Source organism: Methylophaga sp., assembly GCF_965655755.1.
Lineage (GTDB): Bacteria > Pseudomonadota > Gammaproteobacteria > Nitrosococcales > Methylophagaceae > Methylophaga.
In genome coordinates this window covers 1-56,397 of record NZ_CBFHHW010000016.1, presented here as the reverse complement: position 1 = coordinate 56,397, position 56,397 = coordinate 1, and the positions used below count along the sequence as shown (strand labels likewise).

The 56,397-nt window shown below is 45.1% G+C and carries 47 protein-coding genes and 3 tRNA genes; 25 read left to right on the top strand and 25 right to left on the bottom strand.

Annotation, left to right across the window (positions count from 1 at the left end; genetic code table 11):
* Positions 1-203: 203 nt before the first annotated feature.
* Positions 204-1,586: a PLP-dependent aminotransferase family protein gene (locus tag ACTF5U_RS07045; protein WP_438970930.1), complete on the bottom strand. Its 1,383-nt coding sequence runs from the start codon at positions 1,584-1,586 to the stop codon at positions 204-206.
* A gap of 508 nt (positions 1,587-2,094) precedes the next feature.
* Positions 2,095-2,171: transfer RNA gene (locus ACTF5U_RS07040), tRNA-Pro, on the bottom strand.
* 611 nt (positions 2,172-2,782) lie between these two features.
* On the opposite strand from ACTF5U_RS07040, the gene ACTF5U_RS07035 reads away from it, so the two are divergent.
* From ACTF5U_RS07035 to ACTF5U_RS07020, 4 genes are all read left to right on the top strand, one after another.
* A complete protein-coding gene (locus tag ACTF5U_RS07035; RefSeq protein ID WP_438970929.1) occupies positions 2,783-3,613 on the top strand; it encodes a c-type cytochrome in 831 nt (276 codons plus the stop codon).
* A 61-nt stretch (positions 3,614-3,674) separates the two neighbouring features.
* Positions 3,675-5,030 carry a cbb3-type cytochrome c oxidase subunit I gene (locus ACTF5U_RS07030; protein WP_438970928.1) on the top strand — a complete coding sequence of 452 codons (1,356 nt, stop codon included), beginning with the start codon at positions 3,675-3,677 and terminating at the stop codon, positions 5,028-5,030.
* A 2-nt stretch (positions 5,031-5,032) separates the two neighbouring features.
* A complete protein-coding gene (locus ACTF5U_RS07025) occupies positions 5,033-5,851 on the top strand; it encodes a CbbQ/NirQ/NorQ/GpvN family protein (protein WP_438970927.1) in 819 nt (272 codons plus the stop codon).
* 38 nt (positions 5,852-5,889) lie between these two features.
* Positions 5,890-7,938, top strand: a complete 2,049-nt coding sequence (locus ACTF5U_RS07020) for a nitric oxide reductase activation protein NorD (RefSeq protein WP_438970926.1) — start codon at positions 5,890-5,892, stop codon at positions 7,936-7,938.
* Between the two features lie 262 nt (positions 7,939-8,200).
* Here ACTF5U_RS07020 and ACTF5U_RS07015 read toward each other — a convergent pair whose 3' ends face one another.
* Positions 8,201-8,509, bottom strand: a complete 309-nt coding sequence (locus tag ACTF5U_RS07015) for a hexameric tyrosine-coordinated heme protein (RefSeq protein ID WP_438970925.1) — start codon at positions 8,507-8,509, stop codon at positions 8,201-8,203.
* A 103-nt stretch (positions 8,510-8,612) separates the two neighbouring features.
* Here ACTF5U_RS07015 and ACTF5U_RS07010 point away from each other — a divergent pair, with 103 nt between their 5' ends.
* Positions 8,613-9,038, top strand: a complete 426-nt coding sequence (locus ACTF5U_RS07010; protein ID WP_438970924.1) for a MarR family winged helix-turn-helix transcriptional regulator — start codon at positions 8,613-8,615, stop codon at positions 9,036-9,038.
* A 270-nt stretch (positions 9,039-9,308) separates the two neighbouring features.
* Here ACTF5U_RS07010 and ppsA read toward each other — a convergent pair whose 3' ends face one another.
* The 6 genes from ppsA to ACTF5U_RS06980 are packed head-to-tail and all read right to left on the bottom strand — an operon-like array spanning position 9,309 to position 17,453.
* Positions 9,309-11,681: a phosphoenolpyruvate synthase gene (gene ppsA / locus ACTF5U_RS07005; RefSeq protein WP_438970923.1), complete on the bottom strand. Its 2,373-nt coding sequence runs from the start codon at positions 11,679-11,681 to the stop codon at positions 9,309-9,311.
* Between the two features lie 8 nt (positions 11,682-11,689).
* Positions 11,690-12,580 carry a pyruvate, water dikinase regulatory protein gene (locus tag ACTF5U_RS07000; protein ID WP_438970922.1) on the bottom strand — a complete coding sequence of 297 codons (891 nt, stop codon included), beginning with the start codon at positions 12,578-12,580 and terminating at the stop codon, positions 11,690-11,692.
* Between the two features lie 44 nt (positions 12,581-12,624).
* Positions 12,625-14,265 carry an acyl-CoA synthetase gene (locus tag ACTF5U_RS06995; RefSeq protein ID WP_438970921.1) on the bottom strand — a complete coding sequence of 547 codons (1,641 nt, stop codon included), beginning with the start codon at positions 14,263-14,265 and terminating at the stop codon, positions 12,625-12,627.
* Entirely contained in the window at positions 14,262-15,419 is a 1,158-nt protein-coding gene (locus tag ACTF5U_RS06990) for an HpcH/HpaI aldolase/citrate lyase family protein (RefSeq protein WP_438970920.1), read from the bottom strand. Before ACTF5U_RS06990 ends, ACTF5U_RS06995 begins: the two co-directional genes overlap by 4 nt.
* A gap of 60 nt (positions 15,420-15,479) precedes the next feature.
* A complete protein-coding gene (locus tag ACTF5U_RS06985) occupies positions 15,480-16,715 on the bottom strand; it encodes a malic enzyme-like NAD(P)-binding protein (RefSeq protein ID WP_438970919.1) in 1,236 nt (411 codons plus the stop codon).
* A 3-nt stretch (positions 16,716-16,718) separates the two neighbouring features.
* Positions 16,719-17,453, bottom strand: coding sequence for a GntR family transcriptional regulator (locus tag ACTF5U_RS06980; protein WP_438970918.1), 735 nt, complete (start codon positions 17,451-17,453; stop codon positions 16,719-16,721).
* A 317-nt stretch (positions 17,454-17,770) separates the two neighbouring features.
* On the opposite strand from ACTF5U_RS06980, the gene ACTF5U_RS06975 reads away from it, so the two are divergent.
* The 7 genes from ACTF5U_RS06975 (at position 17,771) to ACTF5U_RS06945 (ending at position 25,837) form a co-directional block, all read left to right on the top strand.
* The gene (locus ACTF5U_RS06975; RefSeq protein ID WP_438970917.1) at positions 17,771-18,652 is read left to right on the top strand and encodes an HpcH/HpaI aldolase/citrate lyase family protein; all 882 of its coding nucleotides are present in this window, start codon (positions 17,771-17,773) and stop codon (positions 18,650-18,652) included.
* Positions 18,645-19,721, top strand: coding sequence for a MaoC family dehydratase (locus ACTF5U_RS06970; protein ID WP_438970916.1), 1,077 nt, complete (start codon positions 18,645-18,647; stop codon positions 19,719-19,721). Before ACTF5U_RS06975 ends, ACTF5U_RS06970 begins: the two co-directional genes overlap by 8 nt.
* A 19-nt stretch (positions 19,722-19,740) precedes the next feature.
* A complete protein-coding gene (locus ACTF5U_RS06965) occupies positions 19,741-20,730 on the top strand; it encodes an HpcH/HpaI aldolase/citrate lyase family protein (protein ID WP_438970915.1) in 990 nt (329 codons plus the stop codon).
* Positions 20,731-20,742: 12 nt separating this feature from the next.
* Positions 20,743-21,621, top strand: a complete 879-nt coding sequence (prpB, locus tag ACTF5U_RS06960) for a methylisocitrate lyase (RefSeq protein ID WP_438970914.1) — start codon at positions 20,743-20,745, stop codon at positions 21,619-21,621.
* Positions 21,622-21,677: 56 nt separating this feature from the next.
* A complete protein-coding gene (gene prpC / locus ACTF5U_RS06955; protein WP_438970913.1) occupies positions 21,678-22,820 on the top strand; it encodes a bifunctional 2-methylcitrate synthase/citrate synthase in 1,143 nt (380 codons plus the stop codon).
* A gap of 29 nt (positions 22,821-22,849) precedes the next feature.
* Positions 22,850-24,307: a bifunctional 2-methylcitrate dehydratase/aconitate hydratase gene (locus ACTF5U_RS06950; RefSeq protein ID WP_438970912.1), complete on the top strand. Its 1,458-nt coding sequence runs from the start codon at positions 22,850-22,852 to the stop codon at positions 24,305-24,307.
* Between the two features lie 105 nt (positions 24,308-24,412).
* A complete protein-coding gene (locus ACTF5U_RS06945) occupies positions 24,413-25,837 on the top strand; it encodes a GGDEF domain-containing protein (protein WP_438970911.1) in 1,425 nt (474 codons plus the stop codon).
* Here ACTF5U_RS06945 and ACTF5U_RS06940 read toward each other — a convergent pair.
* The 14 genes from ACTF5U_RS06940 to uvrB all read right to left on the bottom strand — a co-directional run bounded on the left by ACTF5U_RS06940 (position 25,834) and on the right by uvrB (position 39,719).
* Positions 25,834-26,253 carry a group I truncated hemoglobin gene (locus ACTF5U_RS06940; protein ID WP_438970910.1) on the bottom strand — a complete coding sequence of 140 codons (420 nt, stop codon included), beginning with the start codon at positions 26,251-26,253 and terminating at the stop codon, positions 25,834-25,836. The two genes, ACTF5U_RS06945 and ACTF5U_RS06940, sit on opposite strands and share 4 nt — an antisense overlap.
* Positions 26,253-27,080 carry a DUF3034 family protein gene (locus ACTF5U_RS06935; protein WP_438970909.1) on the bottom strand — a complete coding sequence of 276 codons (828 nt, stop codon included), beginning with the start codon at positions 27,078-27,080 and terminating at the stop codon, positions 26,253-26,255. Before ACTF5U_RS06935 ends, ACTF5U_RS06940 begins: the two co-directional genes overlap by 1 nt.
* Complete coding sequence (locus ACTF5U_RS06930) at positions 27,028-29,385, bottom strand: EAL domain-containing protein (RefSeq protein ID WP_438970908.1); 2,358 nt, start codon at positions 29,383-29,385, stop codon at positions 27,028-27,030. The genes ACTF5U_RS06935 and ACTF5U_RS06930 overlap by 53 nt, the downstream gene beginning before the upstream one ends.
* Positions 29,363-30,031, bottom strand: a complete 669-nt coding sequence (locus ACTF5U_RS06925) for a methylamine utilization protein (RefSeq protein ID WP_438970907.1) — start codon at positions 30,029-30,031, stop codon at positions 29,363-29,365. The genes ACTF5U_RS06930 and ACTF5U_RS06925 overlap by 23 nt, the downstream gene beginning before the upstream one ends.
* Positions 30,032-30,237: 206 nt before the next feature.
* A complete protein-coding gene (locus tag ACTF5U_RS06920; protein ID WP_438970906.1) occupies positions 30,238-30,603 on the bottom strand; it encodes a MerR family transcriptional regulator in 366 nt (121 codons plus the stop codon).
* Positions 30,587-30,883 carry an integration host factor subunit alpha gene (ihfA, locus tag ACTF5U_RS06915; RefSeq protein WP_036312944.1) on the bottom strand — a complete coding sequence of 99 codons (297 nt, stop codon included), beginning with the start codon at positions 30,881-30,883 and terminating at the stop codon, positions 30,587-30,589. The genes ACTF5U_RS06920 and ihfA overlap by 17 nt, the downstream gene beginning before the upstream one ends.
* Positions 30,884-30,917: 34 nt before the next feature.
* Positions 30,918-33,293 carry a phenylalanine--tRNA ligase subunit beta gene (gene pheT / locus ACTF5U_RS06910; protein ID WP_438970905.1) on the bottom strand — a complete coding sequence of 792 codons (2,376 nt, stop codon included), beginning with the start codon at positions 33,291-33,293 and terminating at the stop codon, positions 30,918-30,920.
* A gap of 18 nt (positions 33,294-33,311) precedes the next feature.
* A complete protein-coding gene (pheS, locus tag ACTF5U_RS06905) occupies positions 33,312-34,349 on the bottom strand; it encodes a phenylalanine--tRNA ligase subunit alpha (protein WP_438970904.1) in 1,038 nt (345 codons plus the stop codon).
* Between the two features lie 105 nt (positions 34,350-34,454).
* The gene (rplT, locus tag ACTF5U_RS06900; protein WP_438970903.1) at positions 34,455-34,814 is read right to left on the bottom strand and encodes a 50S ribosomal protein L20; all 360 of its coding nucleotides are present in this window, start codon (positions 34,812-34,814) and stop codon (positions 34,455-34,457) included.
* 16 nt (positions 34,815-34,830) lie between these two features.
* Complete coding sequence (gene rpmI, locus ACTF5U_RS06895; protein WP_007145589.1) at positions 34,831-35,028, bottom strand: 50S ribosomal protein L35; 198 nt, start codon at positions 35,026-35,028, stop codon at positions 34,831-34,833.
* 37 nt (positions 35,029-35,065) lie between these two features.
* Positions 35,066-35,584 (bottom strand): translation initiation factor IF-3, encoded by a 519-nt coding sequence (gene infC / locus ACTF5U_RS06890; protein WP_438970931.1) that lies wholly within the window; start codon positions 35,582-35,584, stop codon positions 35,066-35,068.
* A 3-nt stretch (positions 35,585-35,587) separates the two neighbouring features.
* On the bottom strand, positions 35,588-37,513 hold the full coding sequence (gene thrS / locus ACTF5U_RS06885) for a threonine--tRNA ligase (RefSeq protein ID WP_438970902.1): 1,926 nt from the start codon (positions 37,511-37,513) through the stop codon (positions 35,588-35,590).
* Between the two features lie 70 nt (positions 37,514-37,583).
* A tRNA-Val gene (locus ACTF5U_RS06880) sits at positions 37,584-37,660 on the bottom strand.
* A 49-nt stretch (positions 37,661-37,709) separates the two neighbouring features.
* Entirely contained in the window at positions 37,710-39,719 is a 2,010-nt protein-coding gene (gene uvrB, locus ACTF5U_RS06875; RefSeq protein ID WP_438970901.1) for an excinuclease ABC subunit UvrB, read from the bottom strand.
* A gap of 77 nt (positions 39,720-39,796) precedes the next feature.
* On the opposite strand from uvrB, the gene ACTF5U_RS06870 reads away from it, so the two are divergent.
* On the top strand, positions 39,797-40,984 hold the full coding sequence (locus ACTF5U_RS06870; protein ID WP_438970900.1) for a pyridoxal phosphate-dependent aminotransferase: 1,188 nt from the start codon (positions 39,797-39,799) through the stop codon (positions 40,982-40,984).
* A gap of 7 nt (positions 40,985-40,991) precedes the next feature.
* On the opposite strand, the gene ACTF5U_RS06865 is transcribed toward ACTF5U_RS06870, so the two are convergent.
* Positions 40,992-41,648, bottom strand: a complete 657-nt coding sequence (locus ACTF5U_RS06865) for a hypothetical protein (RefSeq protein ID WP_438970899.1) — start codon at positions 41,646-41,648, stop codon at positions 40,992-40,994.
* Positions 41,649-41,826: 178 nt separating this feature from the next.
* Between ACTF5U_RS06865 and ACTF5U_RS06860 the strand changes: the two genes are divergently transcribed.
* Positions 41,827-41,902, top strand: a tRNA-Asn gene (locus ACTF5U_RS06860).
* A 111-nt stretch (positions 41,903-42,013) separates the two neighbouring features.
* Positions 42,014-43,396 (top strand): ATP-dependent RNA helicase DbpA, encoded by a 1,383-nt coding sequence (dbpA, locus tag ACTF5U_RS06855; protein ID WP_438970898.1) that lies wholly within the window; start codon positions 42,014-42,016, stop codon positions 43,394-43,396.
* Between the two features lie 759 nt (positions 43,397-44,155).
* Here the strand turns inward: dbpA and ACTF5U_RS06850 are convergent.
* Positions 44,156-45,910: a pyrroloquinoline quinone-dependent dehydrogenase gene (locus tag ACTF5U_RS06850; RefSeq protein ID WP_438970897.1), complete on the bottom strand. Its 1,755-nt coding sequence runs from the start codon at positions 45,908-45,910 to the stop codon at positions 44,156-44,158.
* A 412-nt stretch (positions 45,911-46,322) separates the two neighbouring features.
* Here ACTF5U_RS06850 and ACTF5U_RS06845 point away from each other — a divergent pair, with 412 nt between their 5' ends.
* The 10 genes from ACTF5U_RS06845 to ACTF5U_RS06800 all read left to right on the top strand — a co-directional run.
* Positions 46,323-46,703, top strand: coding sequence for an acyl-CoA thioesterase (locus ACTF5U_RS06845; protein WP_438970896.1), 381 nt, complete (start codon positions 46,323-46,325; stop codon positions 46,701-46,703).
* Between the two features lie 106 nt (positions 46,704-46,809).
* The gene (locus tag ACTF5U_RS06840) at positions 46,810-47,205 is read left to right on the top strand and encodes a hypothetical protein (RefSeq protein ID WP_438970895.1); all 396 of its coding nucleotides are present in this window, start codon (positions 46,810-46,812) and stop codon (positions 47,203-47,205) included.
* A gap of 412 nt (positions 47,206-47,617) precedes the next feature.
* Complete coding sequence (gene dmeF, locus ACTF5U_RS06835; protein WP_438970894.1) at positions 47,618-48,568, top strand: CDF family Co(II)/Ni(II) efflux transporter DmeF; 951 nt, start codon at positions 47,618-47,620, stop codon at positions 48,566-48,568.
* A gap of 99 nt (positions 48,569-48,667) precedes the next feature.
* Positions 48,668-50,434: an HAD-IIB family hydrolase gene (locus ACTF5U_RS06830; protein ID WP_438970893.1), complete on the top strand. Its 1,767-nt coding sequence runs from the start codon at positions 48,668-48,670 to the stop codon at positions 50,432-50,434.
* A complete protein-coding gene (locus ACTF5U_RS06825) occupies positions 50,427-51,650 on the top strand; it encodes a glycosyl transferase (protein WP_438970892.1) in 1,224 nt (407 codons plus the stop codon). The genes ACTF5U_RS06830 and ACTF5U_RS06825 overlap by 8 nt, the downstream gene beginning before the upstream one ends.
* A gap of 12 nt (positions 51,651-51,662) precedes the next feature.
* Positions 51,663-53,417 (top strand): sugar phosphorylase, encoded by a 1,755-nt coding sequence (locus ACTF5U_RS06820; RefSeq protein ID WP_438970891.1) that lies wholly within the window; start codon positions 51,663-51,665, stop codon positions 53,415-53,417.
* 62 nt (positions 53,418-53,479) lie between these two features.
* Positions 53,480-54,331 (top strand): UTP--glucose-1-phosphate uridylyltransferase GalU, encoded by an 852-nt coding sequence (galU, locus tag ACTF5U_RS06815; RefSeq protein WP_438970890.1) that lies wholly within the window; start codon positions 53,480-53,482, stop codon positions 54,329-54,331.
* Positions 54,332-54,393: 62 nt separating this feature from the next.
* Positions 54,394-54,921 (top strand): diguanylate cyclase domain-containing protein, encoded by a 528-nt coding sequence (locus ACTF5U_RS06810; protein ID WP_438970889.1) that lies wholly within the window; start codon positions 54,394-54,396, stop codon positions 54,919-54,921.
* Positions 54,922-55,058: 137 nt separating this feature from the next.
* Positions 55,059-55,505: a hypothetical protein gene (locus ACTF5U_RS06805; RefSeq protein WP_438970888.1), complete on the top strand. Its 447-nt coding sequence runs from the start codon at positions 55,059-55,061 to the stop codon at positions 55,503-55,505.
* Between the two features lie 506 nt (positions 55,506-56,011).
* The coding region (locus ACTF5U_RS06800) for a response regulator transcription factor (protein ID WP_438970887.1) at positions 56,012-56,397 on the top strand (386 nt) is incomplete at its 3' end.

Here is a 56,397-nt window from a genome sequence, read left to right as displayed (position 1 = left end):
TAGGGTCCGATAAACAAGATTGACCAGATAGACATGCCCAGCCACTTCAAGTTACGGAAACGGCCTTTCAGGCGTTTGGCAACTACCTTCTCGCCACCGGTATTTACATGCCAGTCGGAGACTTCGTCGTAGATCTCTGTGACATCCTGAACGTCGTGCATATCATTAAGTGCCATAAATTTACCTAATCGTCATTTCATTCATCAAACCACTGCTCGACTTGAGCGTTGAGTTTGAGTAAGGAGTCTTTTTAATACCGTCAAAGCTTCTGTTAAAGCATCCTGATCTGTGGCGAGCCCTAATGAGACTCTGACGGCATCAATTGGTTTTTTAGTAATGGAAAAACTGTTACTGGGGACAATGCTAACACCGAGTTTTTCAGCATGAGAAGCAAACTCTTTAGCCCGCCAATTGCCGGGAAGTCGGAGCCACAAATGATGACCATCTTGATCGGCCTGATAGCTTTGTCCTTCTAACAATTTTGCTGCCTGTTTTTGTCGCGCATTATTTTCATGGCGAATAGCAAGAGCAATATCATCAAGCGTGCCATCGTAAATCCAGCGTGTTACCAATGCGCACATTAGTGGGGGCGCCATTAATTGTGTCGCCCGAATGACGGCAGCGACTTTTTCTACACCGTCACTCTGAGGGGTAATAACAAACGCGACTCTCAATGCCGGCGTGGCACATTTTGATAACGTCGCGATATACCAGGTTAACTCTGGCATCAGTGAAACAAACGATTCAACTGGTGTAGCCTGAAGCGGTGAGTATGGATCATCTTCAATAATCGCGACATTGAAACGCCGCGCAATGGCGACAATCTTTTTTCTTCTTTCCAACGGCATCGTGACTGTGGTGGGATTATCTAACGCAGGAATAAGGTAAAGCGCTTTAATGGCTTGATTTTGACATATCGCTTCGAATGCTTCTGGCACGATGCCATCCTGATCGGTAGTAATAGGTTGCAAATTACAACCAATCTGTACACAAACCGCTTTTATCCCTGGATAGGTATATTCTGCCGTGGCAAGCACATCACCTTGCTTCAATAAATGCCGGCAAATGGCATATAGTGCACTTTGTGCACCACCACTAATCAACACCCGCTCTGCAACGAGATGTTTCGTTTTTGACTGAAGCCAGAAAGCGGCAGCTTCCCGATCAACCGGATTACCTGCACTATCCTGATAATGCAATTGGAGCATACGACGCTGATCGGCAATGAGTCCGGCAATCCCATCAGGTATACGTTGCTGGAGATTTGCAGAATCAGGCTGAGGAGGATTATTCATACTCAGATCAAGCAAAGATTGTTTATCGGAAAGCAACTTTTGCTCAACAGCGCCACGAATAAAGGTACCCCGACCTTTATTACCTTCAACTAATCCACGCCGACGTGCCTCATTAAATGCACGCGTTACAGTTGTTAAATCAACGTCTAATGCCTCAGCGATAGTTCGCTGCGGTGGTAATCGATCACCGGGCTTAATTCTTCCAGCGTATATATCTGCTTCCAGAGCCTGAACGATCCCCAGATACTTTCTGCCTGCATCAGCGTGTAAATGTGGTTGCCATAAATTCATAATTTATTTGTATGCCTTAAATTTACATACAAACTAGCAAGCAGGTAAAGGGATCGCAAGCGTTATTTTAAAACATCACCATGAGTCATATTCATAAGCTAGTGAGGATTTTAAAAGAAGACAATTTTGCGCTTTATCAGAAGCGACCATATTGTATGGTGAAAATATAAAGACAAAAAAGGATGACACAGAGCGTGCCATCCTTTTCCCTCAACTATGAGGGTTTGCGCAGATAGGTGCTGACGAACAGGTCAATGACCGCCAGCAGAAATAAGACTTTCGATACCAGAGATCTATCCATTGGAAATAGTACTCAAATCTGGATAAGCGATTGTTAGATCTGAACACCAATAAAATGAGTACGAATTTATTGGGTAAAAAAAAGCCAGTTCATCGGGATGGAACTGGCTTTAAAGTGGAGTGAACAATCGTTTGGAAAGTTCACGTGCAGATTAGGAGAATTGACGCGAAATTTCTGTGAAACTGTTCGAATGAAAAAATAAAAATTTGGTCGGGACAGAAGGATTTGAACCTTCGACCCCTTGCACCCCATGCAAGTGCGCTACCAGGCTGCGCCATGCCCCGACTGTAGAGTAATCAATGAGTTAGAAACACTGATATTTTTTGATTGGCGTTTTCCGAAAAACTTTTCTAAAAACCCCTCTCTTGAAGTAGACAAATTTTACACTGCGTACCCATTTATAACAATATTAAAGATTGGTAGACCACCCCCTCAATATAGGTGGCTATATACCTGATGTCCCGATATTGAAAAGCACTTCCATTACCTAATATATCTTCAATTATACGAAGAGCAAACCGGCAGACTCGGGCTCCTTCGGATTAGATGGCCGAACGCAAAACAAATGATGATAAATCACATTTAACTCACCTGTAGATTCAATCTGTTGTTTTTAAATACAAAGGCGATAAACAAAGTAGTGAGTTCATCGTTTTGTCTATCCTTGTATGTATTTTTCTAATAAGGTATTTTGGATGCGTATTTAAAAAATACTGCCTTTGTGAAATGTGTGGTTTTAAAGAGATGGAGTTCATATGCAACAAAAACAATTTTATGGACCACTTAGAATATCTAGTTATATCGTGTTGATGCTCATGGCATCAGGAATTATCTACGCTACAACCATCTCGATTCTTTATTGGAGTGGAATCGGCGTCTAGGACGAGGTATCTCTATGACCAATCGACAAGCTAGAATTTTTGCGATTGCAAGCACTACTATTGCAGCTATTATTTTTGTTGTACTCACCCTTGATACGCATCGTCAAATTGACAAACTGACCAACACTGAAAACCTTACGGCTGAAGTGGAGCAAGGGATGGTTGTTTGGCACAAAAATAATTGCATTAATTGTCATACCATCTTTGGGGAAGGGGCTTACTATGCTCCCGACCTGACCAAAATAACTAAACACCGTAGCGTCCCTTATCTGACTGCTTACATGCGTGATCCTTCACAGTTTTATAATGAGCAAAAACATCGCAGACTGATGCCCACACAGGATTTGAGCGAGAAGGAAATCGCTGATCTGATCAGTTTTCTCGACTGGGTTTCCAATGTGGATAACCAAGGCTGGCCTCCCCGGCCCATCAGGGTAACCGGTAGTGGTACTTCTGAGGGGTTCCGTGCCGATGAGATTGCTGAAGGAGTAACCCCGGTCGATTCGGATGATGATCTGCGTGCTATAGGCCAACAGATATTCCGAACAGCTCAGCCCGCCTGCACCTCTTGTCATTCAACTGAGCCTGATGTCGATATGGCAGGCCCTTCATTGGCAGGTTTAGCTACACATGCAGCTGAAATTATCGAATCACCGGATTATAAAGGTGAAGCCACGAACATTGAGGAATACATTCGTGAGTCTATTGTAGCCCCTGATGCGTATCTGGTACCGGGTGATATGTACTCCAGCGGCGGGACATCTTTCATGCCGTCAGGATACAAAACGAGCTTTAATAAAAAAGAACTTGAGCAGCTAACAGCCTACTTGGCAACGCTGAAATGAAAATCCGAGAATTTCTTGCCTTTTTCAAGGCCACGAAACTGACAGTTCAAGGAGAATAACGATGCGGTATAAATCGCAATCTGTTGCTTACTGGTACTTTGCCATCGCCATGGTTTTGTTTGGATTACAGCTGGTTTTTGGTCTTTTATCTGCAACTAAATATTTGGGTCCAGATCCACTACTTTACATCCTGCCGTTTGATGTAACGAAAGTCATACACACAAACCTGCTCATTGTCTGGGTGCTTACAGGGTTTATGGGAGCTTCCTACTGGTTGATTCCCGATGAGTCGCGATGCGAGCTTCATAGTGTAAAGCTTGCCTATGTGCAATTGATTCTCTGGACTGGCATGGGTGTCACTGCCATTATCGGGTATCTGTTTCGTTACGGCACTGGCAATAAACTTCTTGAACAACCTTTACCCCACAAATTAGTTATCGTGCTTTGCATGCTGATCTTTCTTTATAACATTGGCATGACTATTAAAAAGTCCGGGCGCTTTACGACCACTGAGGGCGTGTTGTTGCTCGGCCTTTTATGCTCAGCGCTCTTATTCTTCCCAGCATTACTACACTACGAAAACTACACCATATCCATCTTTTATCGCTGGTGGACTATTCATCTTTGGGTAGAAGGTGTGTGGATGATGATCATGGGGTCATTTCTGGCCTATCTGCTGATCCGTTTATCCGGTGCCGATAGGGAAGTCATGGAAAAATGGCTTTATGTCATCGTTGGCCTGGTATTTATCGCCGGCATTCTCGGCACTGCGCATCATTATTATTGGGTGGGTGTCCCCCATTACTGGCTTCCTATCGGTGGACTTTTCAGTGCACTTGAACCCGCAGCGCTCGTGGGCATGGCTGCATTTGCGTATGCCGCCATACGACGTTCCGGGATATCGCATCCCAATGGCTTGGCACTGCATTGGACTATTGGTAGCACCTTGTTTGCACTTTTTGGCGCAGGATTGTTGGGCCTGGCTCATACTTGGCCCGATGTCAATAAATGGACTCATGGGACTTTAATAACGGCTATGCATGGGCATGCCGCCTTTTACGGCGCTTATGCCATGATAGTGCTAGCGATGATTACTTACATTCTGCCTAAGATGACTAACCGGCCAGAAGAAGGTTCAGCATTAGGCTACTGGGCATTTTGGCTTCAACTCGCAGGCATGTTTGGCATGACTTTATCATTTGCTACTGCCGGTCTCGGTCAGGTTTATCTGGAACGTATTATGGGTATGGGCTATCTGGATGCTCAGCTTAAAATTCAAGTGCATTTCCTTATGCTCATTGCGACAGCCTCGATTTTCACCGTGGGCGTTGCTTTGTTCATATATGACTTTTTCCGATACAGGCCGTATTTTGAGATCTCAGATGAAACCACGGCGAGCGACAGGGAAATTGGATAACGGTGACAGCTGATCATCTTAAACAAACATCTGTATACGAAGCTAAGGCTGAACCTTTTTATCTGGCCACCGGCAATGAGGTAAAGATTTTTGAGCATTGCCATGAACAAAATCTGGCCGTTATGCTTAAGGGCCCGACGGGCTGTGGTAAAACGCGATTAGTCGAACATATGGCCTGGCGGCTTGGTCGGCCTCTGGTTACTATTTCCTGTCACGATGATTTGGCGGCGAGTGACCTTATCGGTCGTTTTCTAATTCGGCACGATGGAACAAAATGGCATGATGGACCGTTAACACGAGCCGTGCGCGATGGAGCTATTTGCTACCTAGATGAAATTGTTGAGGCAAGACAGGATACTATTGTCATTCTTCACGCATTGACTGACCACAGGCGCATACTACCAATCGACAAAACGGGTGAAACGGTTAAGGCTGCACCAGGATTTCAGCTAGTCGTTTCTTACAACCCTGGCTATCAACGCATGCTGAAAGACCTCAAGCCCTCCACACGTCAGCGTTTTGCAGCCATAGATCTGGATTTCCCTGTCTCTGAACGAGAAATCGCCATTGTTCGGGAAGAGAGTAAGACGGACTATCCGACAGCTCAAGCGCTGGTATCTCTGGCGCACCGAATTCGATCATTAAGAGATCGGGGGCTGGCGGAAGTCCCCAGCACTCGATTACTGATTGCTACGGCGTTATTGGCTCAAAAAGGTGTCCCTATTCGTGAAGCCTGTTACGTAGGACTTATTTCCCCACTATCTGACGATGAATCCTTGGTTAACGCCATGCGTGATCTGGTTGATGCCACCTTCATATAATTATATGAAGTTAAATCTGGAAGCCTATTAGGCTAACCATGGCAGAACCCGAAGAACTCATCAGTGATGCCGCCCGTCATGCGACGGTGTTTGCTCAAAGACTTTGGCTCAAGCACAAAACACTACCATCGCTGCCGCAGACAGTGACCTTGAGTGATGTAACCACTCGTCTGGATTTGTTGATCACTGCTCTCTTCGATAACAGCTATCCTTTGCGTTCAGCTCAACTGCCAGCAAGGCCCACATTACTGTCAAAGCTATTCCGGCATGATCGTGAACCACGACGACAATATCCTATACCGGCTACCGATGGTGTCTCTATCTGGCTGCCTCCGGATACTGAGATCACAGACTCAGTTCGGGCTAACGAGCTTTACCGTGCTATGGCACTGTCACAAGTGGTAAGAGCCCGTCGTGGTGGAGCCGAGCTCATAGCCTCCGTGAAGAGCATGTTACAGGCTGATGTATTTCTTTTACTTGAAGCCTATGCTGCTGATGAAGAATTAGCTGCCTCATTGCCCGGGATAGCTAAATCGATAAATGTATTACGTCAGCATGCACTTAAAACAAGGCCGGCTTTGGCAAAATTTTCCGATTCGCGTAAACCTCTAGAGCTTCTTTTACGTAAGCTTCTTTCAAATCAATGCGGTCATCCAAACAAAGAAATAGCACTAGCCCCCACCCCACAGGAATCCCTGGTCAATGCCTCACAAGTTATTCATGACTTTCAACTATTACCGAATGGTACTGATGAGCATCGTCTCGGACCTTACCCTTTGGTGAGGGACTGGTGGACAGGAGAATTGCAGGCATCTCCTACTTTGACAGTCCAGACAGTTCCAAAAGAGAAAAACGATCTGACTGATCCTCATGATTCTACCCCTCGATCAGCGAGGCTATCCCGCCGTCCTGATGAGCGTGAAGTCACAGAGGATGAGCAGGAAAATGAGCAAAACTCCAGTATATGGATGGTACAGCCAGACGATTCTCATCAGCACGCCGAAGATCCTTTTGGGCTTCAACGGCCAACTGATCGTGATCAGGACACCAGTGCAGATGAGTTTGGTGAGATGGTATCCGAGCTCTCAAATGCTCGACTAATCTCTACTCCCGATCAGCCGAAAGAAGTCTTATTATCTGATGATCCACCCGATTCCCACGCACGTCAGGAACTCAAAGCCGCAATATCAGAAGGTAAAGGTTTCAGGTATCCGGAATGGGATTATCGTCAGCAATTTTACCGTGATCCGGGCGCTACAGTTCGCTTACTTTCTTCACATGAAGGTTCACAGCAATGGGTAGATAAAACCTTGGCCGCCCACGAATCCATGTTATCTACGATACGTAAGCGCTTTGAAATGCTCCAGGCCCGTCGCGTAACCTGCCGAAAACAGTTGGATGGAGATGACATCGATCTTGACGCATATATAGAGAGCTATAATGATTTCCGAGCAGGTACATACCTAAACGAAGCGCTATATCAGACGCGGCGAACTATAGACCGTAATATGGCTATTACGCTTCTCATTGACATTAGTGGCTCCACCGATAGCTGGGTTTCAGCGAACCGCAGAGTGATTGATGTTGAAAGAGAAGCCTTATTGCTGGTTTGTGTTGCATTAGAAGGACTCGGTGAACCATACTCGGTTCAGGCATTTTCCGGTGAAGGTCCTCACGCGGTAACGGTGCGACAAATAAAGGATTTCGATGAACCTTATAACAATTCGGTAGCTCTAAGAATTAGTGCTCTGGAGCCCCAGCATTACACTCGGACCGGCGCTGCAATTCGTCATGCGACAGTCGATCTCATGCGTAAATCGGCAGCTCATCGGTTGTTATTACTGATTTCTGATGGTAAGCCAAGTGACAAGGATGACTATGAAGGTCGCTACGGCGTGGAAGACATGCGACAGTCAATTACGGAAGCCCGACTCCAAAACATCCACTGTTTCTGTCTCACTATTGATCGCCAGGCGGCTAGCTATCTGCCTCGTGTTTTTGGTTCAGGCGCGTATACGCTTATTACCAAACCTGAATCGCTCTCTTCGGCCTTGTTGGACTGGATGAAGCGATTAATTACCATCTAAGATAATGACATGAAGTCAGAGCAGTCAATTTAGGCTTATTCATTATCTTCAGATAATAATAATCATTGACGAACCATTACTGTTCCAGATAAGCAAGAAATGGACGAAATTCTAAATTAAAGCATGGGTCAGAAAGTCTGGTTTTCCTGCTTCTGGAAACCTGGTATCTGAAGCCATCTTTCATTCAACAGCTATCAAACCACTTATTAAAGAATCACTAATAACTGAGCTGAGCCTTAATTTGGCTCAGCTCAGATGTACTTTATTTCCGCCAATAATCATTTGCTATCGCAATCGTTTTAAATTCTATGGCCACAAGTTCCGCAGCATTCATTAACAACGCAGGATCCTCTGCATACTTAGCTCTAACTCTATGTTTAGCTTCACCATTAGTCTGAATTGTACCAATCGTTTTGCGTACAATTTTTATGGCTAACAGGCGTCCTTGATATGGTGTTTCTGTAATTAGGGAAGGTATATAGCCCTCCGATGCAGCCATCTCTTCAGCCATAACCGAAAAAGATAATAATAGTGATATCACTGCCACTGCTAATGGAAATTTCGCTTTCATGGTATTCTCTCCTTATAGGTTTGCGAACAAACTGTTCGTACACAAACAATATAACCCAATAAGATGCATGTCAAGTGCATCTTATACTGAAAGGAAGATGAAATTGGGACCATTATTAAACGAGCAAGTATGCTATGCCCTATATTCAACAACAGGAAAAATCACACGAGCATATAAAAAATTATTAGCTCCTCACGATTTAACATACCCACAATTTGTAGTGCTGATGGCGTTGTGGCAAGACAACGGCGCATCTCTAACTAATACAGCAACAAAAGTAGGGTTAAGCAAGGGAACCTTAACCCCCATCTTAAAAAGACTTGAATCCATGGGGTTTATAGAACGTCGGTTTGCACAGGGTAATGAACGAACCAAATCGATGTTGTTAACTAAAAAAGGACGAGAGTTTTCAGCTGAAGGAGAAAGGATTACCGAGCTCGCCTTGTGTGCGACCGGTTTATCAATTGATGAATCCCAAACATTAATTCAGCTCTGCTCTAAGGTAAAGACAAACCTAAAGGTCGAATGAGTTTTGATAGGTAAAAACGAGTCTTGGTCGAAGTAGTGGCATAGTTATAAAAGTATTCAGAAAGATCATTACTTTCCCTACCAACCCACAACACAAGCTAAGAAAAAGTCACGTCATACTTATCGCAGCGGATAGATTCAATGCTGTAAAGGATATAGCTGCGCCTTGCACTAACGCGAAAACGAGCGGTTAGGAGCACTCGACAACGAAGGCGAAGTATTAGCAGGAACCGATACCAGACACAGATCGGTTCCTGCTAAATAGGAGTCTTTATTTGTTGGCATTCATTTCAGACAGTGACTGCCATGTGCTAACAACGGTATCCGGATTCAGTGAAATACTGCTAATACCACGTTCTAACAACCATTCAGCTAAATCAGGATGATCCGACGGCCCTTGACCACAAATACCCACGTATTTTCCTGCATCACGACAGGCTGTAATCGCCATATCCAGCATCGCTAGTACCGCAGGGTTACGTTCATCGAATGATTCTGCAACCAAGGCAGAGTCACGATCAAGCCCCAACGTCAGCTGAGTCATGTCATTTGAGCCGATTGAGAAACCATCAAAAAATTCTAAAAACTCTTTTGCCAGAACGGCATTTGATGGTAATTCACACATCATGATTAAACGCAGACCATTTTTGCCACGTTCCAGACCATTATCTTTCATCAGTTTGACGACTGATTCGGCTTCTTTTGTCGTCCGTACAAATGGAATCATCAACTCAACATTGGTCAAGCCCATATCATCGCGAACGCGTTTCATGGCTTCAATTTCAAGTTTGAAACACTCGGCGAAATCCTCAGAGCTATAACGAGACGCACCACGGAAACCAATCATCGGGTTTTCTTCATGTGGTTCAAACAAGGTTCCACCGATAAGATTGGCATATTCATTCGATTTAAAATCGGACATACGCACAATAACGGTTTCTGGGTAGAACGCGGCAGCGATGGTAGAGACACCCTCTGCAATGCGGCTAATATAAAACTCGACCGGATCGCCATAAGCGGTGGTGCGTTCTTTAATAGCCTGCTTGACCTCTCCTTCCATTTGATCTGCATTCATCAATGCTTTTGGATGAATACCAATCATATTATTGATGATGAATTCCAGGCGAGCCAGACCCACGCCCTTATTTGGCAGTTGAGCAAAGCTAAATGCACGATCAGGATTACCCACGTTCATCATGATTTTAACGGGTAATTCGGCCATGTTATCAAGCTCTTCAACACGGTGGTCGAAGTTCAATAGACCGGCGTAGATATTACCTTCATCCCCTTCAGCGCAGGAGACAGTCACATCGGTGCCCTCGGCTACTTTCTCAGTAGCATCGCCACACCCCACAACTGCAGGTATACCCAGTTCGCGCGCAATAATAGCAGCATGGCAGGTGCGGCCCCCACGATTAGTGATAATCGCCGAAGCACGTTTCATGATAGGTTCCCAATCAGGGTCCGTCATATCAGTCAGCAATACATCACCGGCTTCAAATTTATCCATTTGATCCAAGCTATTTAACAAGCGCACTTTACCCTGACCAATCTTGCTACCGATAGCACGGCCGACTGCCAGCAAATCACTTTTTTCATTCAAAACGAATGATTCACGGACATTTTTCTTGCTGCGGCTTTGTACAGTTTCAGGTCTCGCCTGAACGATGTAGATGCGACCATCATTACCATCTTTAGCCCACTCGACATCCATTGGACGCTGGTAATGTTTTTCTATGGTGACAACCATTTTTGATAAGGCTTCGACTTCTTCATCTGTCATGCAGAAGAACAAACGTTGCTCCTCATCAACATCAATAGTTTTAACTGGATCTGATGCGTCACCTGAATAAACCATTTTAATCGCTTTTTGACCGACAGTACGGCGAAGCACGGCAGGACGGCCGTCAGCTAAGGTTTTTTTATGGACATAGAATTCGTCAGGGTTCACCGCACCTTGTACGACCATTTCACCCAAACCATAACTCCCCGTGACAAACACAACATCACGGAAACCACTTTCAGTATCCAGAGAGAACGCAACACCGGCGCAGGCAATATCAGAGCGCACCATTTTTTGTACACCAGCCGACAATGCTACTTCACTGTGATCAAACCCCTGGTGATCGCGGTAAGCAATCGCCCGGTCGTTAAACAGTGAGGCAAACACTTCTCGGATTTGCTTTTTGATGTTGGCAAGACCTGAAACGTTTAAGAACGTTTCCTGTTGCCCCGCAAATGAAGCGTCAGGTAAATCTTCTGCCGTTGCTGATGAACGTACCGCAAAGGTAGTTTCTGGACCATATTCTTTTTCCAGCGCTAAGTAGGCTTCGTCAATCGCCTTTTCCATCGCAGGGGGATAAGGAATGGTCATAATCCAGTCACGAATTTCGCGTCCGGTTTTTTGCAGTTCCGTTACGTCATCTACATCCAGATCACGTAACCGAGCATTGATTTGATCCTGCAAACCATCATGCTTAAGAAACTCTCTGTATGCATCTGCCGTTGTGGCAAAACCGCCAGGTACAGCAACACCGAGAGGTGCCAGGTTTTGTAGCATTTCACCTAAAGAGGCGTTTTTGCCACCAACTCTGGGAACATCTTCCATGCACAGATCATCCAAAGAGATAACATATTCCGACATAGTTATTACTACCTTACTTTTGTAGATTTATTAAACATTAACGTAGACTCGCGAACGCGCTCCCTACCGAGCCCTAAAGCTCGTACAACTTTACTCGATATTTCTTCAATTGAGGTGTCGGTTGTATCGAATACTTTAACACCCACTTTTTCGAACATAGACTTTGCAATTGCAAGCTCTTGCTGACAAATTTCTAGTGAGGAATAGTCACTATCAGGCCGTCTTTGTCTGCGAATTCGACTTAATGGAACCGGTTTTATGGTCAGCCCAATCAATTTATCCGCATTATCCGTCAAACACTGAGGAAGGGAACTTGATCCTAAATCTTCCGGTGTCAGAGGATAATTTGCGACTTTCAACGAAAAGTTCATTGCCAGATACAAACTTGTTGGTGTCTTACCGCAACGCGATACCCCCGCCAAGATGACTTCTGCATCATTATAGTGATCAGGGCGGACACCATCATCATGCGTCAGGGCAAAATCAATCGCATCCAGACGTTTTTGATAGGTCTGATCACTAAACGAAATACGTGAGACCCCTTGTTTGTGCGAGGATTCTACACCAAAAAAGCTCTCAAGGGAGCCTATAAAGCTATGGAAGAGACTGATAACGCGAGCATTGGCGCTTTCAATGATGTACTGTTCGTCATCATTAACCAGCGTGCTGAACACGACCGGCTTGAGGTTTGACTCAAAACTTTCCTGATTAATCTGTTCGCGTGCATGTAATGCTTTTTCGCTCGTATCAACAAAAGCGAGCGTGATGGTTTCAAACTCCAACTCGGGAAATTGCGCCAAAAGGCATTTCCCATAAGATTCTGCTGTGAGACCTGTACGATCAGAGACGAAAAATACCTTTCGGATTTGATCCGAATTATGTTGTTCAGATTGTGTCATGTGCTAATCATGTGCTGAAAAGCCATTTATGATCAACAAAAAATTTAGGTATGTGACTTTTCTATTGCAATATCAGGATCAATCTCTCGTCTTAAAATCTTTCCATTCTTTGTTCGGGGAAAGTCTTTGGCAATGTAGACAATTTTGGGTGATTTATAGGCTGCCAAATGTTGTTTCCCAAAAGCATGTAACTCATCAGCCGAGACGGATTGCCCATCCTGCAAAATGACATAGGCCACAACAAGAATTTTATCTTTGCCAATTTCTTCTGCGACTGCGGCACAGTCCGAAACCGATTGATGCGACTTAAAAACGCGCTCAATTTCATAGGGAGACACACGGTATCCAAAGCTTTTGATAATGTCGTCCTTCCTGCCCAAAAACCAGATATATCCATCCTTGTCGTAACGCGCATAGTCACCTGTCAAAAACCAGCCATTACGTTTCAATTTGGCCGTTTCCTCTGGCAAATTCCAATATTCTAGAAACAATCCAGGATCATCATCTGGTACACAGATCATGCCTTCTTCGCCTACTGGAACCGGCTTCAATGAGTCGGGATCTAATAATTGAATATCATGACCGGGCTGTGGAAAGCCTGCAGAACCGGGACGGATAGGACGTGATTTCGTTTCACATAGGTAATAAGAAAACTCAGACATGCCGACGGCTTCGTATATTTCAATACCAAAACGTTCACGCCAAAGCGATAACACTTCATCCGATAAATGTTCACCCGCACTCATACAATGACGCAGACTGGGCACATCTTTTTTACTAAAGTCGGTTTTTTGTAGTACCTGTCTATATATAGTGGGAACACCAATAAAAATCGTCGCATTGTGTTTGGCAATCAAACGCGGCCATAAAGTGGCATCATTTTTACCCTCATGCACAATCACGGTTTTGCCAAGGAATAAAGGGTCCATCAATCCCGAACCGAGTACATAGGTCCAGTTAAACTTGCCTGAGTGTAAAATACGGTCTTGTTTTGTTTCGTCGAAATCAAACCAATACGTGGAAGCAGGTTTGCGACCAATCATCGCTCTATGTGCATGCAGGACACCTTTCGGATAGCCCGTTGTCCCTGAGGTGTAGACCAGATAAGCGGGGTCATCTGCCAGGGTTTGTTTTGGCGGTAGCCAGGTCTCTATCTGGTTGAGGCTATCAGCCAAATTCAACACGGTGATACCATCAATATCGTCATCGTCAACGATCTCGCCCTGGCCTGATAACAGCACCAGTTTGATTTTTTCGCATTGACTAATATCGGATTTGAGTTCACGCCAGAACGCTTTATCAACCACAAGCACTTCAGCCGCTGAATCTTTTGCGAGGTAAAGCACCTCTTCGACTGTCAGCAATGTCGATGTCGGGACAGATATCGCGCCCAGTTTCATGGCACCCAGAAAAGCAGTCGGATAATCGAGACTATTAGGTAAACGAATCAATACCCTGTCGCCTGACTCAATACCCGCATTTCTCAGGACCTGACCAAATTGATTTGTCCGTCGTGACAGTTGCGCAAACGTAATTTCATCGGTGCCCAGTTCATCGTCTTCCACGATCATGGCCGTCTTTTTACCCGTCAGCGTACCCAAATGACTGTCAGTACAAGCGACACCAATATTAAAGTGCATTGGCACTTTCCAGTGCCAGTGCGGGAAAGGAGGTAGGTTTCTCATAAAATAGCTCCATATGGCCAGTTCTCACGAACAACTTGTGACGGCATCAACCGCAGTACTTTCATTGCAAAGTTGCGGTCATCTTCATCCAAAGCTCTTAAAGCATTGGCTCTCAGCAATGTCTGCAAAGCTTTACCAAACATCGGCGGATCCAGCATTTCACCTTCAAACTTGATCGCCCCGCCCAGTAAGGCATCCGCCTCGATGGCCGCTTTCAAGATGCTGATTTTCTGGTTTATTTCGGTCGGTGAAGGCGTATAAGCTACGCGGCATAAGTGAATATGGCCGGGATGAATAACCTGTTTTCCGGTCAGGCCCATCGCTGTCTCTTCACAGGCATGTTTATATACAATGCGGGACTCGTCTTCACCATGCAGATCCAGCCAACGACGGACATCATTGGGCTCGACAAACTTCTCCGGCATGCTGGACGAGCCAATCAAGGTTTCCACACCACCGATAACGCCCTTACCCGCAATACGTGCTTCAAACATAATCTGATACAGAAAATGTTTGAGTTCCTCAGTCCAGTTTTCAGGTGTAATGTGAATACCCATGGCTTTGGAAAAATCATGGATCCCGAACACAACATGCTTCACTGTGTTGTATTGCATTAAATCCGGAGCAATTTTGAGTGATTTTGGATGTTCAATAATCGGCTGAATAGTAATTTTGTCGTTAATACTGACCAGCAGATTCGATAGGTCACGTACTTCTGCAGCGCCATAAGCCTCACCTGCTTTTGCTAACATCACGACATCTATGCAGTCCCCCACATCCCGAACCAGCGCCATATCCAATTCATATTCGTGCGTTCTGAAAGGGTTAACACGAACAGCAATCGTGACGTTTTTATTGTGTTGGCGTAGGCCGGGTAATTCCTGACGCAACAGCGTACGGCTCATTTCTTTCTGACGGCAACCATCTTCCAAATCAAAAATCAGGGTATGTGCCCGCGTTTCGTACGCATGTTTTTTCATACGCAATGAAGCTGCTTCCAGATCTTCATAAATACCGAGTGAAGGTGCATATTTCACTGGCGGGTAATACAACTGAATGCCCGGCCAGAAATCACCTAACACACTACTATTAAAGACCCTGCAAAAATCAACATCTGCATAAGGCTCGGCATACTGTTTATTGGGATATTCCATAACACTCCCCTCTTCTCAATTTAATTGGTGACTTTCCTTGTTCACCCGCTTTGCAGCTTTTTAACCCAGTTTTTTATTCAATTCAGCCTGTTCAGCCAAACTCGCCTGACAGACAGCTTCAGAAACATGTTTAAGCAAACGTGGATCAAACGGTTTAGGGATAATGTAATCCTTGCCAAACGCCATCTCGGTCACGTCATAGGCTTGCAACACAGAATCCGGAACCGGCTCTCTCGCCAGTTCTGCTAAAGCATGAGCGGCAGCAATCTGCATGTTCTGACTGACCTGTGGTGCCTTAGCATCCAGTGCTCCACGAAACAGATAAGGAAAACACAAGGCATTGTTGACCTGATTGGGAAAATCAGAGCGCCCGGTTGCGATAACCAAATCATCACGTACTTGAGTGGCAACAGAAGGCAGAATTTCGGGATCCGGATTGGCCAGGGCGAATACCACAGGCTTTGCAGCCATCTTTTCGAGTAACTTGGCTGGCAATGCATTGGCTGCCGACACACCGATAAACACATCCGCATCCTGCATGGCATCGGCTAAGGTTCTATCATCGGTGTCACGCAGCAAATCACGCATATCAACATCGATATCATCACGCTCTTGGTGCAGCACACCTGATTTATTCACCATCGTGATATCTGTGGCACCCATTGCTTTTAACAAGCGGGCGGTCGCCATACCTGCTGCACCTGCACCTAAAAAAACAATCTTGGTATGGGCGAGAGATTTGGCTTGCAATTCCAGTGCATTAATCAAGGCCGCACAAATAACCACTGCGGTACCGTGCTGGTCATCATGAAATACCGGAATATTCAGACGCTCACGCAATTCTCGTTCAATACGAAAACAATGTGGTGCAGCGATATCTTCGAGATTGATGCCACCAAAGGTAGGCGCAATATTGACCACCGTCTCAATAAAGCTCTCAACGCTGGGCGCCGTCACTTCGATATCAAATACATCAATATCCGCAAACCGTTTAAATAACACCGCTTTGCCTTCCATAACCGGTTTACTGGCCAGCGCGCCTACATTACCTAACCCCAATACCGCGGTACCGTCAGTAATAACGGCGACCAGATTGCCTTTATTGGTATAGCGATAGGCAGTTTCAGGATCACGATAAATTTCTTTAACGGGTTCTGCCACACCTGGAGTATAGGTCAGCGACAACTCTGCGGCCGTATAGCAGGCTTTACTGGACTCAACGCTGAGCTTCCCTGGACGAGGAAACTCGTGATAATCCAGCGCTTGTTGTTTTAATGTCGGCTGCTTGTCATTCATGGGTTACTCCAGTTCATTCATGTAGTGATGCTCGTCAGTGACGCAAAAACCAACGCGCCACTCCATCGGTTTGTCACCATAGGTGTATGCCACGCGTTCAATGCGCAACAAGGGAAATCCGGGGGTTACATTTAATAGCTCGGCTTGTTCAGTGTTAGCCGATACCGCTGTTAACTTCTCTTCAGCTCTCACCATAGGAATGCCATACAGCGTCTCGTACATGCTGTACAAAGAGCCGTTGTGTTCAGAAATTTTCGGCCCTGTGAGACCACGGAAAAATTTGGATTGAACAATGATGTAATCAAGAATTTTGGGTTGTTTAGAGAAGCTCAGTAATCGTCTGATTTCGATCACTGCCGTTCCCTTCTTCAGACCCGTCAATTGATTTATATCAGCCGTTGCTTTGAGACGCTTACAATCCAGCATCGTATTTTCGAGCTTTTCTTTGTGACCATCCTGAGAGTTCAGCCGCAAAAAGCGTAATTTGCTCTGCTCTTCTTTATGGGTAGCGACAAAAGTGCCCTTGCCTTGCCGACGAATCAGAATATTTTCCATCGCCAACGCATCAATGGCCTTACGCACCGTTCCCTGACTTACATTAAAGCGGGCCGCAAGTTCCATTTCACTGGGAATACTCTCGCCCGGTTTCCACTCGCCTGCGATAAGGCTTTGCGTCAGGAATACCTTGATTTGCTCATAAAGCGGTTTAAATACGGGTGCCGATGCAGTCTTATTCATTTTATTTCCTGTTAATAATTCAGCTTCTATGTACATAGCCTACCAAACCACTCTTATATAAGACACATGAAAAACAAATAATTAAAATCAGTAAAAGCTGACTTTTCCTTTCTTTCTTTATTCTTTTCAGCATTTTTTAGCATTTATGTATCTACCTGAAAATACTGTTATTGCTAATCTATAACAGTTAAAAAAACTTGTCCAGTGTTTTATATCTTATATAAGACATAAGATAAATATTGACACTTTGAAATTGAGTGGAATAGAATCTAATCAAGGTCAGTGCCCTGTCACTGACATAAAAGATGAGGAGCCGCATGAATAACTATTTTCGGCCACGCCGTTCAATGCTTTATGTACCGGGGTGTAATCAACACTATCTGGATAAAGCCCGAAGCCTTCAGGTTGATTCAATCATTCTGGATTTAGGTGCGCCTATTTTGCTGTCAGCGAAAGAATCGTCCCGCGACAATGTCGTCAATGCGCTCAAGCAGGGTGGCTATGGCAACAGAGAAGTCGTTGTCCGTGTTAACGATCTCGACTCGGAATGGGGATATGACGACATCAATGCTGTTGCAAACCTCGGTGCCGATGCGATTCTGTTCTCTGATATAGAAAGTGATACTGATGTCTTTGCCGGTATAGACGCGCTCGAAAAAGCCGGTGATCTCACTACACCTATTATGGTGATGATAGAAAGCCCACTAGCTGTCCTCCATGCTGAAGAGATAGCAAAAGCCTCTGATCGTATTGCTTGCATGGTCATGGCCACGTCAGATCTTATCTCCGATCTGCATGCCAGACCTACACTTGAACGCACCGCCATTCGCACCAGTCTGTCATGGGTTGTCCTGGCAGCACGTGCGTATGGCCGTGCCGTTATTGACGGCATCCATAGCGACCTGAAAGATATGCAGGCATTCGAATATGCCTGCCGGATTGGTCGCGATATGGGCTTTGACGGAAAATCATTGGTACACCCTTTTCAACTCCCGTACGCCAATGATGCCTACACGCCGAAACCTGCTGAGGTTGAAAATGCGAAAGAAATTATCGAAGCCTTAACGGCGGCGAATGCAGCAGGCCGTGGCACCGTCTTGGTCAATGGGAAGTTAGTAGAACACCACCACGTGACCGCTGCAAAACGTTTCCTCGCACTCAGTCAGATGATTATTGATCTGGAGCTTGATAATGAGTAAAGCACAATTTAATCAGGGTCGTTTTTTTGAAGACTTCACGCTGGGTGAAACAATTGTCCATGCGACACCCCGCACTGTGACTGAGGGTGACGCCTCTTTATATATAGGCCTGACCGGATCCAGACACATTATGCACTGCGCCAAGCACTTTGCTCATGCGCTGGGTTTTGCTGACAAAACGATTGATGACCTGCTGGCATTTCATATTGCCTTCGGTAAAAGCGTTCCTGATATCTCCGTCAATGCTGTTGCCAATCTTGGCTATGCTGAAATAAAGTTCAGTCATCCGGTGTACGCCGGCGATACGCTTACCACTGAAACCGAAGTGATTGGTCTGAAAGAAAATTCCAGTGGAAAAAATGGCATCGTTTATGTGCGTTCGACCAGCTTTAACCAGAATCATAAAGCGGTGCTGTCCTGGGTACGCTGGGTGATGGTGCATAAAAATGATCCCAATGCCGCCACACCAGAAACAACCATTCCCCATCTCGACAAAGTCGTTTCAGTCGAAGACTTAATCATTCCACCTGAATTAGATGCGAATGACTTTGATACCACAGCTACCGGTTCACCCCGGTTGTGGGAAGACTTTGAGCATGGTGAACGACTCAATCACCCAGCCGGTATGACGGTGGATGACAGCGACCATACTCTGGCCACAAAACTTTACCAGAATAATGCCAAATTACATTTTGATGCGTTAGCCATGAAAGACACTACTTTTGGCAAACGTCTAATGTATGGCGGTCATGTTATTTCCGTCTGCCGAGCTCTGAGTTACGACGGCCTTGAGAATGCTCTGTTTATCGCTGCTATTAACGCTGGGACACATGCCAACCCCAGCTTCGGTGGCGATACTTTTTATACCTGGAGTGAAGTGCTGGAAAAATGGGAAATTCCCGGTCGCAGCGACATCGGTGCACTTCGCCTGAGAATGGTTGGCCTGAAAAACCAAACGGCCGGCAGTCTCGATACCACTCACGTTGATGTCGACGGCAAACAGCAATATCACGCCAACGTTGTTCTCGATCTCGACTACACCGTATTAATGCCGCGCACCGCGAAATAAGAGAGAAAAGTATATGAACATGAATAATCTGACACATCCCAGCCAGGCTCTGTTTGAAGGTGAAGAGGCTTTCCCTATTATCCCAAGTTGTGAACACTTTGCGGGTAGTGAGAAGCTCATATCAAAAGCGCTATCGTTTCAAGACTCCATTGGCCCAGTATTTGATATCACTTGTGACTGTGAGGATGGTGCCGCTGCCGGCACGGAAAAAGAACACGCTGAGATGATCGTACGTGTGCTCAATTCTGAAGAAAACAAATACAAAATGGCCGGTGCTCGTATCCATGACTATACCCATGACGCTTGGCCACAGGATATCGATATTCTCGTTGCCGGTGCCGGTAACGTACTGACCTATATAACGATTCCTAAAGCGACCACAGTCGACCAGGTTGCCGAAATGATTGGCTATATCAAAAAGGTCGCAAAAGATAATGGTATTGAACGGGAAATTCCTATTCATGTTTTGATCGAAACGCATGGTGCACTTCGGGATGTACATCAAATCGCGGCGCTCGACTGGGTACAGGTTTTAGATTTTGGTTTGATGGATTTTGTCAGTGCGCACCATGGTGCTATCTCAGCAAGTGCGATGCGCAGTCCCGGTCAGTTTGATCATCGTTTACTCGCCCGAGCCAAATCTGAAGTGGTTGCCGCTGCATTGGCGAATGGTGTGGTGCCGGCACATAACGTGACCCTCGATCTGAAAAATGAAGAAACAACGCGATCTGATGCCTCTCGTGCCCGTAATGAATTTGGCTTTTTGAGAATGTGGAGTATTTATCCAACCCAAATCAGCGCCATCGTTGATGCAATGAAACCAGATTACAGTGAGGTAATCACTGCCGCCAACATCCTTCTCGCTGCTCAACAAGCTAACTGGGGTCCCATTCAGCATGAAGGTGAGCTACATGATCGCGCTACCTACCGCTATTTCTGGGAATTACTACAGCGCGCTAAACAAACCGGTGTAGAGCTGCCGGCCGACGCTGATAAAGCATTTTTCTAAAAGGAATTCATTATGAGTTTACCCTCAGCAGGCGCCCGCTTCCGTCAAGCCGTGATAGATGAACAGCCTTTACAAGTTATGGGTGCGATCAATGCCTACCACGCCAGATTAGCCGACAGAGTTGGTTACAAGGCACTTTATGTCTCCGGCGGCGGCGTTGCCGCAGGATCGTTAGGTGTGCCCGATCTGGGTATTTCAACAATGGATGATGTGGTTACTGATGTCGAACGCATTACCAACATCACCGATTTACCGGTTCTGGTTGATATCGACACTGGATTTGGCGGTGCGTTTAATATTGCCCGTACCATCAAAGCCATGATTCGGGCCGGTGCTGGTGCCGTACATATTGAAGATCAAGTTCAATCAAAGCGTTGCGGTCATCGTCCGAACAAGGCGATTGTCAGCCAACTTGAAATGGTGGATCGCATTAAAGCGGCTGTCGATGCAAAAACAGATTCTGACTTTGTCATCATGGCACGAACCGATGCATTGGCCGTGGAAGGGCTGGAATCAGCGATTGATCGGGCATGTGCCTGCGTCGAAGCCGGTGCCGATATGATTTTCCCTGAGGCCATGACCGATTTAGCGATGTACAAACAGTTTGCCGAGGCGGTGAACGTCCCTGTTCTGGCAAATATTACAGAATTCGGAAGCACACCTTTATTCACTGTGGATGAGCTTGCTGATCATGATGTCAGCCTTGTTCTTTACCCCCTTTCAGCGTTCAGAGCCATGAATCAGGCAGCACTGAAGGTCTATGAGTCTGTACGTGAACACGGTACGCAAAAGCATGTCGTGGATTTAATGCAAAGCCGAAATGATCTCTACGATTATCTGGATTACCACGCATTCGAGCAAAAGCTCGATCACTTATTTAACAACGAATAAAGACAGTTGATGATAACGATAGGTTAAAAAGCAGTAGATACTGCCGGGAGAAAATCATGACTCAAGTTCAGAAAAAGAAAAAAGGCGTAGCTTTAGCCGGCGTATCAGCTGGCACCACCGCTATTTGTACCGTTGGCCACAGTGGTAATGATTTACATTATCGTGGATATGACATTCTTGATTTAGCCGATAAATCCACTTTTGAAGAAACGGCATTTTTGCTGATTCATGGACACCTACCCACTCGGACAGAACTCAATGACTATCACGTCAAACTGAGACAACTACGTCATATTCCAGATGCATTGAAGGTCGTGCTGGAACAGTTGCCTGCCAATGCCCACCCAATGGATGTGATGCGAACAACGTGTTCGATATTGGGAACATTGGAACCAGAAGCAGATGATCATTCTGCTGAGGGCGCACGTGATATTGCTGATCGCATGATTGCCTGTTTTGGTTCAGCCCTGCTTTACTGGCATCATTTTAGTCTTTATGGCAAACGCATTGAACTGGAAACGGATGATAACTCCATCGCCGCTCACTTTCTTCATCTATTACACGGAAAACCGCCGTCAGAATTGCACATCGCAGCAATGAATGAATCTCTTGTGCTCTATGCTGAGCATGAATTTAATGCATCAACATTTACTGCCCGTGTTATTGCCGGCACTCTGGCTGATATCTATTCCTCTATCACCGGCGCAATCGGCGCACTGAGTGGACCAAAACACGGTGGTGCCAATGAAGCGGCGATGGAGATTATCCAGCGCTACAAATCACCTGATGAGGCTGAAGCCGATATCATGCAGCGTATGACCAAAAAAGAAATCATTATTGGTTTCGGTCATCCGGTGTATACCATTTCCGATCCAAGGAATGTCGCCATCAAAGAAGTATCCAGACGCTTATGTGAAGATGGCAATAATATGAACCTCTTCAATATCTCTGAGCGCATCGAGGAAGTGATGTGGCGTGAGAAGAAGATGTTTCCGAACCTCGACTGGTTTAGTGCCTCCAGCTACCACATGATGGGCATACCAACCAGTTTCTTTACCCCTATCTTTGTTATTTCCCGTATCACCGGCTGGGCGGCTCATGTTATTGAGCAACGAATTGATAACAAAATCATCCGTCCCAATGCCGAATATACCGGACCTGCTGATCGCCCTTATGTCGACATGACTGAGCGTGACTGATCCACGTTATAACGTTTAAAGGAAACTCTATGTCATCTGCTATTTCAAATGTGCGTCCTCAACCGGATCAGGTTCTGGTTGATATCGCCGATTATGTTGCTGATTATCTGATCACCAGCAAAGAAGCGTTAGATACGGCGCGGTATTGCCTAATCGATACACTTGGTTGTGGTTTAGAAGCCTTGTCGTATCCGGCCTGCACCAAACTGCTGGGCCCGGTGGTTCAAGGAACCATTGTGCCTAATGGCAGTAAAGTGCCCGGTACGCAGTTTCAGCTGGATCCGATTCTGGCAGCATTTAATATCGGTGCGATGGTTCGCTGGCTCGATTTTAATGACACATGGCTTGCTGCTGAATGGGGTCACCCCTCTGATAATCTGGGCGGCATCCTCGCAACGGCAGATTATTTGTCGCGTAACCGCAAAGAAGGACAACCCGTCATTACCATGCGTGACGTACTCATTGCGATGATAAAAGCACATGAAATTCAGGGGGTATTGGCCCTTGAAAACAGTTTCAACCGGGTTGGGCTGGATCATGTGGTTTTAGTTAAAGTTGCTTCGACGGCTGTGGTCACTGGCCTGCTCGGCGGTAGTAAGGAAGATATTATCAATGCTGTTTCCAACGCATGGGTGGATGGTCAAAGTCTTCGCACCTATCGGCATAGCCCCAATACTGGCTCACGTAAATCATGGGCAGCCGGTGATGCGACTAGTCGTGCTGTGCGGTTAGCGATGATGACCATGAAAGGTGAAATGGGCTACCCGACTGCTTTAAGCGCTAAAACCTGGGGCTTTTATGATGTGTTATTTAAAGGCCAGCCATTTAAATTCCAGCGTCAGTACGGCAGTTATGTGATGGAAAATGTTTTATTCAAAATCTCTTTTCCTGCAGAATTTCATGCTCAAACAGCGGTGGAAAGCGCATTCCAATTGCACCCTCAAGTTAAAAATAAAATCGACACACTGGAGAAAATTGAGGAGATTGAAAAGATTGTTATAACCACGCATGAATCGGCTATCCGCATAATTGATAAACAAGGACCACTGGATAATCCGGCTGATCGGGATCACTGCATACAGTACATGGCCGCTGTGGGCTTGCTTAAAGGTTCATTGACAGCCGCAGATTATGAAGATGATGTTGCCGCAGACCCCCGCATTGATGCCTTACGTAACAAAATGCAGTGCGTTGAAAAGCAGGAGTACACCAACGATTATCTGAATCCTGAAAAACGTTCTATCGCAAATGCCATTCAATTTTTCTTCAGAGATGGTTCAAGCAGTGACAATATTGCGGTGGAGTATCCGATTGGTCACCGTCGTCGTCGCGATGAAGGCATACCTGAGTTGGTTAAAAAGTTTAAAATCAATCTTGCACGCCGTTTTCCTGCCAAGCAACAAGAGACTATTCTTAACGCTTGCATGGATGAAGCCAAGCTATCCGCAATGCCAGTAGATGAGTTTGTCGACATGCTTGTGATCTAAACTGTTTTAGCCCTTTGCTGAAGAACGGAAAAATGCCTCATTGTCAGCAGAGCTAGCGCGTATTAGTATTAGCATCAATCTATGTTGATGCTAATACTAAATTAAGTGCAATCTTTCACTCGGCCGATATTCTGGTTTTGTATTGCTGTTATCAGCATCACCGCAAGTTGTGTCCTCCTTAGTGCCTGGTTGATTGGCAAACAATATAGCCATGAAGTTGCACAAGAACAGATCACCCGAGCTGATTACTTCCTGCGTGGCTATTTAGCATCTCAACAAGCCACTCAAAAAAACGCCGTTGATGGGATTCTATCCGACTATGGCTTTAAACGAACTATCGCTGATGGTGATCCCGCCACGATAGAAAGCATGCTTCTTAATCATGCCGAACGAGCAAATTTAGATCTGCTGTTAGTCTTTGAACAGATGGGTACACCCATCGCTGATTATGGCAGTATCGTGAATACAGAAAAGGCGGAAAACATATTCCGGGTGCTAAAGAAAAAACCGATTGAGCCTATAATGCTTGCCCTGAATAATCGCTTTTATCGTTTATACCTGTCTCCAGTTAAAGCACCACATACCATTGCTTATGCGATAGCAGGCAAGGAATTGGCTAAACGACAGCTCGAGGAAATCAAGCAGGTTACCGGTCTTGATATCACGCTCTATTCAAAACAAAATGGCTACTTCCTTAGTTCCTCGTCAAACGCAAAGCAAGCTATCAGTGACACATCAAATCAAAACCCTAGTTTCTGGAATAGGCAACAATTTATTAATAAGCAAATCCATATCGAATCTCCGCCCCCCTATGATGTGAAGCTGATCATGTCAGCGGATATATCGGAATTTCACAATCGGTTCGCTCAATTTGGTCAGAAGCTCATCTTAGTGACACTGCTAGTGATGGTAGTTATTTTTGTTCTCAGTATCTTGATATCTCGGCATGTGTTCATGCCACTACATCGCCTGCACCAAAAACTGTTACGTCGTGCAAGCTACGACCATTTAACAGGTATTCATAATCGCATTACTGCAGGAGAGCTTGGTAACCGTTTACTTATAGAGTGTTATCGAACCGAAAAACCACTTTTAGTGGCAATGCTTGATATCGATCACTTTAAAACAATTAATGATAGCTATGGTCACGCTGCCGGCGATGCCATTTTGATGGAGGTCGCCAGCCGGCTCAAGCGTGTTTTAAGGCAGTATGATGTTATCGGTCGCTATGGCGGTGAGGAGTTTATAGTTGCTACCTCTCTTTCGCGTGATGTCGGTCATGAAACCTTAGTCAGGTTGAAAAACAGTATCTCAGCAAAACCATTCAGATATAAAGACAAGCTCATCCCCATGACGATCAGCATCGGTGCTTTTTTTATCGATTTTGGTGAATATGCACGCTTAGTAACGCCGGAAGAACTGATCGAATGGGCCGATGAGGCGCTATACTCCGCTAAAAATAATGGCCGTGATCAGATTGTTATCAATCATTACGAGAATGGCACTTTAGCATCAGAAGCCATTCTCTAACGATAGATAATGTCTTTTCTTAACGGCGCCAGCCGCGCCAGCAATTGGTTTTGAACAGGATGTGGCACATCCGCTTCATACATTGCATCAATCAATAAATCCACCAGATGATTAAAGTCGCGCTCGTTGATGTCCATACCGTCATGGATTAACTTCATGCTGTCCCCTTTATAATCACAGGGTCCATCACTGATGTCACACAGATGTCTGGCAAGGTGTTCTTTAAATCGCGTCACATTCGCTTCCGCAAAATAGTGGAAAATCTGTTTATCATTACCAATATTTTGCACTAGGTTATTGACGATCATATCCATACCAGGCTCACCGCCCAGCTTGTCGTAAAGCGTTTTATCCTGCGTTGTGGCACACGCTGATAACATCAGCAAGACACAATATAAAAAGCCTTTTTTCAACATTAAAAATTGCTCATAATTGAGAAGTAGAGACCATCCTGATCTTCGACACCGGCTATTTCTCCAAGATCAAGCCAACCAGCTGTCAGGTTCACATACTTGTTGGGCACCCAGGCAACGAAAACACTTTTCCAGTCATCTTCTTTCAAACCCAGATTATCCGGTTTTTCACGGTATTCAACACCCAGCGCAACATGCCTGCCAAATAGAATAGCAGTCGATGCTTCCAGCATAAGTTCATGGCCTTCCCCTTCTGCGCCAAAACCCAGCAGACCTATCTGGTTTGCTTCAGTATATCGACCAGTGAGATTCCATAACCAGTTTAGACCACCAATGGCACCGAGATGCAGTTTACTGGCAGCCAGATAATAGTCCATACCACTGTCATTATCTGCGCCCAGTAAGTTTGCCACCAGAGGATCATCCAGTTCCTTATACTGAATACCAAAGCTGAGTTGAGGCCAGCGACTGTATACCAGATCACCATAAAGACGAACTTTTCCACCTAAGACGCGTTGACGAATCCTGAGATCGAGAGGCTCTACATCAAATTCCTGCTTTGCTAACGATAACTCGAGCCTGTCATAGAGATTGACCTGAGCACCACAGACACTCAGTTTAAAATCATCCACATTGCCATGACTGCAAAAGGCATTGACTGCAATTTCATCCCGACTGGCATACCCGGCAAGCTGCGCCCATGGCACCAGTCCTCCCCCGGCGGCCCCTTCTATCTGAGATACGCCCGGTGTGGCAATCAGCTTGCCATCAGCGGCGTTAAGTACGCTGACTGAGGTGAGCGTTATCAGTAATAGAATTGTTTTCAACATAATCTTTGTGCCAATCAATGATCGCCTCTGATTTAATAGGTCTACTTAGGTAATACCCCTGAATATAATCGCATTCATATTTTCTCAGAATAGTCAGGCTCGCTTCGTTCTCGACCCCTTCAGCCACTACTTTAAACCCTAATCCGTGAGCCAGCTCAATCGTCGATTTCACAATCAACTGGTCTTTGGGCGACTGGTCCAGAGTCATGATGAAACTCTTATCGATTTTGATTTCATCAACCGGTAAACCTTTCAGTTTGGACAAAGAGGACTGCCCGATACCGTAATCATCAATCGCGATAATAAAGCCCATGTTTTTGAGATTTCTTAATGACATCACTACAGACGCTTCGTCATGCATGATGTCTCTTTCCGTTATTTCTATGGTGATTTCACTGGGAGAAATCCCATATTTTTCACAAGACTGACTGATAAAAGACTCAAAGTCCGGATTAGATAGATCTTGAGCAGAAACATTAATTGCTGCTCCGATCATGGTGCCCTGACTGTGCCATTTTTCAACTTCTTTCATTACCGCTTCAACCACCCAATAGGTCAAGTCGACGATCAAAGAGGCCTCTTCGGCCAGATTCACGAAGACTTCCGGCGAAACATAAGTGTCGTCAGCACGTCTCCAGCGTATCAATGCCTCTGTTCTTATTTCTTCACGGCCATTCATTGATACCTTAGGCTGATAGACCATAAAGAGCTCATCATTCCCCCCATGCAGAAGGACTTTCCTGAGGGATTCAATCATTGATATTCGTTCTAGATGCAGTTCATCTTCGCCATCCTCATAGCAATGAATGCGCTGCTTATTATTTCTTGCTGCATCAAGCGCAATCGTTGTTCTCCGCAGCATCGTCGTACTGTGATTGCCATGTTCCGGATAAAGCGTTATGCCGGCATTGAGATCCAGCTTGATATTCAAATCAGCAACTAAAAAATCATGCTCCAGTTCAGCGAGGAAAATATCAACGCATTGCATCGGACTGACTGCTTGTTTGGGGCGGATAACAGAGAAGAACTCGACCCCGTCCAGTCGCGCTGATACCGCAATATTCACTGTTCCCATCGTTTTCAGTCTGGACGCGACGCCTTTCAGACAGGCATTGGCAATATCCGAACCCAATCGATCATTTATTAACCTGAAGTTATAAATACTGAATGCAATAAGAACGAGATTTTGATTCTGATTCAGCTGCAGATACTGGGGAAGCTCTTTTTCAAGTGTATGGGCGTTGATAAGTCCAGTCAGAATATCATGCGATGCCTGATAACGAATTTCATCTTCACGCTTTTTTATCTCACTACCCATCTGTTGAAAAGAAGTTTGCAGGTTTTGAATTTCCTCACTGCCCTCCAGTTCAATTTTTCTGGTGTAATTACCTTTCGCATAGTCTTCTGCTAAGTTACCCAGCTTCGATAGAGGTCCGGTCAAACTCTTGGCAAATATGATACTGAGCAAGCTCGCAATCACTGCTGCAATCAGTGCGAGTATAGCGTTGTTATAAACAACATCGTCGTATTGCTGGTATAGCGGCTTTAGACTACTGACTAACAACACGCATACGGGTGATTCACCTGCTGAACGCAGTGTTATTTGCTCAGTCAGAAAGGCTGGCCTGTCAATAAATAGCCATGATGAGGTTTGTGCCTTCAATGCATCATAGTACGCCTTATAGCTTTCCATTCTGAATGTGCTGCTTAACAGGTGCGCATCCCCCTGATAAAAACTAATATCCATCCCGGTCAGGGATTTAAGTTCCTGAACATTGTCTTCATCAATTTCAAACCCGACAATACTGTAGGCAATGACACGGGGCGCTTTGACAGGCAATAAAATTAGCTGATAGACGTGATCTCCGATCGCAGTGAAGATACTTTTTGATGGATTCTCGATAAGCAGTTTGATTGCCTCTGCATCAAGCATAACCTCGTCTTCACTCGAGACACGCACCTTGCCTGACAGATCGGTCAACATCATCATATCGGCATTAATACGCGCACCGTGGTTGTGCAGGACGCTATTAATAGTCTGCATATCAGAGGTAGCAACGGCCCGTATAAAACCAAAGTCTGCGGTTAAAACATTGGCTGCCGTTACCAGTAAACGTTCCTGAGCAGAGAGATATTGCTGAAGTACCTGCTTGGCATTATCGACCTGTGCACTTAGTTGCTGCTGATTGAAACGATTGCTACTAAACCAGGCACTAACCTGAATCGCAAGCATAGTGGAAATAACTAATGCTACACAGAGCAAGAATATTTTGTTACCAAGCTTAATACTCTTTAGATAATCCACCGAACGTATCCTCAAAGCTGTTCGTTGGTGCTGGAGGGATGATGTCCATATTAATCAGATAGCGTCCTGCCGGATCGCGCTTTAGGGATTTTAAATCAACGCTCAGCAGATTTTCCGGCCCCGCAGCGTGGTGCGCATGCCATACATTGACACGTTCAATGTCCTGCGTCGTTTGTAATGTTGTCTCACCGTTGGTCGCTGTCATCACAGAGTTGGATGATTTCGAAACGAAGATATAACCAATCATAGTGTCATGAATATTACAGCCCAGAACGACAACACCGTGGTCGGGGAATTGTATCGGGCTCTCAGGTGTATCCGCATACAACTTTAATTCGAATGTTTTCGCTTGTGAGAAAGAGTAAACATGGTGTCGAATATTATCGCTGTTAGGAAACGCTACCCGCTGTCCCTTATCTATCAGAATTTGTGAGGGCTTGAACCGCTTATCAACCTGATCGATAACGGCAACTTCAACGGGCGGTGTGCTGGTATCAGCAACATCTGGTTCAATCACAACATCTGCAAGCGCTTGATCGTTGTTGTCAGTGACAAAAAATGTGTAGTTCGTGTTTGCATGAGCGCTCATCGTAATAATAAAAAACAAAGGAATAACGCTCTTAAACATGGCCATGATGTTTTGCATGTTGATCCTATGGATGGAGTTTTCAATAAGTATCTAATGATAGGTGTGAAATATGTGTCATACAAATGAATTAATCCCCTACTCCATATTCATAGCTATTCACTTTAAAAATTTTTCAGAGTAAATGAAAAAAACGTTTTTTTAAGGCATAAAAAAGCCGCTATATACAAAGGTATAGCGGCTTTTAAATACAGTTCTTGAATAATTTAATTAAGCAGCGTTCGCAAATCTTCCAGTTCTTTCAGTAATTCACGAACCAGATCTTTTTGATCGTTTGCACTGACTGTAGCGGCTTTTGCATCACCAGTTGCGCCAAGTTGTTGTCTTGCACCACCAATGGTAAAGCCTTGCTCGTAAAGCAAACCACGGATTTCACGAATCAAAACCACATCATGGCGTTGATAGTAACGACGATTACCGCGCCGTTTAACTGGCTTGAGTTGAGTGAACTCTTGTTCCCAGTAACGCAGAACATGGGGTTTAACACCACATAATTCACTTACCTCACCAATAGTAAAGTAGCGCTTGCCCGGAATGGTAGGTAGTTCGTTGTTGTTACTTGCTTCCAGCATAATTATCCACCCTAGCCTTCAATTTTTGTCCGGGCCTGAAAGTCACCACGCGACGTGCCGAGATGGGAATTTCTTCACCGGTTTTAGGATTACGACCAGGACGCTCACTTTTATCTCTGAGTTCGAAGTTACCAAAACCCGATAATTTTACCTGTTCGCCATTTTCCAATGCTGAACGAATTTCTTCAAAAAACATTTCAACCAGCTCTTTTGCTTCACGCTTGTTAAAGCCCAGCTCATCGTACAGTTGTTCCGTCATGTCGGCCTTAGTCAGTGCCATGTATACCTCAAATTCTTCTTTTATTATTAATAACTTATGATCTTATCGTCGCACCAACAGACTGTTCCAGTGTCTCTGTCACAGTTTTAATAAGAGTATCAACTTCCTCATCGGTGAGCGTCCGCTCAGCGTGTTGAAGGTGAAATGCAATAGCTAAACTCTTCTTACCGTGCTCGACTCCATCTCCAGAATAGACGTCAAATAGTTGAATTGACTTAAGAATATCAGAATTGATCTCGCTCAGGCAATGATCAATTTGACCTGCTGTCACGGTATTGTCAACTAATAACGCTAAATCACGGCGAATTGCCGGAAATTTAGATAATGCTTCAAACTCAGGCACTTGGGCCGTCAGCACAGCCGATAGACCGAGTTCGAAAACGTAAACTTTGCCACTAATGTCAAGAGGCTTATTCAATTTGGGATGAATCGCACCGAGCCAACCAATGGCTTTGGCATTCTTATAAACCCGTGCAGTCTGTCCCGGATGTAGGGCTGGATGTATATCTGCCTCAAAATGAATCTCACCACCAGCAATACTCAACAGCGCTTCAACATCCGCTTTGGCATCAAAGAAGTCCACTTCACGCTGTTTCTGTGACCATTGTTCCGGGTAACGATTGCCATAAATTAAACCACCAATCTGACGATGCTGTTCGATATTTTCAAGATCACCTTTGAAAACACGACCTACTTCAAATAAACGTACCCGCTCATGTTGACGATTAGCGTTGTAGGCTAAGGCTTGAACCAGTCCCGGCCAGAGGGTTGTTCGCATGACCGATAAATCAGCTGAAATCGGATTAGCCAGTTTAATAGGCTCTAAATCATTTTCAGCCAACAATTGCTGGAGTTTGGGTTCGACAAAACTGTAGGTCACAGCTTCAAAATAGCCACGATCTATCAATAGATTCTGCAACCGTTCCAGCTGAGTCGCTTTTTCCGTAATATTCGACGTTAGTACGGTTCCTTTAGGTCGTGTATCTGGCAGTTTGTCATAGCCATATAATCGTCCCAGTTCTTCAATCAGATCGACCTCAATTGTCAGATCAAAACGGAAGCTTGGTACAACCACTTGCCAACCGTCATCAACACGGGTCAATGCCAGTCCGAGACGGTTCAGTTGCTCAGAGATCTGCTCTTCATCAAGTTTGATACCCAACACACGTTCAATTCGCGCTTCCCGCAGATGAATCGAAACAGGTTGCGGTAAATCCTTATCATTGCTTTTTTCTGTCACCGGCCCCGCTTGCCCACCCACAATGCTGAGCAATAAGGCTGTCGCTCTTTCCATCGCAGATCGTGCTAACTCAGGATCCACGCCACGCTCAAAGCGGTGTGACGAATCAGTATGTAACCCATAGCTTCTGGCTTTGCCTGCTATCGCTTCCGGGCTGAAGAACGCTGCTTCTAAGAATATATTCTGTGTCGCATCTGTAACCCCGGAGCCTTCGCCGCCCATGACACCAGCCATCGCTAAAGGGCCGCTTTCATCTGTGATCAGTAAGGTATCTGAATTCAGTTCAACTTCCTGACCATCCAATAACGTCAGCTTCTCAGCTTGCCTGGCTTTTCGGACGGTGATCTGACCTTTTAATGAATCCAAGTCAAACGCGTGCATTGGTTGGCCGAGTTCCAACATGACATAGTTGGTGACATCAACCACCGGGCCCAGACTTCTTAAGCCACTGCGTCGCAATTTTTCCTGCATCCAGATCGGTGTTTCGGCCTGTGCATTAATTTTCTCGATAACACGACCCAGGTAGCGCGGACAGTCCTCTGTCGCGTCAATGGATACGGGGAAAGCGGTATCCGTTGACGCAGACACAGCAGCAGTGTCCACTGAGCAAACATCAGTAGAGGTTAAAACACCGACTTCACGTGCCACACCTGCCACACCGAGGCAATCACTACGGTTCGGTGTTAGATCGATATCAATAGTGACATCGTCAAGGTTCAGATAGTCACGGATGTCACCACCTATTGGTGCATCATCAGCGAGCTCCATCAGACCATCAGCGCTTTCTGTCAGTCCTAGCTCTTTGGAAGAACACAACATACCGAATGAAGGTACACCGCGTAATTTAGCTTTTTTGATTTTAAAATTACCAGGCAATACCGCACCAACAACAGCGACCGGTATTTTTAAACCTTCTCGGACGTTACTGGCACCACAGACAATTTCCAGTAATTCATCACTACCGACATCCACTTTTGTGAGTCTTAATTTATCCGCATCAGGATGTGGCTCAAGCTGTTTAACTTGTCCAATCACGACACCGCTGAATTCACCCGCTACCGGTTCAACAGCATCCACTTCCAGGCCAGCATTGGTTAATTTTTCGACCAGTTCGTTAGTTGCCAGAGCAGGATTAACCCACTCGCGTAACCATTTTTCACTAAACTTCATTGTTTCTTATCCCGCCGGTTAGCTGAACTGATTCAGAAAACGTAGATCGTTATCAAAAAACAGACGTAAATCGTTTACGCCATATCGCAGCATGGCCATTCGTTCAACGCCAAGACCAAAGGCAAAGCCGAGGTATTTCTCACTGTCGATATTGACGTGCTTGAATACATTTGGATGCACCATGCCACAGCCCAATATTTCGATCCAGCCCGTATGACTACAGACCCGACACCCCTCTCCACCACAAATAACGCACTCAATATCGGCTTCCGCTGATGGTTCAGTAAATGGGAAATAAGAAGGACGGAAACGGACTTTTAATGGCTTCTCAAAGAATGCCTGCAGAAAATCGGACAACACGCCTTTCAAATCAGTAAAACTGATATTTTCATCCACCATCAGGCCTTCAACCTGATGAAACATAGGCGTATGTGTCAGATCAGAATCACAACGGTAGACTCGGCCGGGCGCAATCAGACGCAAAGGCGGTTGTGACTCTTCCATCACTCGGACTTGAACCGGTGAGGTATGTGTTCGCAATAATTTATCAGCATCAAAATAGAAGGTGTCGTGCATCGCACGTGCAGGATGATGCTCCGGAATATTCAGCGCCGTAAAGTTGTGGTGGCCATCTTCAATTTCAGGGCCTTCTGCCACATCGAAACCAATGTTGCGGAAATAGCGTTCAATGCGTTGCAAAGTTCGGGTAACAGGGTGCAAGCCACCGACATCACTGTTTCGGCCTGGTAATGTTACATCGACTTTTTCAGCCTTTAGCGCCGCTTCCATGGCAGCATCTGCAAGGGTTTTAGTACGTGACTCAACTAAACCTGTGACTTCCTGTTTGGCTAAATTAACGGATTTGCCAATAACCGGCCGTTCTTCAACACCGACATTGCCGAGTTGTTTCAGATAAGCCGTGATTTTGCCTTTTTTACCCAGATATTCGACTCGTACCGTATCTAAAGCACGATTGTCCTGAGCATCGGCAACTGCTTTTTTAGCCGTTGCAACGATATCTTCAAGTGCCTGTAACTGTGATGCCAGTTCAGCCATATTACCCCCGTATGAGGAACAACATCAGAAACAAAAAAGGGCCACGGTGGCGGCCCTTCTTCGACTTAATTTCAGCACAATGGCTATCGCTTTTAAGGAGCGATATTAATCAGCCAATGCTGCTTTTGCTTTTTCCGCAATGGCTGCGAATGCCGCTTCATCATGTACTGCAATATCAGCCAGTACTTTACGATCAATTTCGATAGAAGCTTTTTTCAGGCCATCAATCAGACGGCTGTATGACAAACCACATTCGCGAGCTGCCGCGTTGATACGGGCAATCCACAAAGTGCGGAAGTTACGTTTTTTCTGACGACGATCACGATAGGCATATTGGCCGGCTTTGGTTACCGCTTGAACGGCAACACGATAGACGTTTTTACGGCGACCGTAATAACCTTTCGCTTGATCAAGAACTTTTTTGTGACGTGCGCGTGCTGTTACACCGCGTTTTACTCTAGGCATCGGAAATTCCCCTTAATTACAGATTAGGCAACATTTTACGAACTGACATGTGATCTGCTTTGCAGATTGTCAGCGTAGAACGCAGTTGACGCTTCCGTTTTGTGCTTTTTTTGGTCAGGATATGACTTGTGAAAGCTTGGGAACGCTTGAATTTACCGCTGCCGGTACGTTTAAAACGTTTTGCAGCACCACTATGGTTTTTTAACTTAGGCATTGTTTAATCAACTCCGCATTGATTTATTATGTAATGTTTATTTTTTACTATTAGGGGCCAGAACCATAATCATTTGACGCCCTTCTTTCTTAGGTCGTTGTTCAACGCTGGACAGTTCTTTGAGATCTTCTGCTACTCGTTCAAGTAGTTTCAGACCCAAGTCCTGATGCGCCATTTCGCGACCACGAAATCGTAGGCTGACTTTAGTTTTGTTCCCGCTTTCTAGGAAACGTATCAGGTTGCGTAGTTTTACCTGATAATCCCCTTCCTCAGTACCAGGCCGGAATTTAACTTCCTTAACCTGTATTTGTTTTTGTTTTTTCTTAGCCAGCGCTTTCTGCTTGCTCTCTTCAAACAAAAACTTGCCGTAATCCATTATGCGGCAAACCGGTGGTTTCGCCTGTGGGGCGATTTCCACCAAATCCAGTTCGGCTTCATCGGCTTTTTGAATTGCATCCTTTAACGGAACAATACCGAGTTGCTCACCAGTAGAATCAGTTAATCGTACTTCTTTGGCTGTGATTTCACCATTCAGCCGTTTTTGGTCTGTAGCGATGTTCTAGTCCTCTAATATAGTTCGACCGCGGCGAGCGACGTCTTTCTCAAGCAAGCCGACAAAGTCCTCAAGTTGCATTGCACCTAGGTCTTCGCCCTTACGAGTGCGTACTGCCACGGCGTTTTCCTGTGCTTCGCGTTCTCCCACTACTATTAAATAAGGAACGCGGCGCAATGTATGCTCGCGTATTTTAAAGCCAATCTTCTCGTTTCTCAAGTCCGTATCGACTCTAAATCCTTGTTTCTGCAAATCCTTAGCAACTTTCTGTACATAATCTGACTGTTTATCACTGATTCCCATCACCATTACCTGCTTAGGTGCAAGCCATGTTGGGAAGGCGCCGGCATACTCTTCAATCAGAATACCAATGAAGCGTTCAAGGGAGCCTAATATGGCACGATGCAGCATAACAGGCACTTGTTTACTGTTGTCATCGGCGACATAGTGCGCATCCAAACGGCCCGGCATGGAGAAATCGACCTGAATGGTGCCACACTGCCAAACTCGGCCCAGACAGTCTTTCAGCGAGAACTCAATCTTAGGGCCATAGAAAGCACCTTCACCCGGTTGCAGGTCCCAATCAAGACCTGCTGAATTCAATGCTTTTTCAAGTGAATGTTCGGCTTTATCCCACACCTCATCACTACCGACTCGATTTTCTGGTCGTGTAGATAACTTAACAATGATTTCGTTAAAGCCAAAGTCAGCATATACCTCATGCAATAACTCAATAAATGTCGCCACTTCTGACTGAATTTGCTCCTCAGTACAGAAAATATGCGCATCATCCTGAGTAAAACCACGTAAACGCATCAAGCCATGTAATGTGCCTGACGGTTCGTTACGATGACACGAGCCAAACTCTGCCATCCGCAAAGGTAAATCACGGTAGCTCTTCAAACCTTGATTAAAAATCTGAATGTGGCATGGACAGTTCATCGGCTTTACCGCGTAATCACGATTTTCCGAATGTGTGCTGAAAATCATGTCACCGAACTTATCCCAGTGACCCGACTTTTCCCACAATGTGCGATCCACCACCTGCGGCGTACGGACTTCCTGATAATCATTATCACGCAGTACATCACGGATATAGTTTTCAACCACTCGGTAAATCTGCCAGCCATTGTCATGCCAGAAGATCATGCCCGCTGCTTCTTCCTGCAAATGAAACAGGTCTAAATTCTTGGCAATTTTACGATGATCACGTTTTTCAGCTTCTTCCAGTCTATGCAGGTAGGCTTTCAGTGCTTTCTTATCTTGCCAGGCTGTACCATAGACACGCTGCAACATTTCATTGTCGGAGCTACCACGCCAGTATGCACCTGCGAGCTTCATCAATTTAAATGCTTTCAGTTTGCCTGTGCTGGGTACGTGAGGACCTCGACATAAATCCACAAAATCGCCTTGGCGATAAACCGATAAAGTTTCATCTTTTGGAATGTCTTCTAGAATTTCTGCTTTGTAGACTTCGCCCATCTCGCTGAACATCTCAATACCAGCATCACGCGATATTTCTTCACGGCTGACAGGCAAATCTTGTTTGACGATCTCTTCCATCCGCTTTTGAATCTTGTTCAAATCTTCCGGCGTAAATCCATCCGGATAAGAAAAGTCATAATAGAAACCATCTTCAATCACCGGCCCGATAGTGACCTGGGCTTCCGGATAAAGCTGTTTCACAGCCTGTGCCATCAAATGTGACGTAGAGTGACGAATGATGTCCAAACCTTCTTCGTCACGCTCTGTAACGATCGCCACATCGGAATCCTGGTCTACAACATGCGACGTATCAACCAGTGTGCCATTGACTTTGCCTGCTAGTGCTGCGCGTGCGAGGCCGGTGCCAATATCAGCAGCGATATCATGGATAGTAACGGGATTGTCGAACTGGCGTTGACTGCCATCAGGGAGAGTAACTGAGATCATGGAAAGTCCTTGGTTGTGACCGATACAAAGGGCCTTAAAAACCAAAAAAGCACCCATAGGTGCTTAATTTTGGTAGGCACGAGTGGATTCGAACCACCGACCCCCACCATGTCAAGGTGGTGCTCTAACCAACTGAGCTACGCGCCTGCCGTGAAGCAGCGAAATTATACGCAGCTAGCATCAGATTGCAAGTATTTTAAATTGCGACAGGACCTAACGCGACGCTACGGAGATGCTCAAGTTCATCACGCAGCCTGGCCGCCTCTTCAAATTCAAGGTTTTGCGCGTGTTTATACATGGCTTGCTCGATTTTGTGGATCCGTTTTGCCAGTTGCTGTGGACTCAGCGCGGCATACTCAGCCTGCTCCTCGGCAACCTTGGCATAAGCTTCACTATTTTTCTTATCTTTTACATCATCCATACCGGCGCGGATGGCCTTTTTAATGCCTTGCGGCGTAATACCATGCTCTTTATTAAACGCAATTTGTTTGTCTCGGCGACGATCTGTTTCTTCCATAGCTCGTTGCATCGATCCGGTAATTTCATCCGCATATAAAATGGCGCGACCATTCAGGTTACGCGCCGCACGACCGATAGTTTGAATCAACGATCTATCACTACGTAGAAAACCTTCTTTATCAGCATCCAGAATAGCCACCAGCGATACTTCTGGTATATCCAGCCCTTCACGCAGTAAGTTGATACCGATTAGCACATCAAACTCACCCAACCGCAGGTCACGAATAATCTCTACCCTTTCGACAGTATCGATATCGGAATGCAGATAACGAACCTTCACATTGTGCTCACGCAGATAATCCGTCAGATCTTCAGCCATACGTTTAGTGAGTGTCGTGACCAAAACACGCTCGTTAATGACTGCACGTTTATTGATCTCGGATAGCAGATCATCAACCTGTGTTCCTACCGGACGAATTTCTATCTGAGGATCAACCAGACCGGTAGGACGCACCACCTGCTCAACAATGGTACTGGAATGTTCTTTCTCATATTTGCTGGGTGTGGCAGAGACAAAAATGGTCTGCGGGGCAAGCTTCTCCCACTCTTCAAACATAAGCGGGCGGTTATCCAATGCAGAAGGCAAGCGAAAGCCGTAATTCACCAGTGTTTCTTTACGAGAACGATCGCCTTTATACATGGCGCCGATTTGCGGCACCATCACATGACTCTCATCAATCACCAGCACAGCATCATCGGGCAGGTAATCAAACAATGTCGGTGGTGCTGCGCCCGGCCCACGTCCGGACAAATGACGTGAATAGTTTTCAATACCATTGCAATAGCCGAGCTCTAGTAACATCTCAATATCAAAGCGCGTGCGCTGCTCCAGTCGCTGTGCTTCAACCAGCTTATCTTGTGCATTCAGCTCTTTCAGTCGTTCGCTTAACTCTTCTTTAATGGCATCAACCGCTTTAAGCAGGTTGTCCCTGGGAGTTACATAGTGGGTTTTGGGGTAAATCGTAATCCGACTCAGTCGCTGCAACACTTCGCCTGTTAAGGGATCGAAATAGCTGATTTGTTCAATTTCATCATCAAATAACTCAACTCTGACAGCATCCCGCTCCGACTCTGCCGGGAAGATATCAATGACTTCACCCCGAACTCTATAAGTACCACGGTGCAGCTCAATATCATTGCGGCTATATTGCAACTCGGTCAGACGGCGCAGAATATCACGCTGATTAATCACATCGCCCTGCACCAAATGCAGCACCATTTCTAGGTAAGCATCTTTCTCACCCAGACCGTATATACACGACACACTGGACACAATAATGGCGTCACGTCGCTCAAGCATGGCTTTGGTCGCGGACAAGCGCATTTGTTCTATCTGTTCGTTTACCGAAGCATCTTTATCAATGAAGGTGTCAGAGGAAGGCACGTAGGCCTCTGGCTGATAATAATCATAATAGGAAACGAAATATTCCACTGCGTTATTCGGGAAGAACTCTTTCATTTCACTATACAGCTGCGCTGCGAGGGTTTTATTCGGCGCCAGAACCATAATCGGCCGACCAACTGCTTGCGCAACATTGGCAATGGTAAAAGTCTTACCGGAACCGGTTACCCCCAGAAGGGTTTGCCACATCTCGCCGTTTTCAAGCCCTTCGATCAAAGTCTTAATCGCTGCTGGCTGATCACCGGCTGGTGAAAAATCACTGACTAACTGAAAATGTTTACTCATACGTCTTTAGCATCGTTTAGGTTTGGCGTATATTACTGAGTTGTTTATTAATTTACTGAGTTAATGAAGGAAAGATTTTGACTATCAAGCTCTCCCAACGCGTTCAAAACATCAAACCATCCCCCACTCTAGCCATCACTGCCCGTGCAGCGGAACTAAGAGCCGAAGGAAAAGATGTGATTGGTCTGGGTGCGGGCGAACCCGATTTCGATACACCGGATCACATTAAAATAGCTGCGATTGAAGCAATCAACAGCGGCAAGACCAAATACACACCGGTTGATGGTACGCCTGATTTGAAACAGGCAATCATAAAAAAGTTCGCACGCGACAACAACCTCGACTACGAAGCCAACCAAATACTGGTCTCTGTCGGCGGTAAACAGAGCTTTTTCAACTTGGCTCAAGCGTATATCCAGGCGGGTGACGAAGTCATCATTCCGGCACCGTATTGGGTATCATACCCTGATATGACCTTACTTGCCGACGGCAAGCCAGTCATCATCGAAGCGGGCCAGGAAAACCAATTCAAAATAACACCCGAACAGCTTGAAGCTGCTATCACTGACAAAACACGTTTATTTGTGATCAACAGCCCATCCAATCCGACAGGGATGGCTTACAGTATGGAAGAGTTCAAAGCGCTGGGCGAAGTGCTTCGTAAGCACCCGGATATCCTGATCGCGACCGATGATATGTACGAACACATCTATTGGGCCGATGAACCCTTCTGCAATATCGTTAATGCAAACCCTGACTTTTACGACAGAACTTTAGTAATGAATGGTGTTTCCAAAGCCTATTCAATGACCGGATGGCGTATTGGTTATGCAGCAGGTCCGGCTGAGCTGATTGCATCGATGAAAAAAGTGCAGTCACAAAGCACGTCAAACCCGGCGTCAATTTCACAGGCTGCTGCCGTTGAAGCATTAAATGGTGATCAGGGCTGCATCGAGAGCATGTTGACCGAGTTTAAAAAACGGCATGATTTTGTCGTGACCGCTTTGAACAACATGCCCGGGGTTGATTCACTCGAGACAAACGGTACGTTCTATGTATTTCCTAACATCGCTGGCGTGTTAGAACGTAAACCCGAGTTAAAAGACGATATGGATTTTGCTGAAGCGTTACTCATAGACAAAGGCGTTGCGGTAGTTCCCGGTAGTGCGTTTGGCTTAAAAAACCATGTACGCTTGTCAATTGCTACCAGTGAAGAAAACCTGCGAAATGCCTTAGACAGAATTGCAGACTTCATCACACAATAAATTTGTCTCAACCTTCAGATGGCTCCTCTTGCGAGGAGCTATCTGACTCAGAACGTCCTGTTCTACTCGGATTTAAATCACACTCTATCCATTCTCTCACCAGCGCCTGATCGCGTTTTTTAGTCAGTTGTTCCGTGAATATATTAACCGGCTGAATACGAGTACTCCCATCGTGCTCAATCTTAAAGGTACGCCTGGCACCGACAGGAAATCGACTAGGACCATGAATTACGGCGACTCTTAATTCAAGACTCTCAATGGCGCCCAAAATTTGTGCCTCTTGTTTACTGTCAATCTCTTCGTGTCCGCCCAGCAGCATATTTCTAAAGGTTCCCAGAACGATATAACCACCCGATAAAACGGGTCCCTGTCTCAGGCTATGTTGAAGATCTTTCTGATCTGGATTAATGTGCTGAAAGTCAGTAACAGTCCTTGTTTTAACGCTTCCATCGTTCAGAGTCACTACAGCCTGAACAGTCTGAACATGAACAGGCAACTCCCCCATATTGACCAGTAAACAAATGGCATCCGGATTATCATTTTGGGCATGGTGAAATACGAGATAAGGACGACTGTTCCGTCGGTACTGCCAGAAAAAAAGCTGAAAATAAATGATCCATATTACCGCCATAATCGCGGTACTAACCGGCACCAGATACTCCACGCAATCCCTCCTTTTGTCTACAGAAAATGAGCACAGTCTGTACGACTGTCCCCTGCCTGAAATTAGAAAATCAACTACTTAGTAGCGGCTAATTTTACAGGCATGACAACATTTGGAAAAAAATGTCCTCAATCCTTGACGGCCAAGCCTTAAGCCTCTATCATACGCTTCTTTCTGTTCCCCGATAGCTCAGTTGGTAGAGCAAATGACTGTTAATCATTGGGTCGCTGGTTCGAGTCCAGCTCGGGGAGCCAACAAGATTCCAGAAAGCCCTGAAAAGCAATTTTCAGGGCTTTTTTGTATCTGCTCATTCGGCACGGTTATCCTAATACCTCGAATGCAATCACCTCCGAGTATCTCCTATCATGTCGAACACCAGCTTTAGTTCACTCAATCTGCCTAAAACTCAACTGGATGCCCTAGCATCACTGGGTTATGAAAGCATGACCCCCATCCAGGCGCAAAGTCTGCCTGAAATTCTTAACGGCAGAGACGTCATTGCTCAGGCTAAAACAGGGAGTGGTAAAACAGCGGCATTCGGTATTGGCCTGTTGGAGAAGCTGAATCCTCGATTCTTCGGTGTACAGGCACTCGTGTTATGCCCGACTCGCGAGTTAGCCGAACAAGTCGGCAAAGAAATACGCAAACTTGCCCGGTTTATGCCCAACATCAAACTGGTGATGCTGTGCGGTGGCAAACCGATTGGTCCTCAAATTGGTTCGCTGGAACATGGGGCACATATCGTCGTTGGCACACCAGGTCGTATTCAGGATCATCTCCGTAAGCACACACTCAAACTGGATGGACTAAAAGCATTAGTGCTTGACGAAGCTGATCGCATGCTCGATATGGGCTTTGCTGACGCTATGCAGGCTATTATCGGACAGACCCCTAAAAAGCGTCAGACCCTCCTCTTCTCTGCCACTTATCCAGACAGTATTCAGCAGATAAGTCGCCAATATCAACAGAATCCTTTAACCGTCACTGTTGAGACTGAACACAATAAAGACGTTATCGAACAGCTTATTTATGAGGTAAATAAGAACGAGCGGGATAACGCCTTATTGGCTTTGTTCGCCCATTATCAACCTGACACCTGCGTGGTTTTCTGTCATACCAAAAAGCAATGTGATGAAGTAGCAAACTTTTTGAAGCAGCATCGCATTGAAGCCTTAGCCATTCATGGCGATCTGGAGCAGCGTGAACGTGACCAGGTACTAGTCCGCTTTGCTAATAATAGCTGCCCTGTTTTAGTAGCAACGGATGTAGCAGCCCGTGGACTCGATATCAAAGATCTTAAAATGGTGATTAACTATGAGCTCCCACGTGATCCTGAGGTGTATGTTCACCGTATAGGAAGAACAGGTCGTGCAGGTCAGACTGGGCTTGCAATGAGTATTGTGACCCCGGCTGAGACACCACGCATTCTCGCCATTGAAGAAGCTCAAAAACACACGCTAACAAGCGGTGTATTAACCTCGCTGGATACTGATACTACTTTTACCCTGCAGGCTCCCATGGCCACTATTCAGATAGATGAAGGACGAAAAGGAAAAATTCGCCCGGGTGATATTCTCGGTGCCCTAACCGGTGATGCCGGATTGAAGGGGGCACAAATCGGTAAGATTGATATTTTTGATATGTCGAGTTATGTTGCGGTGGATAAATCGGCACTGAGACAGGCATTGAATTACTTGTCAGCCGGTAAAATCAAAGGCAAAGCAGTTCGGGCACGTGTCATTCGCTAACCATATGCCCTTCATGTCGAAATCGCTGTAATGTTCTGTCATGACGTATTAAGGAAAGCTCGCCCCAATAACATAATAGTCATCCTCATTTGATGAGCATTTGCTAACGCCAGTGATGAAGCAACTTTCCCTATCAACACAGAGGCGAGTCTCAAACTGTGTGTTTTTCTTCATTAGCCAGATCTCAACTATCTCATTTGAAGCCGACCGTTAATCACTGAAATCCAGTCGGAATTGTTAACAAATACATCAAAATATGGCGGTCGTATTATTGCCAATTTTATGACCTAATCTGAACTGGCATTAAGTCTCCCTACAAACAAGGGGTAGTCCAAGTTCTACAAATTTACGATCCTATGTCTATAGACATCATCACACCATCTGGAAGAGAAAGTTTCGGATAGGGGTGTCACTTAATTAGCAAGGACGTCAGATTATGTTACCAAACTTCATTTACAACGCGATGCCATTTGTATACCTCGGCTCTGGTTTGACTGTTCCCCTGGCATTCGAAAATATATTCGCCTTTCTGTCAGGCATTAGTTTCGCTATAGCCGCTTGGCTGATTATGCGTGCCCGATTATGGTTTTAAATTTTTTCGCATAGTTGATGACGTCAGTTCGAGTACTCATCGCTGACACACAGAGAATTAATCAAAGTACTTTCACTACTCCATCCCACTGAATAATTTGTCGGTCACTCAATTGTCGATCGAGTGGACCAGCGAAATAGAGTCTAAACTGCAACTACTTCATAGCATTAAGGTAGAGACCAGACTTTAATTGCGTCGCCACTTTTATAGCCAAATAGTCTGTTACCACCACTGACGACTGCAACGTATTGCTTACCATTAATTTCATACGTGATTGGTGGCGCATTTACTCCAGCATCGGATGGCCCGGACCAGAGCTTTTTACCTGACTTCGCATCCAGCGCAAATAACGCGCCACTGCCCTCGCCACTAAAAACCAGGCCTGTTGCAGTGCTCAAGACGCCTCCCAAGAGAGGATCCGTCGTTTTGTGTTGCCAAACCAGTTCACCGGTATCAATATCAATCGCACTCAGCAGGCCATACCTTTCATCCGTATCCAGCGGCGACATGGATGAATATTGCAGCCCTTTTATCCCATTCTTTTCAGGTAACTGGTGCAGGCTGTAATTGATTGGCCAGTGTATTCCAGCAATAAATACACGCCTCCGGTCTGGATCAAGTGAAACAGGGGACCAGTTTGAGCCGCCCAACACCCCCGGATAAATAATAATGCCGTCTTCAGAAGGCGACTGAAACATATTCTGCTGAGGCACGTAGGCGTCACTTTTGAACAGTAACTTGCCTGTTTCTCGATTGATGACATAAAACCAGCCTGTCTTGCCTGCCTGGCCCACTACTGGAATGGTTTTACCCTGTTGATGCAGGTCGAACAGGACGGGCGGACTCGCCACATCATATCCCCACATATCATGCGGCACCTGCTGGAAATGCCATTTTATTTTGCCGGTATTCGCATCCAGTGCGACCAGAGACGATGTGTAAAGATTATCTCCGGGGCGCGACGATCCTTCCATTTGTGGAGAAGGATTGCCGGTTCCAAAAAACAATGTATCGGTCTCATGATCAATTGCAGGCGTACTCCACGCAGAGCCCCCGCCATAACGCCAGGCATCGGCATATTTATCAGCCGAGGCTTTCTCAGCTTCAATATCACGAGGCAATCTCTCCCCACCTGGTGTGGTGGCGACAAAATCGCCTTCCCAACCTTGTGCTGGAATCGTATCGAATTGCCAGCTTTGCTCACCAGTTTCAACATCATAGGCTGCCAGAAAACCGCGACGACCGTATTTACCTGCAATGCCGACGACTGCACCCAGCGGCGCATCAGGATCGGCAGAATCCAGATGCAAGCCATAGCCAACACCAGTGATGCCGATAATAACGTTACCGTTATAAACCATGGGGGCCATATTCAGGCCGGCACCGGAAGCACCTGAAACACTGCCTTCAGTATTACCCGCTAAGGAAGCAATATCTTCCTGTATACCGATATTGCCCTGCGTCACGTCTTTATCCCATCTTTTCTCACCGGTTTTTGCATCCAGTGCAATTAAGCGACCATCAACAGTTCCCATAAAGACAGCATTATCTGCCACAGCAACACCACGATTGGCTGGGCCACAGCACATCTCGCGCGTTTCAATGCGATCGTGCTGGTAGCGCCAAATCAAATCACCATTGCTGGCATCAAGAGCCACTACATCATTAAATGGCAAAGACACGTACATAATCGAATCTTTAACAATAGGCGTAGCCTGAAATGTCGCTATATTTCCAGAATTGAACTGCCATGCCTCAACTAGTTGTGCAACATTTTGAGGAGAAATTTGTGTCAACGGCGAATAGCGCTGGTGAAGCGTGTTACCACCAAATACGGACCACTGCTCATCCTCGGCCATCACGGTCATTGCACTGATGAGCATCAAACACGACGCTATGACTGACACAAACTGATTTTTCATTGAATTAACCCTTGTCTTTGAAGACTGCGTTAACACAACCATAACTGTTTTTTGTATAAAGATAAAAAATACGTTTAATTTATTGGAAGGATGTAGGAAAGAGACTGTAATTAAACAGCTAAATCACTATTCTTTATGCTATTTATTTACATAAGTAACTTTTCTAACTATGAGTAAGCTCTTCAAGACCCAACGAAAGAACAGTTACATCCTAGTCCAAAGAATGGCCATAACCTTTGTGTACATGTCAGGATTTATATCTTTTATAAATGCCTATAAAGAATGAATTTTGTTACTTTGTTGGTTTAAAGCGATAAATCCTAGCTACAATTAAAATCATTAAAGAACAAGTCATACTAGAACGCTTGCTTTAATTAAAGAAAACATGTCAGAACCACGTCAAGGACATTCAATGGAAACATTACCCGAAACGCATGCTGTATTGAGAATCATGGCACGCCCCAACGAAGTCAATGTAGCTGGCGACATATTCGGTGGATGGCTGATGTCACAGTGTGATATCGCTGGAGGCATCATCGCCAGTCGAAAAGCAGGTGGCCGTGTAGTCACTGTCGCGGTAAAAGACTTTCAATTTCTTGCCCCTGTTTTAGTGGGTGATATTGTTAGTATTTATGCCGATAAAGTCCAAATAGGCACAAGCTCAGTCACTATTACTATCGACGTGTACAGTGAACGTCGTCAAGCAGGTACGGAACGCATTATTAAAGTAGCCACTGCCGTAATTATCTATGTCCATATCGATGACGATCGCAAACCAACTCCTATCAAATAAATTTCTACTTCGGTAGAATTATAAGATACTGATATTATTAAAAAACTGTTGTGGTATTGTTAAATTATCAGCAATTTTTCTGATTTTCAGTACGGGAGAACATGCTATGAACGATTGGCTATACCTTCTTCTTATTCCTGTTCTACTCTTGATCATATGGTTTTGGCCTGAGCAGAGAGATTCCAATACCTCAGGTCGTGGCAATGACGAGACAGATGATGACAACACTCGTTATCGTTATCACGCCGTCAGTGTGCAAGCTTGCTCACATGCCTGTGATGCAGCCATGCGTCTGAATGGTAAACGATTTTTAGCTAACGAGGTCACGCCCCTGCCATTAGTTGGTTGCGAAGCGTCTAAATGCCAATGCACCTATAAACACTACGCTGATCGTCGTCAAGATTATGATAGACGCCATGTCAGTGTTGCGATGGAGCATATCTATTCTAAACAAGAGCACAGGAAGGGCCGAGATAGAAGGCAACAACACGTATTTCAATAAGCGACAATTATGACCTGCGATTCATTTATGATCAGACGAGAGCACCATGCTTTTTATCGACGTATTCTCCCGGCGCGAAACTTTAGATTGTTATTTTTTATTCAGAATCCACTTTTCACATGCCGAATTAACTTAGTGCAGCATCTTAAATAAACGCACTGACTCTGTGCAAAATACACTTTCCCGGAATAATAAAAAACCTTAAACCTATGTTTTTATTTGATTTTATTTATTGGCATGAGTAATGCTGTATCTATATCACAAACAATACCTTCAGCTTTATGTTGTTTGTAATTTCTCTCTTGTCTACGTGCTGAGCTTGGGGTGAACTAAATGTTCACCCCTTTTTTTTGCCTATAAACTCAAAGACCGTCTAGCATATATGCATTATTAATAGCCGAGTCAGATAAATATGCATCAGCGCAGTATTGAACATTGGCAGCAGAATCACAATTTTGTCAGCGCAAATAATCAGCAGGGCGAGACCAGAACGCGTTATGTTCTGATACTGACAGCCGTCACCATGCTGGCAGAACTTATTGCCGGTAGTATGTTTGGTTCGATGGCTCTGCTAGCGGATGGCTGGCACATGGCAACCCATGTTGCAGCGTTTCTAATCACCCTATTTGCCTACCATTACGCAAAAAAACATTCAGATAATCCGGCCTTCTCATTTGGCACCGGAAAAGTAAGCGTTTTGGGTGGTTTTACCAGTGCCATCGCTCTGGGTGTTGTTGCATTCCTGATGGTACTGGAGTCAGTGGAACGTCTTTTCTCACCGACCGAGATCCAGTTTAATGCCGCTATCCTTGTCGCCGTATTGGGTTTAACGGTAAATCTTATCTGTGCATTGTTATTGAAAGACCATCATCACCATCAAGATGGAGCTCACCAACATCATGATCACAATCTCAAAGCTGCTTACGTGCATGTATTAGCAGATGCCTTAACATCTGTGCTCGCTATCGCGGCATTGCTGGCAGCTAAGTTTGCTGGGCTTAACTGGCTTGATCCGGTTATGGGCATTGTCGGTGCAGTAATAATCAGTGTCTGGGCTATAGGTCTTGTCAGAGAGACGAGTCCCATTTTATTGGACGGAAGTATCGATTCAGACTACCAGAAAGCTATTCGTCAACAGATAGAGCAGGATGCTGATAACCGTATTGCTGATTTTCATATATGGCATGTCAGTGCTCACCATTATGCGGCGATAATGACTATCATCAGTGATCATCCAAAGCCTACCGCACATTATAAAAACCTGCTCGCCGATTTTGACCGGTTGTCACACGTTACAATTGAAGTTCATCAATGTCAGGAACAGAACTGCCATCATAAAATGGAAGTAACAGAAGACCGTTAACCATTTGTTTTATGAGTAAACCTGGTAAATCACAATTCAGCGGTATGAATATTGCGTTGGGCTATATATTCGATTTGAAGATTACAAAGAGTCATGGATATGCTGGACATCGATATCAGCGCTTTTCTCATACAACATCAGTTACCACAGGCCTATCTGACGCAGGCGGAGCGATGGTTCACTGGACTGGCTGAAGATATTCTACTGCACCATAAAGGTGCAAAAAAGCCAATCATTGTCGGTATCAATGGTGCACAAGGCTCAGGCAAGAGTACGCTGGCGGCCTTTCTGGTTTTTATTCTACAACGTCAATTTCATCTTAATGCGGTCTCTTTATCGCTGGATGATTTTTATTACACGCGACATGAACGCCAGTCCCTAGCAAAGAAAGTACATCCACTACTATCAACGCGAGGTGTCCCCGGCACCCATGACATTGCCTTAGCGAATAAAACGATAACAGACTTACTACACAGCCATCGCCCCGTTTCCATTCCCCGGTTTAATAAAGCGATTGATGATCGTTTTCCGGAGAACTCAACACCTAAGATCAAAGCGCCAGTTGATATCATCATTTTGGAAGGTTGGTGCCTGGGTTCTGAAGCACAAAAAGAATCAGATCTAGTCAATCCGCTCAACGATCTCGAATTTCAGGAAGATACAAATTGCAGCTGGCGTCGCTATGTTAATGAACAATTAGCCACCGTTTATCCTGCTTTGTTTGAGCGCATTGATTTTTGGGTCATGTTAAAAGCGCCCTCTTTTAACGCCGTCTTTGAGTGGCGACTTGAACAGGAAACTAAACTAAGCAAAACGCTGGATACATCGGAACAATCACATTTGATGGATAAACAGGCTTTGTCCCGCTTTATTAAGTTTTACCAGCGAATTACTGAAAACACACTGAAAACACTGCCAGCAAAAGTGCATTACCTATACGAATTAAATCAACACCGCGAAATCATCAAACTGACATCTAATACGCCGATACTTAATGCCATGAAATCAAGGGACTGGCTCGTTTTCACTGATATGGATGGAAGCCTCTTGGATCATCATGATTATCACTTTGATGAAGCAGTCCCCACACTCGAAATCTTAGAAAAAGAAAACATACCGGTTATCCCTGTTACCAGTAAAACGCAGGCTGAGGTGGAGCTACTGAGAGACAGTTTGAATAATGGCCATCCTTTCATTGTAGAAAATGGTGCGGCGGTGTTTATTCCTATCGGCTACTTCGCATATCAACCAGAAGGTACTATCGAGAGAGACGCTTTCTGGGTAAAAGAGTTTTGTGAACCGCGTAAGCAGTGGCAATCCTTAATCGAAGAGGTCAGATCGCAATATCAGGATCAATTCAAAACCTTTGCGGATGCCGGTATTGACGGCATCATTGCAATGACAGGGCTTAATGTTCATGCGGCAGCACGTGCAGCGAGACGTCAATATGGTGAGCCTGTCAGTTGGCATGGTAACGGTAATCGTAAACAACAGTTCATCGACGAGTTAAAACGACACGGCGCACAAATTCTGGAAGGCGGACGCTTTATTCACGTTTCAGGTCAATGTGATAAAGGACAGGCAATAGAATGGCTAACGAATGTCTATAAATCTAACGCCTATGCGCATCAGCTCAAAACACTTGCTATCGGTGACAGCCAGAATGATCTGGCGATGCTTGAAAAAGCCGATTATGCATTGATTATTCGCTCACCCGTACACGCTGTTCCAGTTGTTGAGCGCAAGCACAATCTCTATATTTCCACTCACACCGGGCCCAAAGGCTGGGCCGAGGGTGTCAACAAAATCATCGATGCAACGATGCATTCCGATTCATCCAACTTACCCCGAGGCAATCATGGCTGATTTTCACCAGAATGGGATTATTACTACCTTACACAATCTGACAGATCGACACTTGGCTGATCTTGAGAGCGATCTCATTCAGTTCAGCAAACAAAGACCAATGGGCTTGTTGCTCCCTTCCCTGTTTTCAGAACTGGAAGGTGAAGCATTAGCGAACATCGTACAGCACCTAAAAGCGGTACCGTACCTCTCAGAAATTGTTATTGGTCTGGATCGTGCCGACGAGGCTCAATATCGCCATGCACTGAAGTTTTTTTCCGGGTTGCCTCAACATCATCGCGTGCTCTGGAATGATGGGCCAAGATTGAAAGCAATCGATGCTGAATTACAATCATTAGGACTCGCCCCACGAGAGTTAGGCAAAGGACGCAATGTCTGGTATTGCATGGGTTATATTCTTGCTTCAGGTAAGGCGGAGTCTATCGCTCTTCATGATTGCGATATCCTGACTTACAATAGCGAATTACTTGCAAGGCTTATTTATCCGGTCGCCAACCCCCGATTTAATTATGAATTTTGTAAGGGCTATTATGCCCGCGTGGCGAGTGGAAAATTAAACGGGCGAGTATCGCGTTTACTTGTCACACCGTTGATTCGTGCTTTGAAATCCGTTGTCGACAATCATCAATACCTCGACTATATGGATAGTTTCCGCTACCCACTTGCAGGTGAGTTTTCTTTCCGGCGTGATGTACTCACAGACTTACGAATTCCGAGTGACTGGGGACTGGAAATTGGCGTTTTATCAGAAATGCATCGCAACTATTCTAATAACCGTTTATGCCAGGTAGATGTAGCCGATAACTATGATCACAAGCATCAGGAATTGTCGTTGGATGATCAACAGGCTGGTTTATCAAAAATGTCGATTGATATAGCCAAATCTTTATTTCGTAAGCTGGCAACCAAAGGCACGGTCTTCTCGGCTGAGTCTTTCCGAACGTTGAAAGCAAGCTATTATCGGATTGCATTGGATTTTGTTGAAACGTACCGGAATGATGCGGCAATGAATGGGCTTCAATTTGATATCCACCAAGAGGAAGAGTCGGTAGAGATGTTTGCCAAAAACATTATGGACGCTGGCCAAATGTTCCTTGAAAACCCCATGGAAACGCCATTCACACCGAGTTGGAGCCGAGTACAAAGTGCTTTGCCTGATATTTTTGAACGCCTCTATGAAGCCGTTGAAGCTGATTACCAGGAATTTTCTGCTTAAGGATCACTGTCTATGACGCCCAATGAATCACAGCTGAAACTGCTTAACGAGACTGTTTTGTATCATTTAGAGGCAATCTACTCCGAAGCAATACCGGACACACCACTACAGCAGATCACTGATGAGATTATCGACATCATGCGTCTCAATGACGAGTTCCATGAGACCGTATCCCATAAAAACAACTGGGATCAACGTGATATGGTATTGATTACTTATGGCAACAGTGTTCAAACGGAAGATGAAGCACCATTAAAAACCTTACATCGGTTTTTAAATGAACATATTCGTGACTTCATTAACAGCGTCCATATTTTGCCTTTCTTTCCTTATTGCTCTGATGATGGCTTTGCCGTCATGGACTACTACAAAGTAAATGAAAAACTCGGGGATTGGGAGGACATTGAGCACATTGCTCAGGATTATCGTCTGATGGCGGATTTAGTCATTAATCACGGTTCCAGCAACAGTGAATGGTTCAAAAACTTCATTCGGGCTGAGGGAACAGGCCATGACTATTTTTATACGGCGCCACAAAATGCACCGGTCAGTCAGGTTGTCAGACCGCGTACCAGTCCCCTCCTGAGAGAGACTGAAACCAAGGATGGCGTTAAATTTGTCTGGTGCACCTTCAGCCATACCCAAGTGGATTTTGACTTTCGTAATCCATCGGTTTTGAAAGAATTCATCAATATTGTTCGATTTTACCTGGACAAAGGAATACGTATTTTCCGACTGGATGCGGTTGCCTTCCTGTGGAAAAGACCGGGCACTAACTGCCTTAATCTGCCCGAAACCCATGAGGTGGTGAGATTGATGCGGAGCCTGATTCAACATGCCTGTCCTGACGCAGTGATTATTACCGAAACCAATATCCCCAACCGTGAAAACTTAAGTTATTTTGGTAACGCCAACGAAGCGCACTGTATTTACAACTTTTCATTACCACCTCTGCTTGTTAATACAATGGTCACCGGCAATTGCACCTATCTCAAACAGTGGCTTATGAGCATGCCACCCGCTCAGAATGGCACCGCATACTTCAACTTTATTGCTTCGCATGATGGTATCGGCCTCAGACCCGCTGAAGGCCTACTCTCTGAGGCGGAAATTGCTTCGTTGATCAACACGATGCAACACTTTGGTGGACAGATTTCATGGCGTGCCGGTGATAATGGCGTAAAGAAACCGTATGAAATCAATATCTCTTTATTCGATGCACTGCAAGGCACGACTAATGGCAAAGATCAATGGAATATTGACCGGTTTATTTGTGCTCACGCCATCATGCTCGCACTGGAAGGTATTCCCGGGATTTACTTCCACAGTCTGTTCGCGACTGGTAACGATACAGAGAAATTAAAACGCACCGAACAAAATAGGGGCATTAACCGGCATGAATGGGATTACAATACACTGCAAAACAAACTCGCTGATCCCGACACGCAACATCACAAAGTATCCGGACTGCTGAAAAAACTGATTCATTTACGTCAGCAACAACGTGCTTTTCATCCTAATGCAACGCAATTTACACTGCATATGGGCGAACATTTGTTTGGTTTCTGGCGTCAAAGCATGGACAGAAGACAGAGTGTTTTCTGTATTTATAACGTCAGTGACACACCTCAAGCGCTCAGAATCGCAGAACTTAATCTGGTCGTCACTGATCGTTGGTGGGATTTAATAAGTGGCTATATTTTTGATGAATCGACCGAGACGTTCAGTGTGGCGCCTTATCAAGTACTTTGGATTACAAATGGTTAATCCACCCTGCAACAGTGCTGTCATAAATCACTGTTACAGTCAGACAAAGAGAGGATAATTGAATGCAACAAGCTAAACCTATTCGAAAGTGTCTATTTCCGGTGGCAGGTTACGGAACACGCTTTTTACCCGCGACCAAGGCCATGCCCAAAGAGATGCTGCCCATCGTGAATAAACCTCTGATTCAGTACGGGGTCGAAGAAGCCGTTGAGGCAGGCGTCACTCAATCAGGCTTCATTACTGGTCGTGGTAAACGTGCCATAGCGGATCATTTTGATACCAGCTATGAACTGGAAGAAGAAATCAAAGGCAGTAGTAAAGAAGAAAAGTTACAAGACATTCGTAAACTGATGGATGATTGTGACTTTATCTTTATTCGTCAACGGGCGATGCTTGGCTTAGGCCACGCTATTCTTAGTGGAGAACCTATTATTGGAGACGAACCTTTTGCCGTTATTCTGGCAGATGATTTGTGTTCTCATCCCGAACAAGCAGGCAGCAAACGTGCACTAAGTCAGCTGGTCGATCTTTATGAAAAGTATCAATGCAGCGTGATAGCGATTGAAGAAGTAGATGGCGATAATATCAGCAGCTATGGCGTTATTTCTGGTAATGAAATTGAAGACGGTGTGTATGAAGTCACCGACATGGTCGAAAAGCCTAAAGCAGAAGATGCCCCCAGTAATTTGGGTATCATTGGCCGTTATGTGCTGACCCCTGATATTTTTGATTACATCCGTAAAACAGAGCCTGGTACCAACGGAGAAGTACAAATCACCGATGCTATTCGCACCTTAGCCCAGGAAAAAAGAGTATTAGCGCTTAAATTCAAAGGCCATCGTTTTGACTGTGGCAGCATTGAGGGTTTCGTTGAGGCAACTAATTTCTACTTCAACCGTGACCATAAAAAATAGTAGACTTAATGTGTCGGGTCAATCTAATGGCCCGACCAACTTAACAGTCTTGAAAGATGTATATGGACGCGACAACAAATAATAGCGCGAATAATGATGACACTCTTATCGACCAGGCGACACTGCTTGAAACTCTGATTCAGCAGTGGCATCAAGCGGTCAAAGAGGATTTTTCAATTTCCGTTTTTATTATCGATGTCGACAAGTTCACCCGTCTGGAAAATAAGTCAGACTGTTTTGAACAAATTCTAAAAGCCATTCGTCGTCAGTTTCAGCGGGAAACAGATTTTATTGCCCGCTTTAACCGTAAACAGGTAATGGCTATCTCATCCGATATGACTTTCCGCCAGGCCACACAGCTTGCGAACCGTCTGCACAAAGCGATCGCAGCATTAAAAATCTTTCATCCTCATTCGCCCACAGGCCGATATGCGACCGTTAGCATTGGTCACAGTACTTACGCTCCGGAACAAAGTGATTGTTATGGCGTATTAGACATGCTGGCAACAGTTTTGAAGCATACCCGCGATGCGAAATATGAAGGTGGCAATCAATCAAAAACACGCCTCCACAGTCGTGTTCTGAAGTAACGGTTAAGAGCACAGAGCTATTCTGGCTAAGAATGTGGGGACGTCTTATTCGTCCTGAATCGACTTTCTGTTTGTATTGACCTCGGTTTTTGCTACATTGAAGCCTGTTCATTTTAACTTCAAGCAGGTTCCCGATAATGTGTATGAAACGATTCTATTGCGCATTAAGCGTCATTACGCTTATCACTCTCAGCTTCCCGAGCATCACGCAGGCTGACACGGAACTGTTAATCAAAACCCCATCAACCGTCAATATCATTTACACCATTGAACCTGATGAGGTGAATGCCGAAAAAGTAAAAAAGATTGTGACGAAAATAGCCTGTAATGAAGGCATTAAAACGGGTAGACGTGATGATGCACAATTATTTGTCAGAGTTGAAAAGCATGCTGATATGTATCTGTTGTATTTAGACTTTAGCAGAGAGGTATATTTTCAAGTAAATGGCAAAAAATACCTGACAACAGGATTTGTCTGGGGTCGCTATGCCAAGAATATCGACAGTCAAAATGAACTGTTTGATGATATCGACTTTTTTGCTGAAGAGTTTTTTGCTGACTATAAACAAGCAAATAACTTATAGTCCTGACTGTTTAATCGAGTAACGTTCAGCATGTTTGAGTTCGTGGTTGGTCTTCTGGCTTCGCCTTTTATTGCATACGTGGTTTATGTCTATGCTGTCACTGGTAGTCGCGTTACAAAGACTGCGCTGAAAGATAAACATAAATCATTCGGTCAAAAAGCCCTTAGTACTCTCTTGGCTACCCTTATAGCCATAGTCCCCTTGGTATTAATCTTCCCTTTATTGAAGCATGCAGCCATTATCAGTGGGCTGATAGTAGGCTGTTTTTTCGTGTTTCTTTTGACGAGAAAACCAAAAAGTCCTGATGAGTGATGAGGTCCTACCAAAAACACCGGTCAGTCCGAAACAAACTCCTCAAATGAATAGGAAGGTATGTGGAGGTCAACTTATAAAACCCTTGTAGTTGATAATATTGTCCACACCCCCCTCCCCTTGCAGTAAGCAATAAAATCTTCTAGATTATTTAAGTGTAAGTACAAAGCAACTGTGCCTGGGGGCACGAATGCATGGATAGACCCGCCAAAATTTTAATTGTCGACGATGAAAAAGTCACACTGCACAACTATCATGAAATTCTAAAAAAGCATGGCGAGGTTCACCTTGCTGAGAATGGAAGTGACGCTGTTACACTGGCAATATCCGTCCAGCCTGACATTATTTTTCTTGATATAAGTCTCCCGGACTTTGATGGCTTTGAGGTTATTAAAAGACTCAAAGAAAGGAAATTTTCCCCTGCATCAATAGTCATGGTCACCAGTCATGACACATCCCATCATTTTATTGAATCAATTAACGCTGGTTCCAGTTTTTTTCTGACAAAACCGGTTCACAATGGTGTTCTGGAAGCTGTAGTAAAGAGTGTGCTTTATCATTCAGATGCACGAGTTAAAAC

Coding starts and splice junctions, on each gene's coding strand:
- ACTF5U_RS07015 (WP_438970925.1), bottom strand. CDS start 8,509: ATGAAAGCGAAATTTCCATTAGCAGTGGCAGTGATATCACTATTATTA.
- pheS (WP_438970904.1), bottom strand. CDS start 34,349: ATGGCTGAACTGGCATCACAGTTACAGGCACTTGAAGATATCGTTGCA.
- ACTF5U_RS07000 (WP_438970922.1), bottom strand. CDS start 12,580: ATGACACAATCTGAACAACATAATTCGGATCAAATCCGAAAGGTATTT.
- ppsA (WP_438970923.1), bottom strand. CDS start 11,681: ATGTCGGAATATGTTATCTCTTTGGATGATCTGTGCATGGAAGATGTT.
- ACTF5U_RS06940 (WP_438970910.1), bottom strand. CDS start 26,253: ATGTTGAAAAAAGGCTTTTTATATTGTGTCTTGCTGATGTTATCAGCG.
- ACTF5U_RS06925 (WP_438970907.1), bottom strand. CDS start 30,031: ATGCAAAACATCATGGCCATGTTTAAGAGCGTTATTCCTTTGTTTTTT.
- rplT (WP_438970903.1), bottom strand. CDS start 34,814: ATGCCTAGAGTAAAACGCGGTGTAACAGCACGCGCACGTCACAAAAAA.
- ACTF5U_RS06840 (WP_438970895.1), top strand. CDS start 46,810: ATGAACGATTGGCTATACCTTCTTCTTATTCCTGTTCTACTCTTGATC.
- prpC (WP_438970913.1), top strand. CDS start 21,678: ATGACTCAAGTTCAGAAAAAGAAAAAAGGCGTAGCTTTAGCCGGCGTA.
- ACTF5U_RS06920 (WP_438970906.1), bottom strand. CDS start 30,603: ATGCTGGAAGCAAGTAACAACAACGAACTACCTACCATTCCGGGCAAG.
- ACTF5U_RS06975 (WP_438970917.1), top strand. CDS start 17,771: ATGAATAACTATTTTCGGCCACGCCGTTCAATGCTTTATGTACCGGGG.
- ACTF5U_RS06995 (WP_438970921.1), bottom strand. CDS start 14,265: ATGAGAAACCTACCTCCTTTCCCGCACTGGCACTGGAAAGTGCCAATG.
- uvrB (WP_438970901.1), bottom strand. CDS start 39,719: ATGAGTAAACATTTTCAGTTAGTCAGTGATTTTTCACCAGCCGGTGAT.
- ACTF5U_RS06990 (WP_438970920.1), bottom strand. CDS start 15,419: ATGGAATATCCCAATAAACAGTATGCCGAGCCTTATGCAGATGTTGAT.
- ACTF5U_RS07030 (WP_438970928.1), top strand. CDS start 3,675: ATGCGGTATAAATCGCAATCTGTTGCTTACTGGTACTTTGCCATCGCC.
- ACTF5U_RS06825 (WP_438970892.1), top strand. CDS start 50,427: ATGGCTGATTTTCACCAGAATGGGATTATTACTACCTTACACAATCTG.
- ACTF5U_RS07020 (WP_438970926.1), top strand. CDS start 5,890: ATGGCAGAACCCGAAGAACTCATCAGTGATGCCGCCCGTCATGCGACG.
- ACTF5U_RS06830 (WP_438970893.1), top strand. CDS start 48,668: ATGCTGGACATCGATATCAGCGCTTTTCTCATACAACATCAGTTACCA.
- pheT (WP_438970905.1), bottom strand. CDS start 33,293: ATGAAGTTTAGTGAAAAATGGTTACGCGAGTGGGTTAATCCTGCTCTG.
- dbpA (WP_438970898.1), top strand. CDS start 42,014: ATGTCGAACACCAGCTTTAGTTCACTCAATCTGCCTAAAACTCAACTG.
- ACTF5U_RS06820 (WP_438970891.1), top strand. CDS start 51,663: ATGACGCCCAATGAATCACAGCTGAAACTGCTTAACGAGACTGTTTTG.
- ACTF5U_RS06845 (WP_438970896.1), top strand. CDS start 46,323: ATGGAAACATTACCCGAAACGCATGCTGTATTGAGAATCATGGCACGC.
- ACTF5U_RS06965 (WP_438970915.1), top strand. CDS start 19,741: ATGAATAATCTGACACATCCCAGCCAGGCTCTGTTTGAAGGTGAAGAG.
- ACTF5U_RS07045 (WP_438970930.1), bottom strand. CDS start 1,586: ATGAATTTATGGCAACCACATTTACACGCTGATGCAGGCAGAAAGTAT.
- ACTF5U_RS07035 (WP_438970929.1), top strand. CDS start 2,783: ATGACCAATCGACAAGCTAGAATTTTTGCGATTGCAAGCACTACTATT.
- ACTF5U_RS06805 (WP_438970888.1), top strand. CDS start 55,059: ATGTGTATGAAACGATTCTATTGCGCATTAAGCGTCATTACGCTTATC.
- galU (WP_438970890.1), top strand. CDS start 53,480: ATGCAACAAGCTAAACCTATTCGAAAGTGTCTATTTCCGGTGGCAGGT.
- rpmI (WP_007145589.1), bottom strand. CDS start 35,028: ATGCCTAAGTTAAAAAACCATAGTGGTGCTGCAAAACGTTTTAAACGT.
- ACTF5U_RS06970 (WP_438970916.1), top strand. CDS start 18,645: ATGAGTAAAGCACAATTTAATCAGGGTCGTTTTTTTGAAGACTTCACG.
- ACTF5U_RS06850 (WP_438970897.1), bottom strand. CDS start 45,910: ATGAAAAATCAGTTTGTGTCAGTCATAGCGTCGTGTTTGATGCTCATC.
- ACTF5U_RS06980 (WP_438970918.1), bottom strand. CDS start 17,453: ATGAATAAGACTGCATCGGCACCCGTATTTAAACCGCTTTATGAGCAA.
- thrS (WP_438970902.1), bottom strand. CDS start 37,513: ATGATCTCAGTTACTCTCCCTGATGGCAGTCAACGCCAGTTCGACAAT.
- ACTF5U_RS06810 (WP_438970889.1), top strand. CDS start 54,394: ATGGACGCGACAACAAATAATAGCGCGAATAATGATGACACTCTTATC.
- ACTF5U_RS06985 (WP_438970919.1), bottom strand. CDS start 16,715: ATGAATGACAAGCAGCCGACATTAAAACAACAAGCGCTGGATTATCAC.
- ihfA (WP_036312944.1), bottom strand. CDS start 30,883: ATGGCACTGACTAAGGCCGACATGACGGAACAACTGTACGATGAGCTG.
- prpB (WP_438970914.1), top strand. CDS start 20,743: ATGAGTTTACCCTCAGCAGGCGCCCGCTTCCGTCAAGCCGTGATAGAT.
- ACTF5U_RS06950 (WP_438970912.1), top strand. CDS start 22,850: ATGTCATCTGCTATTTCAAATGTGCGTCCTCAACCGGATCAGGTTCTG.
- dmeF (WP_438970894.1), top strand. CDS start 47,618: ATGCATCAGCGCAGTATTGAACATTGGCAGCAGAATCACAATTTTGTC.
- ACTF5U_RS06935 (WP_438970909.1), bottom strand. CDS start 27,080: ATGTTGAAAACAATTCTATTACTGATAACGCTCACCTCAGTCAGCGTA.